This is a genomic window from Exiguobacterium sp. UBA6282, from assembly GCF_002440475.1.
In the GTDB taxonomy this organism is placed as follows: Bacteria; Bacillota; Bacilli; order Exiguobacteriales; family Exiguobacteriaceae; genus Exiguobacterium_A.
This window is the reverse complement of the sequence record NZ_DJUM01000004.1, coordinates 402-56,937: the sequence shown is the minus strand read 5'-3', so window position 1 is coordinate 56,937 and position 56,536 is coordinate 402. Positions and strand designations below refer to the sequence as shown.

53 protein-coding genes, 1 tRNA gene and 2 other annotated features are annotated in these 56,536 nt (G+C 47.0%); of the genes, 3 read left to right on the top strand and 51 right to left on the bottom strand.

Annotated elements, in window-relative coordinates:
• From cgtA to B2751_RS00575, 22 genes are all read right to left on the bottom strand, one after another.
• Positions 1–598: Obg family GTPase CgtA (cgtA, locus tag B2751_RS00680; RefSeq protein ID WP_290772082.1), on the bottom strand; the 598-nt coding region annotated here is incomplete at its 3' end.
• Between the two features lie 11 nt (positions 599–609).
• The gene (locus B2751_RS00675; protein WP_290772080.1) at positions 610–1,092 is read right to left on the bottom strand and encodes a Spo0B domain-containing protein; all 483 of its coding nucleotides are present in this window, start codon (positions 1,090–1,092) and stop codon (positions 610–612) included.
• A 105-nt stretch (positions 1,093–1,197) separates the two neighbouring features.
• A complete protein-coding gene (gene rpmA / locus B2751_RS00670) occupies positions 1,198–1,482 on the bottom strand; it encodes a 50S ribosomal protein L27 (protein ID WP_290772078.1) in 285 nt (94 codons plus the stop codon).
• Positions 1,483–1,496: 14 nt separating this feature from the next.
• A complete protein-coding gene (locus B2751_RS00665) occupies positions 1,497–1,835 on the bottom strand; it encodes a ribosomal-processing cysteine protease Prp (protein ID WP_023468945.1) in 339 nt (112 codons plus the stop codon).
• A gap of 3 nt (positions 1,836–1,838) precedes the next feature.
• Positions 1,839–2,147, bottom strand: coding sequence for a 50S ribosomal protein L21 (gene rplU, locus B2751_RS00660; RefSeq protein WP_012370978.1), 309 nt, complete (start codon positions 2,145–2,147; stop codon positions 1,839–1,841).
• A gap of 15 nt (positions 2,148–2,162) precedes the next feature.
• Positions 2,163–2,232: a sequence feature (ribosomal protein L21 leader region), on the bottom strand.
• A gap of 74 nt (positions 2,233–2,306) precedes the next feature.
• Entirely contained in the window at positions 2,307–3,647 is a 1,341-nt protein-coding gene (locus B2751_RS00655) for a ribonuclease E/G (protein ID WP_290751810.1), read from the bottom strand.
• Between the two features lie 63 nt (positions 3,648–3,710).
• Complete coding sequence (gene minD, locus B2751_RS00650) at positions 3,711–4,514, bottom strand: septum site-determining protein MinD (protein WP_029342255.1); 804 nt, start codon at positions 4,512–4,514, stop codon at positions 3,711–3,713.
• Between the two features lie 50 nt (positions 4,515–4,564).
• On the bottom strand, positions 4,565–5,239 hold the full coding sequence (locus B2751_RS00645; protein ID WP_035406484.1) for a septum site-determining protein MinC: 675 nt from the start codon (positions 5,237–5,239) through the stop codon (positions 4,565–4,567).
• Between the two features lie 3 nt (positions 5,240–5,242).
• Positions 5,243–5,746, bottom strand: coding sequence for a rod shape-determining protein MreD (gene mreD, locus B2751_RS00640; RefSeq protein ID WP_035406481.1), 504 nt, complete (start codon positions 5,744–5,746; stop codon positions 5,243–5,245).
• Positions 5,739–6,623, bottom strand: coding sequence for a rod shape-determining protein MreC (gene mreC, locus B2751_RS00635; protein ID WP_056062539.1), 885 nt, complete (start codon positions 6,621–6,623; stop codon positions 5,739–5,741). Before mreC ends, mreD begins: the two co-directional genes overlap by 8 nt.
• Positions 6,624–6,637: 14 nt before the next feature.
• Complete coding sequence (locus B2751_RS00630) at positions 6,638–7,672, bottom strand: rod shape-determining protein (RefSeq protein ID WP_029342258.1); 1,035 nt, start codon at positions 7,670–7,672, stop codon at positions 6,638–6,640.
• 162 nt (positions 7,673–7,834) lie between these two features.
• Positions 7,835–8,467: a RadC family protein gene (gene radC / locus B2751_RS00625; RefSeq protein ID WP_050677672.1), complete on the bottom strand. Its 633-nt coding sequence runs from the start codon at positions 8,465–8,467 to the stop codon at positions 7,835–7,837.
• A 46-nt stretch (positions 8,468–8,513) separates the two neighbouring features.
• Positions 8,514–9,089 carry a Maf family protein gene (locus B2751_RS00620; RefSeq protein WP_056062542.1) on the bottom strand — a complete coding sequence of 192 codons (576 nt, stop codon included), beginning with the start codon at positions 9,087–9,089 and terminating at the stop codon, positions 8,514–8,516.
• Between the two features lie 107 nt (positions 9,090–9,196).
• On the bottom strand, positions 9,197–9,931 hold the full coding sequence (locus tag B2751_RS00615) for a hypothetical protein (RefSeq protein WP_290751819.1): 735 nt from the start codon (positions 9,929–9,931) through the stop codon (positions 9,197–9,199).
• Complete coding sequence (locus B2751_RS00610) at positions 9,928–11,667, bottom strand: fimbrial assembly protein (protein WP_290772074.1); 1,740 nt, start codon at positions 11,665–11,667, stop codon at positions 9,928–9,930. The genes B2751_RS00615 and B2751_RS00610 overlap by 4 nt, the downstream gene beginning before the upstream one ends.
• 18 nt (positions 11,668–11,685) lie before the next feature.
• The gene (locus B2751_RS00605; protein WP_290772070.1) at positions 11,686–12,441 is read right to left on the bottom strand and encodes a prepilin peptidase; all 756 of its coding nucleotides are present in this window, start codon (positions 12,439–12,441) and stop codon (positions 11,686–11,688) included.
• 57 nt (positions 12,442–12,498) lie between these two features.
• Positions 12,499–13,029 (bottom strand): type II secretion system protein, encoded by a 531-nt coding sequence (locus tag B2751_RS00600; RefSeq protein ID WP_290772067.1) that lies wholly within the window; start codon positions 13,027–13,029, stop codon positions 12,499–12,501.
• Positions 13,030–13,167: 138 nt separating this feature from the next.
• Positions 13,168–14,211: a type II secretion system F family protein gene (locus B2751_RS00595; RefSeq protein WP_422653593.1), complete on the bottom strand. Its 1,044-nt coding sequence runs from the start codon at positions 14,209–14,211 to the stop codon at positions 13,168–13,170.
• Positions 14,212–14,416: 205 nt separating this feature from the next.
• Positions 14,417–15,463 (bottom strand): type IV pilus twitching motility protein PilT, encoded by a 1,047-nt coding sequence (locus B2751_RS00590; RefSeq protein ID WP_035406460.1) that lies wholly within the window; start codon positions 15,461–15,463, stop codon positions 14,417–14,419.
• Complete coding sequence (locus B2751_RS00585) at positions 15,460–17,124, bottom strand: GspE/PulE family protein (RefSeq protein WP_290751838.1); 1,665 nt, start codon at positions 17,122–17,124, stop codon at positions 15,460–15,462. Before B2751_RS00585 ends, B2751_RS00590 begins: the two co-directional genes overlap by 4 nt.
• An 8-nt stretch (positions 17,125–17,132) precedes the next feature.
• A complete protein-coding gene (locus B2751_RS00580; protein WP_290772059.1) occupies positions 17,133–17,447 on the bottom strand; it encodes a hypothetical protein in 315 nt (104 codons plus the stop codon).
• 15 nt (positions 17,448–17,462) lie between these two features.
• Positions 17,463–18,827: a G5 domain-containing protein gene (locus tag B2751_RS00575; protein WP_290772056.1), complete on the bottom strand. Its 1,365-nt coding sequence runs from the start codon at positions 18,825–18,827 to the stop codon at positions 17,463–17,465.
• Between the two features lie 193 nt (positions 18,828–19,020).
• On the opposite strand from B2751_RS00575, the gene B2751_RS00570 reads away from it, so the two are divergent.
• Genes B2751_RS00570 through B2751_RS00560 form a run of 3 tightly spaced genes read left to right on the top strand, consistent with a single transcriptional unit; the run spans position 19,021 to position 21,721 of the window.
• Positions 19,021–19,548, top strand: a complete 528-nt coding sequence (locus tag B2751_RS00570; protein WP_035406451.1) for a prepilin-type N-terminal cleavage/methylation domain-containing protein — start codon at positions 19,021–19,023, stop codon at positions 19,546–19,548.
• Positions 19,511–20,131 (top strand): type II secretion system protein, encoded by a 621-nt coding sequence (locus B2751_RS00565; RefSeq protein WP_290772053.1) that lies wholly within the window; start codon positions 19,511–19,513, stop codon positions 20,129–20,131. Before B2751_RS00570 ends, B2751_RS00565 begins: the two co-directional genes overlap by 38 nt.
• Before the next feature lie 18 nt (positions 20,132–20,149).
• Positions 20,150–21,721 carry a type IV pilus modification PilV family protein gene (locus B2751_RS00560; protein WP_290772050.1) on the top strand — a complete coding sequence of 524 codons (1,572 nt, stop codon included), beginning with the start codon at positions 20,150–20,152 and terminating at the stop codon, positions 21,719–21,721.
• A gap of 49 nt (positions 21,722–21,770) precedes the next feature.
• Here the strand turns inward: B2751_RS00560 and B2751_RS00555 are convergent, their stop codons facing one another.
• The 29 genes from B2751_RS00555 to B2751_RS00415 form a co-directional block, all read right to left on the bottom strand.
• A complete protein-coding gene (locus B2751_RS00555) occupies positions 21,771–22,457 on the bottom strand; it encodes an ankyrin repeat domain-containing protein (RefSeq protein ID WP_290772047.1) in 687 nt (228 codons plus the stop codon).
• Between the two features lie 18 nt (positions 22,458–22,475).
• Positions 22,476–26,057, bottom strand: a complete 3,582-nt coding sequence (locus B2751_RS00550; RefSeq protein WP_290772044.1) for a DUF5057 domain-containing protein — start codon at positions 26,055–26,057, stop codon at positions 22,476–22,478.
• Positions 26,058–26,136: 79 nt separating this feature from the next.
• Complete coding sequence (locus tag B2751_RS00545) at positions 26,137–27,369, bottom strand: bifunctional folylpolyglutamate synthase/dihydrofolate synthase (protein ID WP_290772041.1); 1,233 nt, start codon at positions 27,367–27,369, stop codon at positions 26,137–26,139.
• 54 nt (positions 27,370–27,423) lie between these two features.
• Positions 27,424–30,060 carry a valine--tRNA ligase gene (locus B2751_RS00540; protein ID WP_396210583.1) on the bottom strand — a complete coding sequence of 879 codons (2,637 nt, stop codon included), beginning with the start codon at positions 30,058–30,060 and terminating at the stop codon, positions 27,424–27,426.
• 50 nt (positions 30,061–30,110) lie between these two features.
• Positions 30,111–30,340, bottom strand: a binding site (T-box leader).
• 54 nt (positions 30,341–30,394) lie between these two features.
• A complete protein-coding gene (gene hemL, locus B2751_RS00535; protein WP_056062584.1) occupies positions 30,395–31,705 on the bottom strand; it encodes a glutamate-1-semialdehyde 2,1-aminomutase in 1,311 nt (436 codons plus the stop codon).
• On the bottom strand, positions 31,702–32,691 hold the full coding sequence (gene hemB / locus B2751_RS00530) for a porphobilinogen synthase (protein WP_035406433.1): 990 nt from the start codon (positions 32,689–32,691) through the stop codon (positions 31,702–31,704). The genes hemL and hemB overlap by 4 nt, the downstream gene beginning before the upstream one ends.
• Entirely contained in the window at positions 32,688–33,368 is a 681-nt protein-coding gene (locus B2751_RS00525; RefSeq protein WP_290772038.1) for a uroporphyrinogen-III synthase, read from the bottom strand. The genes hemB and B2751_RS00525 overlap by 4 nt, the downstream gene beginning before the upstream one ends.
• A complete protein-coding gene (hemC, locus tag B2751_RS00520; protein ID WP_056062591.1) occupies positions 33,358–34,284 on the bottom strand; it encodes a hydroxymethylbilane synthase in 927 nt (308 codons plus the stop codon). The genes B2751_RS00525 and hemC overlap by 11 nt, the downstream gene beginning before the upstream one ends.
• Before the next feature lie 83 nt (positions 34,285–34,367).
• Positions 34,368–35,708, bottom strand: a complete 1,341-nt coding sequence (gene hemA / locus B2751_RS00515; protein ID WP_035406423.1) for a glutamyl-tRNA reductase — start codon at positions 35,706–35,708, stop codon at positions 34,368–34,370.
• Positions 35,709–35,922: 214 nt separating this feature from the next.
• Complete coding sequence (locus tag B2751_RS00510) at positions 35,923–37,008, bottom strand: AI-2E family transporter (protein WP_422653592.1); 1,086 nt, start codon at positions 37,006–37,008, stop codon at positions 35,923–35,925.
• Between the two features lie 75 nt (positions 37,009–37,083).
• Positions 37,084–38,517: a glycosyltransferase family 2 protein gene (locus B2751_RS00505; protein ID WP_290772032.1), complete on the bottom strand. Its 1,434-nt coding sequence runs from the start codon at positions 38,515–38,517 to the stop codon at positions 37,084–37,086.
• Positions 38,507–39,526, bottom strand: a complete 1,020-nt coding sequence (locus B2751_RS00500) for a HEAT repeat domain-containing protein (protein ID WP_290772029.1) — start codon at positions 39,524–39,526, stop codon at positions 38,507–38,509. Before B2751_RS00500 ends, B2751_RS00505 begins: the two co-directional genes overlap by 11 nt.
• Positions 39,526–40,272: a response regulator gene (locus B2751_RS00495; RefSeq protein ID WP_035406415.1), complete on the bottom strand. Its 747-nt coding sequence runs from the start codon at positions 40,270–40,272 to the stop codon at positions 39,526–39,528. Before B2751_RS00495 ends, B2751_RS00500 begins: the two co-directional genes overlap by 1 nt.
• The gene (locus B2751_RS00490; RefSeq protein WP_290772027.1) at positions 40,273–43,320 is read right to left on the bottom strand and encodes a hypothetical protein; all 3,048 of its coding nucleotides are present in this window, start codon (positions 43,318–43,320) and stop codon (positions 40,273–40,275) included.
• 184 nt (positions 43,321–43,504) lie between these two features.
• Positions 43,505–44,086 (bottom strand): ribosome biogenesis GTP-binding protein YihA/YsxC, encoded by a 582-nt coding sequence (gene yihA, locus B2751_RS00485; RefSeq protein ID WP_023468975.1) that lies wholly within the window; start codon positions 44,084–44,086, stop codon positions 43,505–43,507.
• 1 nt (position 44,087) lies between these two features.
• A complete protein-coding gene (lon, locus tag B2751_RS00480; protein WP_035406409.1) occupies positions 44,088–46,397 on the bottom strand; it encodes an endopeptidase La in 2,310 nt (769 codons plus the stop codon).
• Between the two features lie 69 nt (positions 46,398–46,466).
• Positions 46,467–47,732: an ATP-dependent protease ATP-binding subunit ClpX gene (clpX, locus tag B2751_RS00475; RefSeq protein WP_023468977.1), complete on the bottom strand. Its 1,266-nt coding sequence runs from the start codon at positions 47,730–47,732 to the stop codon at positions 46,467–46,469.
• Between the two features lie 234 nt (positions 47,733–47,966).
• The gene (gene tig / locus B2751_RS00470) at positions 47,967–49,259 is read right to left on the bottom strand and encodes a trigger factor (RefSeq protein ID WP_290772025.1); all 1,293 of its coding nucleotides are present in this window, start codon (positions 49,257–49,259) and stop codon (positions 47,967–47,969) included.
• 110 nt (positions 49,260–49,369) lie between these two features.
• On the bottom strand, positions 49,370–50,356 hold the full coding sequence (locus tag B2751_RS00465) for a hypothetical protein (RefSeq protein WP_056062604.1): 987 nt from the start codon (positions 50,354–50,356) through the stop codon (positions 49,370–49,372).
• A gap of 27 nt (positions 50,357–50,383) precedes the next feature.
• Positions 50,384–50,908 carry a hypothetical protein gene (locus B2751_RS00460; RefSeq protein ID WP_231496831.1) on the bottom strand — a complete coding sequence of 175 codons (525 nt, stop codon included), beginning with the start codon at positions 50,906–50,908 and terminating at the stop codon, positions 50,384–50,386.
• A 102-nt stretch (positions 50,909–51,010) separates the two neighbouring features.
• Positions 51,011–51,084 (bottom strand) — tRNA-Arg (locus B2751_RS00455).
• A gap of 73 nt (positions 51,085–51,157) precedes the next feature.
• Entirely contained in the window at positions 51,158–51,667 is a 510-nt protein-coding gene (locus B2751_RS00450) for a metallophosphoesterase family protein (RefSeq protein ID WP_214852973.1), read from the bottom strand.
• A 5-nt stretch (positions 51,668–51,672) separates the two neighbouring features.
• Positions 51,673–52,266 carry an XTP/dITP diphosphatase gene (locus B2751_RS00445; protein ID WP_056062611.1) on the bottom strand — a complete coding sequence of 198 codons (594 nt, stop codon included), beginning with the start codon at positions 52,264–52,266 and terminating at the stop codon, positions 51,673–51,675.
• Positions 52,263–53,018 (bottom strand): ribonuclease PH, encoded by a 756-nt coding sequence (gene rph / locus B2751_RS00440; RefSeq protein ID WP_290772021.1) that lies wholly within the window; start codon positions 53,016–53,018, stop codon positions 52,263–52,265. The genes B2751_RS00445 and rph overlap by 4 nt, the downstream gene beginning before the upstream one ends.
• The gene (gene racE, locus B2751_RS00435; protein WP_035406391.1) at positions 53,019–53,825 is read right to left on the bottom strand and encodes a glutamate racemase; all 807 of its coding nucleotides are present in this window, start codon (positions 53,823–53,825) and stop codon (positions 53,019–53,021) included. It abuts the gene before it with no gap.
• Between the two features lie 86 nt (positions 53,826–53,911).
• The gene (locus B2751_RS00430) at positions 53,912–54,175 is read right to left on the bottom strand and encodes a phosphocarrier protein HPr (protein WP_012371023.1); all 264 of its coding nucleotides are present in this window, start codon (positions 54,173–54,175) and stop codon (positions 53,912–53,914) included.
• Positions 54,176–54,240: 65 nt separating this feature from the next.
• Positions 54,241–54,696, bottom strand: coding sequence for an acyl-CoA thioesterase (locus B2751_RS00425; RefSeq protein ID WP_035406388.1), 456 nt, complete (start codon positions 54,694–54,696; stop codon positions 54,241–54,243).
• Between the two features lie 56 nt (positions 54,697–54,752).
• Positions 54,753–55,559 (bottom strand): succinate dehydrogenase iron-sulfur subunit, encoded by an 807-nt coding sequence (gene sdhB, locus B2751_RS00420; protein ID WP_023468986.1) that lies wholly within the window; start codon positions 55,557–55,559, stop codon positions 54,753–54,755.
• The coding region (locus B2751_RS00415) for an FAD-binding protein (protein ID WP_290772018.1) at positions 55,559–56,536 on the bottom strand (978 nt) is incomplete at its 5' end. The genes B2751_RS00415 and sdhB, both read right to left, overlap by 1 nt.

The window sequence follows — 56,536 nt, the reverse complement described above, 5'->3', positions numbered from 1 at the left end:
CGACACCGAGATTCGGTTTGATTGTTGTAAAATGATAGGCACCGATTTTAGGTTTGGCCTTTGACACGATAGATAATAATGTTGATTTACCGACACTTGGGAAGCCGACCAATCCAACATCTGCCATCAACTTAAGTTCCAGTACTACTTCGATTTCCTCACCCGGCTCACCGTTTTCACTGAACTCCGGTGCGGGATTCGAAGCTGAGGCAAATCTCGAGTTACCTCGGCCACCACGGCCGCCTTTTGCGACCACTGCCTGCTGGCCGTGCACCACAAGGTCAGCGATGACTTCTTCAGTCTCAGCATTTTTGATGATGGTGCCCGGTGGTACTTTCAGTATTAAATCTTTCGCACCTCGCCCGTGCATATTACTCGTTTGTCCATTTTCACCTTTATCTGCTTTGAACATCCGCTGGAATCTAAAATCGAGCAATGTTCTTAATCCTTCGTCTACTTCGAAGATAACGGAAGCCCCTTTGCCACCGTCGCCACCTGCAGGACCGCCTAACGGTACATATTTCTCACGTCTATAAGCCACAATGCCGTTACCACCGTCGCCTGCTTTTAAGTTAATTTTGACCTGATCGACAAACATCTGTACACCTCTTATCTATTAATTTTAAATGCTGCTGTTATCATATGGTCGCTGATGACCCAGTCAAAAGCTTCATCACCCTGTACATCACTGTAGTCTCCACCTGATAGAATAAAATGGACGTCTATCGTCTCTTCTTCATCAAAAAGTTCGATTTCAATGAGCTGCTTATATGCAGCAGGAATCGTTGCTATAAAACTCATCCACCGGTCAAACTGTGAAGTTACAAAGGCATCACTGGCAGCGTCACCTTTAGAATTCACTTCAAATCTCCAGCTGTAACGACTGGCTGTTGTCTGATAATTGACAACCGCCTCAAGAAAAGCAGGCCATGGCAGCCGGAATAACTGCTGTTCTTCATGAACTCTTTGAGTCCACCGCTCTGCTGCCGCTTTTGCCTGTTCATAATGTCCTAATTCAAGGTAACCATTGATCAGCTGCAGTTGATTGCTGACATCATGTTTCGCGCGTAAATAAATATCGACTGCTTTCATTATATTCTCCTTTAAGACATTATAACAGAAGACTGTACGACTGGGACGAACACTGTATCAAAAAGAAAAGCACTTGAACATGATGTTCAGTGCTTTAATGTGTTATTATTTTGCTTCAGCGTACACAGAAACTTTTTTCTTGTCACGACCGAAACGTTCGAATTTTACGACACCGTCAATTTTAGCGAATAGAGTATCATCTCCACCACGACCTACGTTTTCACCAGGGAAAACTTTAGTACCGCGCTGACGGTATAGGATTGAACCACCAGAAACGTATTGACCATCAGCACGTTTAGCACCTAAACGTTTTGATTCAGAGTCACGACCGTTACGTGTAGAACCTACCCCTTTTTTCGATGCGAAGAACTGAAGATTAAGTTTCAACATGTGGAATCCACCTCCTATACTTGTTCAAGTTGGATAAACTCACCGTAACTTTCAGCGATGGTACCAAGCTGGACCAAAGTCGCCTCCAGTAACAATTGGGTGCGTTCACTGACATCCGGTGCTAAGTCAGCGTACGGTTCTACATAAAAGTAGCCACCCTCTTGTTGTTCTGCCATTTCAAGGAGCAGGACCTGCCCGAGTAATGCTTCTATGGCATTGTATGCCCCGAAGATCACCGACGATACGCCGGCACAGACAAGGTCGAGACCTGGTTCTGCAAACTCGGCATGTCCTGTCACTTCGATGGAGCGGACGAGTTCCGCTTCATCTCGTCGAATCTTGACACGTATCATGGCTTACGCTTCGATTTTCTCGATGCGGACCTTCGTGTAAGGTTGACGGTGACCTTGCTTACGACGGTAGTTCTTTTTCGCTTTCATTTTGAAGACAGTGATCTTTTTCGCGCGAGCGTGTTTGATGACCGTTGCTACGACCTTCGCACCTTCTACGAGTGGAGCGCCGACTTTAACATCGTCACCACCAAGGATCAATACTTCACCAAATTCAACTGTGCTGTCGACGTCTGCGTTTAATTTCTCAACGTAGATTTCTTGGCCAGCTTCGACTTTGACTTGTTTACCACCAGTTTTGATAATTGCGTACATTACGTGCACCTCCTCTTAGGAACTCAGACTCGCCATCACGGGCAGCAGATGCTTTAAAACCCGGTCTGTGCGGTTGTAGTCATTTGGGTGCTTCCAAACGAACTAACGTTATTCAGAATACCAAACGTTCTTCCACCTTGTCAATGCTGTTCTGAAGGATTATTCCGATCGCTTGATGAAATCGAGACAGTCCTGTGACGACCCAGTGAATAGGACGGCTGGATCGCCTTCTAACACGTGCACCTCGAGTGGTTGGCGAGAGATGAATTCGTCTTGTAACAAGTGACGCGGCGCGCGAATCACGACCGCTTCCGCATAGGTCGCGATCTCAAGCAATTTCGGTTCAATTAACCGATAGACGCTTAATCGTGTCCATTGACCGGATTCCTGCGATCGTTCCTGCAATGATTTTCCGTGTCGTTGTCGCGTCAGTTCGCATAAACCCATCTTCGTAAATCCATACACTTCGATTTGTTTCGTCTCGAGTGCGGCTCGTTCTTTGAGAAGTTGGGTCACCCGTGTCTGACCCTTACTTGAGCCACGTAAAAAATCGATCGCAATCATCCCACTGATATTACGTAACCGTAATTGCCGCATGACTTCGACGGCAGCCGCTTCGTTGATCTGGTCAAACGTCCGCTTTTGTTCTTTGACCGAAATCGTCTTCCCACTGTTGACGTCGATGACAGTCATCGTCTCGACTTCTTCAATCAAGAGATACGCTCCTCCGTCGAGCCAGACGACCCGTTGCATCGCTTTTTCGATTGCCCCATCAATGGCTTCCATCTCGGGTAAGCGTCCTTTTCGTAGCGAGCGTTCGACAGACAGACCGAGTAATTCGAGTCGTTCCTTTTCCTGACGCGTCATGACGAGCGCATCGGTGACATGCGGAAGTCGCTTCGCTTCCTGGACGATCAATGCCTCGTCTTGCTCAAGACGCGGCGCCTGCATGAGTTCTTTATGCCGTATCCGTAATGACTGTAACTCTTGTTTCAATTCGTCGATTGATGCTTTCGCTGCCTCCGTCCTGTAAAGAATCCCTTCTTCTTCCGTCGTCGTCAATTGCTCCGCCAGTTGACGCTGGACGACGAGATCCAACTTCCGACTGAAACGGACGCGGCGACCGTACGGGAAATAGACAAGATAACGTCCACCATAAGTGATGTTCTGCGTCACCTTGTGTTGCTTCGGTGCGACCCCTTCCTTGACGACCTGAACGAGCAATGTCTGCCCGACCTGGACGGCTTGTCCGATCGTTGGCACGTCCGGATAGCGACGAAGTGCTTCCACCGTTTCATTAAGCGGTAAGTAAAGCGGCGTACCGTCAGTCGCGATCAAAAAGGCTGCTCCGAGCGTCGGATGCAACCGGTCGACCTTGGCATAAACGAACGTTCCGACCCGGATCTCGTCACGCATCCGTTCATGATATTCAATCAATCGACCGCCTTCGACCAACGCCAATCGTTCGAGTGAAGCGGTCTGTTCACTAATCCATCGCATACTGATCCCTCCAAAAAAATTAGACTAGGCGCGACGATGTCGTCCTAGTCTAATTTCCCATTCTTATTTCATCCCAAGCATCTTCTTCAATTTGACGAAGAACCCTTTTTGCGGTTGTTCATTTAAATCAAGTAGTGGTACGGACTCCCCAAGAATCCGACGCGCGATGTTTCGGTATCCGAGTCCAGCCCGGTTATCCGGATTCATCGTTACGGGAACACCACGGTGCGAAGCGGCGATGACTTCTTCATCATCGATGATCAGACCAAGCAGATCGATTGAAAGAATACGCATAATCTCATCGATATCGAGCATATCACCTGATGCCATCATGTGCGAACGCACCCGATTGATGACGAGTTTTGGAACGATGTTTCGTTCTGAGCGTTCGAGCATCCCGATGATCCGGTCCGCATCTTGGACGGCTGCTTTTTCCGGTGTCGTTACGACCACGGCTTCATCCGCTCCAGCGATCGCATTCATGAATCCTTGTTCGATTCCTGCCGGGCAGTCAATCAATACAAAATCGTATTCAAGTTTCAGCGTGTCGATGATTGCCTTCACCTGTTCGGGTGTGACGGAGGACTTATCCTTTGATTGAGCAGCAGGCAACAGATACATCTCTTCAAAACGCTTATCGCGGACGAGCGCTTGGTGCAATTTACATTGTCCCGTTACGACGTCAACGATGTTATAGATACTCCGGTTATCGAGACCAAGCACGATATCCAGATTGCGTAACCCGATATCTGTATCGACGAGACAAACCGAATGCCCCATCAATGCAAGTGCTGTTCCGATGTTCGCCGTCGTCGTTGTCTTACCGACGCCGCCTTTACCGGATGTGACGACGATGGCGCGTCCCATATTCGTCTTCGCCTCCATATGTACCTGTTCTTTCACTTGTTCCATATCCGTCACCCTCTTTCACTATCAATCGCAAACTGATCCATCCGCGCAAGCGGAACGGTTTGAAGGCGGGAGAATTCCACCCCGTCTTCGCCTAAAAATGCACAGCCCATATCGAGAGCAGGAATCGGTGCGTCATCCGGCTCCTCATGGACGGTTCCAGCGACCGCGACCCATTTCGGTTGCAACACACTTGCAGCGATGACTGCTTCCGTATTACCACCTTTACCTGCATGAACGGTACCACGCAAAGCTCCGAGACAATAGATACTTCCTGTCGCATGGACGACCGCCCCCGGATTGATATCTCCGATGATGACGATCGAACCTTCAACGTCTAATACGTGCCCACTGCGTGCCGTGCCACCAAAATAATGGAACGTCCGCTCTCCGTACAAGGCTTTTGCCTCGTCTTTCGTGATGCACTCACTGTCATAGCCTTTGAAAGAGAAGGAATCATGTCGCGCGACGATAGATTCGACGGCCGTCAACACCCCTTCATCGACATAACGTCGACCGAAGAAGAAGGTGATGGGTACGGCGCGTCCGTTCTCGACGGATTTGTCCGCAAGCGTCAACTCTAAATCGTCAAGAAATTCATCCACACTGCACCTTTCATTCACATAGACGGCGAGGCCACCACGATGGCCTTTCATCGTTACATAACGTTTACGCTCAATCATGACTCATCCTCTTTTCTCGTCAAGGGTCGACTGCACGAGTCGGGTCATCGGATAATACAGGATGATGATCCCGATCAACTGGGCAACCAAACTCCTTGGAATGATCTGTGTCGCGAGTTCTTGGAAGGAAACCCCGACACCAACGACCGAAGCCGTGAAGAAATATATATCGAGTTCATACAAAATGGCACTGAACGTGAACGTGACGAGAATCGTCAATACGTTCTCCTTTACATATTTTAGCACGAAGCTACTAAAAAGCGGAATGGCGGATAACGCAAATAAGTAAATTCCGATAATATCCGAGTACACGAAATCATAGAGCAATCCGAAAACGAGTCCGAATCCGAGTGCTTGTTCAAGCTTCCCGTACCGACCGAGGAACATCAGACCGATCAAGGTCGTATGAATGACATACGGCGAACCATCTCCAAGCGGTCCCGCGAACAACGTTCCTTCTAAGATAAAAAGAAGGAACACGGCGAAAAACAACTTAACGTTATTCACGAGTGTCCCCTCCCTTATCGGTCTCAGCGAAAGGTTCCTTCGCTTCGCGTTCAATCACGAAGACATGACCGAACTGTTCGAAGTCTGCTGCCGGTTTGACGTATGCGATTTTCGAAGCCCCATACTGATCGGATTTCACTTCTTCGATTTTTCCGATGACGATCCCGCTCGGATACTTTCCACCAAGACCGGACGTCGTGACGGTCTGCCCTTTTTTCAGCTTCGCATCGTTCGGAATTTTCGTGAACTTGAGTAGTTTCGTCTCTTCATCGAAGCCTTCAATCGTTCCGAAGACTCCTTTTCCTTTCGTGTCGTCTGCCGTTGCCGAAACGTTATTCGTCCGACTCGTATCCGACATCAACTGCACAAGGGACGTATAAGCGCTCGCCTGGATGACGCGACCAATCAATCCATCTGCTGTTACGACGGCCATGTTCGGTTTGACCCCTTTTTGTTCGCCGATGTTAATCGTCACGAACCGTTGCCATTCGGACGATGTCCGCCCGATCATCTCTGCCGGTAACAGTTTATAGTCGCGAATCGAACCTTTGAGGTCGAGCATGTCTTTTAATTCTTTATTCTCACGCTCAAGATCACGGACTTTAACGGCATTGCCGGCATAGTCGTTCAATCGTGATTTCAAGTGTTCATTTTCTTTGTACACGTCACGCACTTCTTTAATCGAAGTGACCGTATCATCAATCCAGCCAATCGGTGTCGCGAAAAGGCGTTGACCGACGCCCACGGTATCACGCACGAAGCTTTGATACCAGTGGGATTGGTTACGCCCTTGCAGCGAAATCCCGATTAAGATCACCAAAAGGAGAAAACTAAGGAGTGTGATGAGCAGTTTTCGATTATTTAAAAATCGCTTCATCGCTCATCCCGTCCTTATCTTTTTTGCGAGATGCCTGATTTCGAACGAAGGACATTCATCATCTCGAGTGATTTTCCTGTACCGATTGCGACACAATCAAGTGCGTTTTCTGCAACGAGTGTCAAAATACGTGTTTCGTCTTCGATGACAGCATCAAGGTTCTTCAAGAGCGCCCCACCACCTGTCAGGACGATACCGCGGTCCATGACGTCTGCTGATAATTCAGGAGGTGTCTGCTCAAGCGTGTGCTTAACACCTGCAAGAATCGCTTCGACCGTATCTGAAAGTGCGTCACAAATTTCAGCACTTGTGACTTCGATCTGTTTCGGAAGACCTGTGACGAGGTCGCGTCCACGGATTTCCATCGTTTCGTTCTCTGATTCTTCATCGATGCGAGCATAACCGATCGTCATTTTCAACGTCTCAGCTGTCCGTTCCCCAATCATCAAGTTGTATTTCGATTTGATGTAACGAATGATAGACTCATCCATCTCATCACCACCGACACGGATCGATTGGCTTGTGACGATACCACCGAGTGAGATGACAGCAACTTCTGTCGTACCACCACCGATGTCGACGACCATCGAGCCTGTTGGTTCTGAAACCGGAAGACCTGCACCGATTGCTGCTGCGAATGGTTCTTCGATCGTGTATGCTTCACGCGCACCCGCAAGTTTCGCTGCATCTTCAACCGCACGTTTTTCGACCGATGTAATACCACTTGGTACACAGATCATGACGTTCGTCTTAGAAGAGAACAAGCCTTTTTTCTTTGAAGCTTGATCCATGAAATATTTGATCATCGTAGCGGTTGTTTCATAATCCGCGATAACCCCGTCTTTCATCGGGCGTCGTGCAGTCACGTTACCCGGCGTACGACCGATCATGTTTTTTGCTGCATTACCAACTGCCTCAATTTTCCCTGTATCCGTACGGAAAGCAACGACGGACGGTTCACGGACGACGATTCCTTGCCCCTTTACATACACGAGCGTGTTAGCCGTACCTAAGTCAATGCCGATTTCACGGCTGAATGATCCAAACATTATTCAAAAAACCCCTCTCTGAGAATACACTTCACTAATTATAACGGAAAAGCCTTCATTGGAAAGCGTTAAAACGTTACAGCTTGTTTACAGTTCGCCTTAGAAAACACACAAAAAAACGTCTGACGGAAAGAAACGAAACTTTCCCTTCAGACGTTATTCTTACATAAATCCGCGCTGTTTCATACTAATAAATTGTCCATGCCCGATGATGATGTGGTCAAGACAACTGATTCCAATGAGTCGTCCTGCCTCAACAAGTCGCTCGGATACCTCGATATCTTCCCGACTTGGCGTCGGATCACCGGACGGATGATTATGGACGGCAATGAAGTTCGCAGCCGAGCAGCGAATCGCTTCCCGGAAGACGTCTCGCGGGTGGACGATTGACGTGTTCAATCCTCCAATGAATAACGTCTTTTTCGAGACAACCTCATTTTTCGTATTCAAATACAGGCAGATGAAATGTTCCTGTTGATAGAGGCGCATTTCTTCTAACAACAGCTCCGCGGCGTCTTCCGGTGAACGGATCGTCGGTCGAACCCACTTCGGTTCCGTGACGAGACGACGACCGAGTTCCAGTCCAGCCATGATTTGCAACGCCTTTGCCTTTCCGACACCTGGTGCTTTCTCGAGTCCACCGACTCCAGCTGCCTCGAGTTCAATCAGTGAAGGATAGATGTGCAGTAATTCTTCCGCGATTTCGAGCGGTGTCCGGTCGCGCGTTCCGCTTCGGACAAGACATGCCAACAACTCGACTGTCGTCGCTTGTGCTAAGCCTTTCAACTGAACCATATCCTTCGGCCATTCAATCACAGCATCCGACCTCTCTGTTTCAGGATTACGCAAACATCGGCTTGATCGCAAAGGACGCGAGACGTTTCGTGATTTCGTGGATCGGCAATCCGACAACATTATAGTAATCGCCCTCGATCGCTTCGACGAACAGACCACCCATCGCTTGAATACCATATCCACCCGCTTTATCATAGGGCTCGGTCGTCGCGATATAGCCTTCGATCCATTCGTTTGGCAATGCACCAAAACGAACGTGTGTCGTCACGTCGAATGTCTCTTCCTTCTCACCAAAGCGAATCGTTACTCCTGTCACGACTTCATGTGCGCGTCCCGATAGACGCGCGAGCATCGCCCGTGCCTCTCCCCTATCTGCCGGCTTCTCGAGAATCATATCATCAATTGCAACGACTGTATCAGCTGCCAGAATGACACCGTCCGCTGTAATCGCTCGCGCTTTCTTTTGCGATAGATGACGGACGTATTCATGCGGGGACATCGGGTACGGCGCTTCTTCGACGACATTCGCTGGTACGACTGCGTGAACGATTCCGATTTGCTGCAAGAGTTCCGTCCGGCGTGGTGAAGCTGAGGCGAGAATCAAGTGTGGTTGCGTTATCATTAGTATCACGTTCTTTCCCATTAATTTCGAATCGGATAATTCGAGTCATCGAATAGTCTAACAAAAAACAAGCGGTCCCTAACAGCATAGGAACCGCTTGTTTTCTTTTAATTTCCTGTCACATCGACAAATGGATCCGACTTCGGTGTCTTCTCCTCGAGTGGCGTTTGCTTATCCGGCGTCAACTTCGTCAGGTCCGGACGATAATACGATTCGATCTCGACTGTGAATGAAAGCATCTCATCCTCAAGCAAAAGCGTTCCGCTACTCGGACCCGGTTCTTCCGGTCCCGATAACTGGATTTGGCGTAAGACCGTGATTCGATCCGTCCGCTCGATTTGTTTTAAGAATGCCATCAATTCAAGATACGACGGGGCTTCAACCGTCAATGACGCCGGAAGTGGCGTCGCATTCGCTGTGGTTGTTCCTGTCGCCGCAGCTGTTGTCGCTTGATCTTGATCAGACTCCGTCGCCATTGCTCCGTCAACGGCAGGCGTTGATGTCACCGGTGACTGTGGCGTTGGCGTTGTAGTCGCCTGACCAAACGTGATCGACTGGACTTTGACACCGGCAATCTGACTCGACGCGTTAATCGCATCGATGACGTCATCGTTCGCTGCCGTCACCGGGACTTTTTGTTGCAGGAAGCTCGACTCAGCGACGTCGACTTTCTGTTCGTTCGCTTTCGCTTGCTCGAGCACCATCTGTTCCCGTTTCAACGTCGCTTCTTTTTCTTGCAACGTTTGGTGTGTCGTATACGTCGTATAACCGAAGTAACCGACCGCACCGAGAACGATCAAGATCGTTAGACCGAGGAGGATGAAGCTACTATAACGTTTCAATTGTCCGGCACCTCCTCGATTTCAGTCGTTACATTCGGATCAGTCGTCTCCGTCGTCGGATCGGTTGAAGGAGTCGCTTCCGTCGAGCTATCCGTTTCCGATTCAGCTGGCTGATCTTCTTTTGGTACTGCCGGATCAGCTTCGTTCGTTTCGCCTTTGACGACTTCCGTCGGGTTAACGTTCAACGAGAATTGTCCGATATAACGAGGTTCTTCAGATTTTGCATCATCCGACGGTGTGATTTCCGTCGTCGGAATTTCTTGCCCGGTCGTCGGATCAACCGTCGTCGTCGTGACGACATCCGCCTTTTCATTCATCGTCCGTGTCGTCACACTCGCAAGGTTCGTTCCTGAGAAGACTTTATCTGTCAACAATTCACGATAAAAATCGTTTAGTTCATCAAGCGTCTCGAATTGGGTCGTCATCGTCACGGCATGATTCGCACCATACGCGAATTGAAGGATATAACCGCGTTCTGGGAGATAACGGGTAATCCGTTCAAGCGTCGGTACGGCAGGACGTGGCGTCGTCTCGAGTCCTTCGACTGTCTGTTTGAGTTGCGCGACTTCCTGCTTCGCCGATTGGTCCGATTCCGACTGCAACTGACGGACGATCTGGATTTGATCGTTCGTCGATTCGACGCGATCCGCGAATTGATCGGTTTGCCAGTAGAGATAACCACCAGCGAGTCCGCCGAACAACAACAGAATGAGTGAAGCGACAAGCGGATATTTCGGTGCTTCGTCATTTTCCGGTAATAAGTTGATGCGGTCTTTTCGCGGTGAAGCAAGACCAGCGAGCGGTAAGTACGCTCGTGGAATTGACTGTCCGTCAATCGTCATCATATCTGGAATTTCATCGAGACTTAAATCAAAGTTCGACCGGAAACGTGTTGCCAGTTCATCACGGAACGGGAAGTCCCCGGCAAGGACGACATTCGTGATCTCTCGTCCTTCGCGCGCGAGCGAAAAACGATAGAAATCGAGCACACGCGAGAACTCGAGCAACATCTCATCTAAGACGAGTTCGACCGTCGGATCATCCGAGCGGTAACGATAATGCAATTGATCATCGATGACATCAACATCCCACGCGTCAGCCGCAAACGTGTCGACCGAGCGAATCAGACGTGGTACGTGATCTTCGATGATGATCAGCTGGTGATTCGTCGCATTCGCATTCCAGATCAATAAAGTATCGGCTTCTGTTGTAACTGGGTGATGAGATTCAATCCCGAAGTAGGTCGCAAGCGGTTGAGGTTCAGCTGCGACCAGTCGCAAATGCTTTTGTTTGAACAGTTGCGTGTATTGCTTTAGCGCTTCGTTTGGGGCGGCATAGAGCATGATTTCCCGCTTGCCGTCTTCTTCAAGAACCGTGTAATCAAAATATGGTTCTTCAAACGGTAAAACGATACTATGTCCGATCTCCATAAACAAATAGCCACGGATTTGATTCGTCTCGATCGTCTCCGGAATATCAAGTTTCCGGGCGAGAACGAGTGAACCATCGAGCGCGAGCACCGCTTGCGAACCACGCGGTACTTTTAGTTTCGTCAGTAATCCGTCAAAGATGAAATCAAGCGAGGCTTCCGGCTGTAACCAGCCTCCTTGAAGTGTTCCTGGCGGCAGCGCGACGACTGCCCAACGCTTGATGACGCCTTTTTTGACGACCGCACCGAAGATTGCGACATCGGTAAAATTAAAGTAGATATAAGTCCCTTTACGCCGTTGCGCCATATGTACGTTCTTCCTTTCTTAAAGCAGTAAATCGAGGTACCACGATACCCAATCATCCGCAAAATAATATGTCAGTAATGTTCCGACGGCAATCGACGGAACGAAGGGAATGGGTTGTTTCCGCTTCACGCGTCCGAGTCCAAGTAATGTTAAGCCAAGAACGGAACCAACGAATGCCGAGACGAACAAGGCAATGACGACGTGAAGCGGTCCAAGGAAGATTCCGAGCAGTCCGAACAGTTTGACATCCCCTGCCCCCATACCACGACGGGAAGCAAGAAAGATGACGAATAATAGAACGAACCCGACGATTCCACCAATAATTGGATTATACCAGTTTTCGAGTGGAGAAAGGTAGCGCACAATCAAGGCAATTGGCAAAAAGATAAGTAAAATTTTATTCGGAATCAGCATGTAGGCTAAGTCCGACATCGTTAGGATAAACAGCAAGCTCGTCAGGACGAGCGTCAACGCCAGTTCCATCGACCAGCCGAACTGCCAAAAGGCATAGGCGTAGAGAATCCCTCCGAGTAATTCAAGCGCTGGGTACTTGATTGAAATTGATTGTCTACAAGAACGGCATTTCCCACCGAGCACAGCGTAACCAAGTACCGGTGTCAGTTCGAGCGGTCCTAAGACATGTCCACACGTCGGACAATGGGAGCGCGGATGAACGATCGACTCCCCGACCGGGACGCGCAAACCGACGACGTTCGTAAACGACGTGATAAGTAAGCCTAACAAGAAAAAATAAACCGTGAAGACGATCGTCATGACACGACCTCCCTTTCAAAAAAGTTCAGAAAAAAACCCCCGAGGAGGGGGTGGTGATTATTTCTTTTCTTTTACACCAGCACGTTTAAGTGCATCAGGTGAAGCTCCAGCAGTGAAGTATGTGTAATCAGTCGATTGACTAGTCAACGTTACTGCATAACTATAAGTTCCATTCTTTTCAGAGACAACAACAAACGAATCTTTGTATTCTTTATCAGAATTCAAAGCATCTTTCATAGAATCAATGTATTTTTTTAGAGAATCTTGTCTAGGTGCTGCTGTACCAGTAGTGACAGCGTCTGCAGGCTCAATATTTACGTTATTATCTTTAATACCTAATTTAACCGTTTCACCAGGCTGAACAGGGTTCGAAGATGTATAAAGTTTTGCTGCTGCAACTAATTGCTTCGCATCCGAAACAACGGCATCTTTACGTGAGTTCTCAATCAAACCACCGATTGCGACGACAGCGATTGCTGCAATGATTCCTAAGATAACGACGACGACGAGTAACTCGATCAACGTCAATCCACGCTCATCGCGCATTTGTTTTGCATCTAACCAGATTTCTTTTAAACGTTCTACCATTTTCTTTATGCCTCCCTAGTACTTTTTCACTGTTCTTGGTTAGTAGGTAATACTATCCAGATGAATACTATTATAGTAGCACCATATTTTTTGTAGAATATGTCTTTTTTTCACATCAGGTAAATGTTTTTACAATTGTCAACTCGCTTGTATATCCGAGTAAATTTTAAACATCGGTACGACGACGGCAATGACGATGACACCAACGATTGCTGCTAAGACAACGATCAAGAGTGGCTCAATAATTGACTTTAAACGGTCTGTCGTCGTCTCGACTTCTGTCTCATAGAAGTTCGCGACTTCCGTCAGCATCGTATCAAGACGTCCTGACTCTTCCCCGATTGCAATCATCTGTGTGACGAGAGGTGGAAAATATTTGTTTTTCTCAAGTGGTTCGTGCATCGGAATGCCACGTGCCATCGCTTCGTTGGCGCCCGCAATCCCTTTCCGGATGATCCGATTCGTTACGATTCGCTCCGTGATGTCGAGTGAGGCTAAAATTGGGACGGAAGCATTAAGCAGGACGGACAGCCCCCGGGTCATCAAGGCGATCTGCGACTTTTGGATCAGAGGACCAAAAACGGGAATAATTAATAAAAAGCGATCGAAAAATAGTCGTTGGCGTTCGTTTTTTAAATTAAAGTACAGTAATCCAATCAATCCAAAAGCAATTAACAACATGACCCACCAGTACGCAACGAAGAAATCTGATACGGCAACGACGAGCTTCNNATCCGATACGGCGACGACGAGCTTCGTGATCAAAGGCAACTCACTACCGAGTTGATCAAAGATCGATGCAAACGTCGGTACGACGTTCATCATCAAGAAGACGACGACCCCCACGGCAACGAGTGAAACGACCGCTGGGTAAATCAATGCGGAGATGACTTTTCGTTTGATTTCATATTGTTTTTCAAGCTGGGTGACGATGTTATCAAGTGCTTCCTCGAGATTCCCACTTGCCTCTCCCGCCATCGCCATACTGACGAAGAATGTATCAAAGACCCGTGGGTGTTTTTCAATCGCTTGCGAAAACTGAATCCCACTCCGTAAGTCATCTTCGACCTCAACGAGCGCCCGTTCGAGTGGTTTCGACTCCGTCTGCTTCCGCAGAATTTCCGTCGCCTTGACGATTGAGACACCGGACCGCACAAGTGTCGCGAACTGACGCGCATACATGACGAGATGTTCAATTTTCGGTTTTGCACTGAGAAACGTAATCTCGGTGTTTAATCCTTTCGACTCTTGCTTTTGAAGCGAAGTCACAGCAATCTGATCCGTCCGCAACCGTTCTGCGGCTTCTCGTTTCGTCAGTGCTGTAATCTTGCCTTTCTTTCGTTTGCCGGCCATCGTCCGACCTTCATAAATGAATACTGCCATGTGTTCACCCCGATATGTACGGTGATGCAGCAGAAGCCGGAATCAATCCCCGACTGACGAGATCCTGCAATGCCATCTGCATCGTCTGCATGCCGTATTGTTTACCCGTCTGCAGGACGGATTGAATCTGATATTCTTTACCGGTCCGAATCAAGTTCGAGACAGCTGGTGTATCGACCATGATTTCGAGGGCTGCGACGCGACCTGTTCCATCCGAACGCGGCATCAAGCGTTGCGAGATGACACCTGCAAGGACGTTCGCCAGTTGAGCTCGAATCTGATCTTGTTGCTCTGACGGGAAAACATCAATGATTCGGCTAACCGTTGAGGCAGCCGTCGACGTATGGACCGTTGCAAAGACGAGGTGACCCGTCTCCGCTGCCGTCACGGCAGTCGCAATCGTCTCAAGGTCCCGCATCTCCCCAAGCAAAATGACATCTGGATCTTGACGGAGCGCTGAACGTAAGCCGGTTGCAAAGCGTGGCGCATCGATCCCGATTTCTCGCTGATCGATTAGGCTTTTATGATGACTATGTAAGTATTCAATCGGATCTTCGAGCGTAATGATTCGTTTATACATCGTCTGATTGATTTCATTAATCATCGCTGCAAGCGTTGTCGATTTTCCAGAACCAGTCGGACCCGTGACGAGAATCAAGCCGTGTGGTTTCGTTAAGAATCGTTTTAAAACAGGAGGCAACGCTAATTGCTCAAGCGTTGGTACCTCAGTCGGAATCGTTCGAAACGCCATTGACAAAGCACCCCGTTGATAAAAGCAGTTGACCCGGTACCGAGCGACACCGGTCACACCGAACGAAAAATCGATATCCCGGTCCTGTTTCAGCTGTTGATACATCTCTTCCGTGATCAATGACTGCACAAATCCATCAATGATGATTGGTTTCATCTTCTCCGTCCCAAAAGGTGTCAACGTCCCGTTGATCCGAAAGACGGGCGGTGATCCCGCCGTCAAGTGAACATCTGACGCTCCTCGTTCTTTTGAGGAGCGTAAAATATCTTCGATTTGTGCCCGTTCCATCGTACTGTTCATTCTGAAATCACCGTCCGTAAAATCTCTTCTGTCGTCGTAATACCGTCCGCGACTTTTGATAGACCATCTGCAAGTAGGAAGCGTTGCCCTTGCTCCTTAACGTACGCTGAGATGTCACTTTCCGTCGATTGATTCATGATCATTCGGCGTAACACTTCATCAATCATGATGACTTCTTGAATCGCAACCCGTCCGCGGTACCCCGTCATGTTACAAGACGAGCAGCCACGTCCACGCATGACCGTCGTCGCTTCGATTCCTTCTTGATCAAATAACTCTTGCTCTCGTGTTGAAATCGGGTGAACTTCGCCACAATCGCGACAGACACGACGAACGAGTCGTTGTGCAATCAATCCACTGATTGAAGCGGCAACAAGGAACGGTTCGACTCCCATGTCAATCAATCGCGTGATCGAGCTAACGGCAGAGTTCGTGTGCAAGGTCGAAAGAACCAAGTGTCCTGTCAGCGAGGCGCGAATCGAAATCTCAGCCGTCTCGATATCTCGAATTTCCCCGACCATGACGACGTTCGGATCCTGACGAAGAATCGAGCGAAGACCACTCGCAAACGTCAACCCAATCTTCGCGTTGACTTGAACTTGGTTGATTCCATCGACTTGATACTCGACCGGATCTTCAACAGTGATGATGTTGCGTGACTCGTCATTCAACTCATTTAACGCGGCATACAATGTCGACGATTTCCCGGACCCAGTCGGACCGGTGATCAAGATAATCCCGTTCGGGCGCTTCAGCATCTCCCGGAACTGTGACTCGTTTCGTGAACTAAAACCGATTTTTGAAATCGAGATGTTCGAGTTGGAGCTGTCAAGAATCCGGATAACGACCTTCTCACCGTAAACAGTCGGCAAGGTCGAGACACGGAAATCATATGGTAATCCGTTAAAGACATATTTAATCCGTCCATCCTGTGGTAAGCGTGACTCGGTGATATCAAGTTCACTCATGACTTTGATCCGGGTCGTCAGAATGCTTTGGATCTGTTTCGGATAATTGTTCTCCGTCCGCAACTCTCCATCAATCCGGATTCGGATCGTCATCGAAGTTTCCTGCGGATCCATATGAATGTCCGATGCACGCTGGGCAATTGCGTTCTCTAGAATTTGATTGACGAGCCGGATGATGGGTGCATCTTCACGCGTTACGACATCACGAGATTGATCCGACTCCATCATGTCATCGGATTCTAGTAGCTCCCGTAACGACGAATCAATGTCATAATACTTCAGGATCGTTCGTCTGATTTCGTCACGTGTCGCGATTCCGACATCAATCGATAAACCGGTCTGCATACGTAAATCATCGATCGCGATTAAATCCATTGGGTCTGCCATGGCAATAAATAAACGGTTTCCTTCCCGATAAACCGGAACGAGCGTGTGCCGCTGTGCCAAGTCTTTTGAAATTAGTTTCGTGACAGCTACGTCAACTGGATAGTTGTATAGCTGGATGATCGGAATCTTCAATTGATGGTGCAGTGCTTCTAATAGTTGTTGTTCCGTCAAGTGCCCGAGTCGAAGCAGTGCATCGCCGAGTTTTTCGGTCGATCGTTTGACCGTCAACGCCTCTTCGACTTGCTGTTCCGTCACAAGGCTTTCTTCGATCAACATTTCCCCTAAACGTTTTCGTTTCATTGCCATTTAACGAGTCATCCTTCCGCGTGCCATGTTTCTTCTTCCTCTAACACATCCGGTTTTTGATGTTTTTCATCAACTACACTTGTCACGACTGCCGTCAACAGACATAAGACGACAATCCCCGTGAGAACGAGTGGGTTCGTGATCCAGTCGAGTTGAACACTGAAATAGATCAACGTCACGATCAAAATCGCCGCAACAGATAAAATCGCTTTCGTCGTCACCGTCGTCACATAAGGAATCGTCACCGCAAACATCAGTCCACAGATGATCGTCGCTAGACCGATAATGATACCGAGTTCAATTGCTATCGTCGTCCAGTTCATCTCTTCTCCTCCTTCTTATCCGACAGGTTCCCCTGTTGTTTCACCTTCTACTGGTGAAGCAGGGTCACCCGTTTCATTACTATCCGGTGTGTCGGGTGTCGTCGGACTTGTCGGAGACGTTGGTGTATCCGGTGTCTCAACTCCGTCCGTCTGCGGTTCATCCGTCATTTGATCGTCTGTCTCATCTGTATTCGTTGAATCATTGGAATCATTCGTATCCGTCGAATCATCAGAGTTCGTGTCGTCTTCCGGTTCAGGTACGACGACAGGTGCTTGTTCTTCTTGACTACTCTTTGTGATGATTGCTGGGATTGCTGCATAGAAATCAAGGGATAATAACTGCTTTTTCTCACCTTGAGTCGTCTTCGTCACGCGATAGACTTCGATTGACTTTCCGTCCTCTCCCGCTTGAGTATCACTTGTCGTTCCTGCCGTAAGCGTTGCAGAATAACGTGTAATCGTCCGGAACGGAATCGATTTTTCGCCTTCAAGGACGGTCGTAACCGTTTCTTTGAACGGCGTGCCTTGCAATTCAAGTGTGACATCACTTCCGTTTTGTGTCGCAACGACACGATAGATCGATGCTTGTGTATTACGAACGGCAAAATCTGTTTTCTCATCAATTTTGACGTCATATCCTAGTGTGATGCCGTCTGGTAATGACGTATGTGGCATCCGTTCGACGATTTCAAATGGAGTCTTTGCGAACAGTTCGTATAACTTACTGCCAACATATGATCCCGCGACCGCATCCATACCGTACGTCTTGACATTCATTAATTGTCCCGGCTTGATCTCCACATTCATCATCGCCGTGATCATCTGTTCTTCAGCGGCAGACCGCGTCGAGAATGATACTGTCGATACGACCTCACCTGCCGGATCGACCGCAGCTTCCGATTGAGCAGGATCAAAGTTCCCTTCCTGTAACGTTTTACTCGTATCAATTAACCATGTCTTAAAAGCAAGGCGTTGCTCATCCGAGTAACTGATTGGCTGTGACGCCAGAAAGTTCTCAAGCGCCGCTTCGTCTACCGCAACCATCAAGTCTCCGCCTTTTTTCAAAGAAGCTTTTTTTACAGAGTCATCAGCGTTGATTTTCACGACTTCTGTTGGAATCGGTGTCGTCTCTTCTCCTGTTCCAGTTGACAGCGGCGTTTTCTTCGTCCACTCCGTAATCGCTTTCTCGACTTTCGATTGTGCTTCCTTTCGATCCATGCCACTGACTGGAACCGATCCAATACGTGCTGTCTCAGAAAATGTCGTAGGTGCCGTTGCTTTACCGGTAAAGGAAATCAAGGCAAACGATGGTACGTAAATCAGGGCTACAAGTACAAGTAATAAGAGTGTATGTATAACAAAACGCTTTGGATTAATCATCATCTGTTTCCTTTCTGTATGAATTTAATCATTTCAGGTGCCTAGTATTTCCATTATAATGAATATTATGATGAAACATAAGTCCTATCCTGACAAATCCTTTCATGATCTGTGAATAGGTGCTGTTTTTGATTTTCTAGAAAAATCATTGAGGACCTTTCATTCTCATCTATCATGAAGTAGAGGTGAATCCATGCATCGCGAGCAAGGCGGTTTTTCGCTAATCGAAGTACTAGTCAGTATCACGATTTTATCTATCATATCGGTATCTCTTATCAGTATTTTTTCTCAGTCACTAGCTGCTTCGCGTGACAGTACAGAGTTGACGTTCGCGAATTATCTGGCAAAAAACGCAACATCTTATATCAAGCGAGAAGCTTTAGAAGCGACACGTGACGAACCATTCGCTTTTAGTTCTCTATCTACACAAGCAGACAAAGCCACTTATCTAAATGGAAACTATGTCATTCCCGAGCCCACGTCTCCTTCTTGTGGACTATCGGCTATATGTACATCAATCTTTACTAATCCTGAAATCAATAATATTGCCTTTGACGTCAAATACAGTGTGACACCTCGGAAAATAGAAGGAGTCGTTAATCCAAATCTTCTTGACTTACATGTATTCGTCTATATAGAAGGTACATCTGAACCGATTACGTCATTGAAAGGATCGATTACGAATGCGACGCTCAATCAAAGTTTTCCGACAACAAAATGATGGATTCTCACTTGTCGAATTGCTTGTTGCGATCGTCATTGCCTCGATCTTTAGTGCGGTCATTTTGACCGTATTCATTTCGGGTACGAAAAGCTTTCGGGCAACTGGGATCATCAGTGAACTACGCAGTGAAGCTGATAGTCGAGTCGGTATCATCTTAAATGAAATCAGTGGATTTGATGCAATTCGGGTCGATGAAGCAAAACAATTATCGTTTTATAAAAGATCACTTCCTGTTTTAAACGCCGATACTGGATTACTTGAACGCGCCAGTGGATTCGAACCTTTTGACGCAACAGAAGAATCATCTTCTTCAGAAGAGAAAGCGAGACCAGTCCGTTATACATTCGCAGAACAAACACTGGACAGTACCGAACTAACGTATGAATCAGCGACACAGTCAATCGACGACCAAACTGATTTACTTCAGACTTTCAAGTTATCGAGTCCGGAGTATCAAACCATTACATCAGGAACGTATCCGGGTCGTTACGTCATTCACGGTATTTTAACGATTACAACTACAATTCAATCGACAGATCAAGAGGAAGTTCAGACCTTCACGAGTACGATTGGATTTTAACTCAGAAAGGAACACGGTATGCGTAAATCCGAACAAGGCTATACATTACTTTTCGTTCTTGTGACTTTAACAGTCCTGTCCGTTCTCGCTGTTGCGACGATCGGTATCAGCTTACAGTCGAATCGCTTAACTGAAATCCGTGAGACAGATATCGATGTCGAGACGACGACACAAAATGATCTTGATTTAGCAGTCGCCTCCCTGCAAAACATCGTCTCTAAGACGACCGGGACTTCACCAACGACTTCTTCTCAAGCATTGTTTGAGAATCTCGATAATTCTATCGTTTTACCCTTAAAATCAATTGTTCCGAACGTGACCGTCAAGTTGAATGAAACCGCATCAAACGTCCGGGTCAAAGCGTTTGATTTAACAGCGACAGTTTCAAAACAAAAAGGCGACCAGCCGACAATAAAAAAAACGTATCGACAACGTGTCTATTTATCTGCCATTCCTAGTTTTTTGTACTATACGTTAGGCTCAGATGATCAAGTCATCTTAAATGGTGCTCCCTTGATCGAAGGTAATATTTTTTCCCGCAACGCCCTGCAAGCAACTGCGACCCCGATATTCAAATACAATAATGAGGATGGTACCTTCACTAATACTAAAGCACTTCCCTACATCGCAGGTCAGGTACGCGTTTTCCAAGAGAAGACTCAGCCATTATTGAAGTGTGGGGATTACCTCGTGTGTGATAAAACGATTTTTGATCCGAAAGGTGCAACGGAGCTAGTATCAACGAAAGAAACATTAGTTCCGTTCGATTTCGACTATGCGTTGAACGATTTTTTGAAATTACCAGTGAATACGCCTTTTACGCAAGTGGCTTCTGCATTAAAAAATTCTTCAATTCCACAATCTATATTAACGGGACCATTTTTAACAGAACTTGATACGAAGCGACAAATGATCAGTCCAGCATTAAACACAGGCAATACTGTGACATTGACAGATGATCTTGTTCAAGAAACACTCGAACCTTTAATCATTAACGGCAACTTAACGATTTCTTCCTTGAATCCATTGACCCAGCCGCTTGAAATCAAGCGTCCTCTCGTTGTTCTTGGCAACTTACTGATTCGAGGAAATGTTGGATTTGCAACGACGATTTATGCTACTGGAACGAGTCGTCTAGATGACGCAAACATTCAAGGTCTGACTTCAACTGCGAAACAAAATACATTGATTTTACTTAGTAAAGGAAATCTTGTCATTAACCGCGTCAATAAATTTTCGACGCCTCAGACGACTACACCTGATTTAAATGCGTTTCTATATAGTGACGACGATCAAAAAAATACGATTTATTCTGTTGGTTCGACGATGAATGTACGTGGAGGAATCTTCACGAAAGGAGAACTCGAAGTCAATGCTTACCGTGGGAAACTGAATTTACCTGAAAATGCGTTCCCTGCAAACGTGACGGAGCTCGAAAAACTGATGGTCGCCAACAAATCACCGGACTTCGAAGCTTCCCGTTTACGCATGGCGTATGATGCGACAGTATTGAAAAATCCTACGGCACTACTTCCACTCAACCGAGCCGTCCAATTGTATGTTGAAACACCAAAACGTATTCAACCATAAGGAGCATGAAAAAGAGTCATTCGTCAGCGACGAACGACTCTTTTTTTGATTAAAATTTCGTTGCTCGGTATTCTTTAGCGAGCTTTTTCACCTTGTTCTTTTCTACCGTTGCACCATTCTGTTGTAACATCACATACAAATCTTTTCGATTTTGTTTAACCGTTTCATAGACTGGTTGCTCTTTCCCACGATTCGGATCAGCTCCTGCTTGCAATAACAGTTTAATCGCTGCATCGTTTTGATCCAGTGTGGCATAAAAGAGTGGTGTATGTCCGAAGTCATCGATCCGATTGATTTCTTTTTTTGAAGCTTTTTTCACGAGAAGCGTATAGACATCAATCGATCGATTCACACTTGTCGCGACATGAAGGACCGACTGACCTTGCGCATTCAGTTGACTGATTTTTGCACCTTGTGCCAACCATTCAGCTACCGTACTACGCGGTGTGAATTGCGCTGCATAAAACCAGTTCGCTTTATTTTGGACGGTCTGTTCGTCAAGGAGAAGCTTCGCCTTGTCAAAGGCGAGTGTTTCTTGGAATCGACGAATGTAATGATTTTTCTCCTTTGTCGATAAAGAGGCATCCTTTAACGCTGTAGCAAGTCGTTCTGGCTTTTCCGAACGTAGTCCTTGTTCAAGTGCTGCGTGTTGATTCGCTTTTATGACGTATACCGCCCCCCCGATTCCAATGATAATTAAAATCAAGAGGACGGCAATGATTCGTTTGCGTTTCATATCTCGCGTCCCCACTTCTTAGTAAACATCTCCATCCAAGTCTGATGTTCCTGATTCAGAACCAATTGTTACCTTAAATGTCGTCGTTAGTGGTGTTTTTTGATTATCTTTCACGACTTCGAGCACCTCTTTATTCTCTTTTAATGCCGTTACCTTGATACGTGCCACACCTGGACGCAACGGTTGCAATGCTTGCCCTGTTGCATCAATTTTGACGTATTCCTTACCTTGAAGGACTTCCAAGCGATAGAATCGCTCCGTCGCCGTCACTGGGAACCAGCGCAGAACCGGTGATTTCTTATCATCTTTCATCGTCATCGCGATATCATCAGCTGTCAGATTGATTGGATTCTCGCGTACCCGTACGAGCGTCTTCGCGACTGTATCCGGGAAATCTGTCAATGTGAGTAACGCTTCGACCGGTCCATTTGGTGTACCGGATTTACCTGTGATCGTATAACCTGACGCCGTCTGTTTCAACTCAATCGCACCACTTACAGTCGAAGTCGTAAATGGTAATAGATAGCTTGGTTTAAACGTCGCTGTCACGTCTTGATTTGATCCGACCCACAGTTCCAGATTATTTGGGGAGACCGATAGTTCCGGTAACTTGACTTGGATCGTGTACTCTTGTGACTGAGCAAGATAAGTTGAGCTTCCGGCTGTTGCAGGTACAACCGCTTTAACCGTGACCATTCCTGGCGTCTTTCCTGTCAGCTCCAACGTATTTTTAGTTAAGCCATTCGTCGTCACACGAGAATCGTTCATTACGATCCATTGAATCGGTGTGTTTCGTCCCGATACCATCGAAGCAATTCCGGACATTGATTTTGTCTCTCCCACATATAATGTATCCGGTATATTTTGAACGGTTAATCCTCCAAATACATCATTGATGACGAGTTCTGAAGTCGCTGTCAACTCTTTTCCGTTTCCGACTGGTACGATGAGTTTAATCTGTGTCGTCCCGACTTTTTTCGGTTTGATGACACCAGCTTCATCAATCGATGCGATTTCCGAATCCACAATCGACCATTTTAATGCGCCATATTGACTGCCTGAAGGATTAATTTCTGGCAAGACTTTATAAGATGGTGTCGTGATATCCATCTTAACGGAGGGAATCTTCACACTTGTCGCAAAGGATGGTGTCAGTGCATAACCAATCGTCGGAAAAGCCTGTGGATCATTTGCGACGGTCGTCGATTTATCTTTCCCATTCTTTTTATCACGATATATATTTTTTATTGATGTCAACGTGTTGTCTTTTTTATCAAGTAAATGAACTCCTGCGGCATCTTTCGCACGTACTTTGACAGTAAACGTCACTTCCGATTGATTCGCGATCCATTCCCCTTTATGAACGCCTTCAATTGCCTCATCATATTCGATGTCCGGAAGATTTCCTTTGATCGTCTGACCGGTAATATTCGTCCCAGTCAGCCCCGTCGCCGATAAGATTTCAAGGTTACTCGGGAATTGTTCGTTGAACAGAATATTTTCCATCGTCACCGAGAACTGACCCATGATGTATCCATTGTTTCCGATGGCATCCTTTTGCATCATCGGAGACATTTTGACGGTATAGGTGATATCGGCTGTTTCCCCTTTTGGAATCGTTGCTGGATCAATCGAACGGGACAGGACGAATGGTGCGGATGCAGCCGGACGCACGACTTGGATGGTCCGTGTCTCAATCGTTTTTGCTCCCCGTTGATCTTCTGCTTCAATTCGGATCGTCACGCTCGTTTTTCCTTTAAGTTTCGATTCAAACGATTGACTTACGAATGAGTTGTTTTTCAACTTATTGTTTTCAAACACTTTCTCATCATCAATATAGATGCGCGTCTTCAACTCACGATCTTGTAGATCGTAGTCGTTTATTTGGTATGAGATTGCTAAAGGCTCATTTTCAAGATAACTTGATTTGTCATATGGTAAAAGACTTTTGATTAAAGGTTTATGATTCGCACCGATAAAGGCACGATACATCGTGTTGGTAAATAGATTCTGCTCCCCTACATTTGTAAAAGAAGAGGTATGTCCAGCACCTGAATATGTGATGTTTCCCTTGGTGTACATATAGTAGTGATTTCGAGCATCTCCTACCGTCCTACCAGTCTCCGTATCTGCTTCTGTTTCCTTGATATTATACCAAGGTATTAAATCCGGTTGTTCTAAATCAAGAGCAAAATATTGATTGTGTGTTTGCGCAATCGAAATCTCATTGTCTAACGCAAAAGGAAATGATGTCATTTGCCCTTCATTTTGTCGAATGGCTTTCGTGGATTTTTTAGGTGCTGCAAACCCCATATTTGTATAGTAGGTTTGACCCGATGCTGTAGCGTAGTCTGCTTCCCAGCGAGTTGGCGCATTTTTTACATTTGATCTAAAGATGGTATCGTGTGTCAACATGAGTCCCTGTCCCGTATTCGTAAATGACTTAACTTTATCAAATGCCAGGTCAGTAAGACTAGCAGTACCATAAGAATCTTGGAATCCGAAAATCAACATATCATATGAAGCATTTAAATCTTTTGAAGTTACTTCACTCGAAAATTTAGCTGAATCTATGACATTTAAATTAAAATTATAAAAATCATTTTTACTTAAATTTTCTCCTTTTAGATTATCTAGAAGAGAACCAGTTCCTCTCGTTCCAAGAACCTGAAGTACCTTTGCTTCAGCTAATTGATCTTTCATTAAAAAACTACCTGTCTTATAGTCTGACAATCCATTGCTTTTATTGATTCGAATCATCCACTGTCGTGGTCCTGTATAACTCGGAACGTCAAATGTATAGGTAAGTTTCCCGTTAGCTGCGGCTGGTAATTCATCAACTTTTTCTGATTCATCGAACTGATCATTACTGTCAAAATCGATATAAAGTGTCGCTGTAGTATCAGTTATCGACTGATCAAGAGTATAACTAAACTCAATTGGTCGATTCGGAACCGCTATCGAACCGATAGACGACAATGTGTTACCTGCTTGTTTTACTGTCACATTCGAGATACGGGGACGCACATTGATTTTTTGCTTCAATGAGTTAATGACATCATTGATATTTTCGTAAGAAACAGTTGCTTGCGTCGACACATAGTTCTTCAAGACCTTTGAGAAATTACTTTGATCATGCGTGAAGATATCTTTATGCAGATACACTGGTAGTCCTTTTCGAACATATGCATTGAGGATTTCATTACTTTTTAGTCGTGTAATATCATTTTCGATTTTACTTGTATTATGATTTCTTTTATCAAACTCAGATAATTTAATCGAATATTTCTCCTGATCATTACTATTGATTGAAGGATCAAAAACGATTGCATCAAACGCTCCATCTAACGGAAAACGTGAGGCGTTAAGTTCCTTGACGGTCATCTTCTTAACATCAAAACGCGCTGAATCAAGTCCGGTCAATAACGAAGTGATTTTGGTTCCCGGATCAATCCGATTCGTCGTTGACCATTCATCACGAATCTCTAAAATCTTAAACTTTTCACCCGTTGCGGCTTTTGAATGTGGCTCCTGTATATACGTAAAACTTGAAAAAATCAGTAAGGTAGCTAAGGCTAGACGGACCCACTGTTTCATCATTTATCGTCTCCTCATCGTATCATTGAAATATGGGACTATACTCCCCCATTTCATTATAACGAGAGAATCAGGATTTTCCCTATTTTGTAAAAACGGAAGCGTAATAATGACGCACTTCACTGATGAAATAAAGTGATCCCGTCACGACGTATGTCCGGTCCATCTCTAATTGATCGAAGAACTCTTCGACCGTCGTTACATTAGCCCCGTCTTGTTTTAACTCATCGAGTGTCCTTGCTCGCGGGAAATCGAATGTCGTCTCGTAAATATCTGGTGTAACATTGCTTAGCTGAGCAAGCATCGCCGACCGGTCTTTGTCACGCAAAATCGAACAGAGCAACGTCACAGGTTTTGATTCTTCCTTTAACCGTTCAACGAGTGCCGTGATGCCTTCCGGATTATGCGCACCATCGAGAATGATTCGTGGTTTGCGTGAGATGGTTTCAAATCGACCTGGATGTTTCGCTTCTCGTAGCCCTTTTCGGATCGCCGCTTTCGACCATCCGAGACGTCGCGCACAAATGACGGCGTTCGCCGCATTATGAACTTGATGATGGCCTTCAAGACCTAAGCGGGTCTCTGGAATCCCGTCGTACGTCGCCCAGGTCCCGGTTTCCTTTAACCGGTAACGGATGATTGCTTCCTGGCTCCATTTCAATGTCGCATTCCGGTCACCGCAATATGCCATCAACGGCACCGTCAGTTCTTCTTGCAGTTTTCCGGCGATGACCGGTGTCCCTTGTTTGATGATGCCGAACTTCTGTAAGGCGATCTCTTGGAGCGTATCTCCGAGAATCGCTTGATGATCGTGACCGATTGACGTGATGATTGCTGCGACCGGCTTTTTGAAGACGTTCGTTGAGTCATACAGTCCACCGAGACCGACCTCATAGATGACGAAATCCGGACGGATCTGATCAAAATAATAGAAAGCAAGTCCCGTCAATGCTTCGAACTCAGTGACTGTACCGAGTGCCGGATCGATGTGCTTTATAGCAGTCTGAACAGCAATTGCAGCTGCAACGAGGTCGTCTTCTGCGATCGGTACCCCATTCAACATGATCCGTTCCTCAAACTGAATGATGTACGGTGACGTGAATGTCCCGATTTGTAATCCTTCCGCAACCCCCATCTCACGCAAGAACGCGACCGTCGATCCTTTTCCGTTCGTTCCGGCGACATGAATCGTCGGAATCGCGTCCGGGTCAATCTGTAATTCCAGTAACATCGCCTGCATCCTTTCAAGACCTGGTTTGACGCCGAATGCTAGTAAGCTCGATAACCAATCCAATACATCTTCTCGCGTCCTCATGCTGTTCGCTCCTTTAAAAAAAGTGGCTCAAGGAGACTTGAGCCACTGCTGTAATTAGTGTGAGAGTTCGTTGATGCGTGCTTCGACAGCTTGACGTTTTTCCGTATAATCAAGTGCTTTCGCTTTTTCTTCATCAATGACATGTGCTGGTGCTTTGCCGACGAAGCCAGGGTTGTTGAGTTTTTTCTCGACCCGTTCGACTTCTTTCGTATACTTAACGAGTTCTTTATTCAAGCGCGCGATTTCTTCCTCGATGTTGATCAAGTCTGCGAGCGGGATGAACAATTCTGCTCCCGTTACGATCGCACTCATCGCTTTTTCTGGCGCTGGCATTTGCTCTTCAATCCGGAGTTCAGACGCGTTCGTGAACTTTTGCAAGTACGAGCTGTTTGACGACAAGTCGTCTTGAACACGTGCGTCATTCGTCGAGATGAATAGTTGGATCTGTTTCGACATCGGTGCGTTCACTTCCGCGCGGATGTTACGAACCGAACGGATGACGTTCTGAACCGCTTCAAATGCTGGAACAGCTTCCGGGAAGTCGAGTGACGCCTCGCGTGTCGGCCATGCGGCACGTGTGATCGTCTCACCTTCATGCGGTAAATGTTGCCAGATTTCTTCCGTGATGAACGGCATGAACGGATGCATCAAGCGCATGATCCGGTCGAGTGTATAGGCAAGAACCGAACGCGTCGTTTGTTTCGCTGCTTCGTCTTCTCCGTTGAGCGGCAACTTCGCCATCTCGATATACCAGTTACAGAAGTCTTCCCAGATGAAGTGATAGAGAATACGTCCTGCTTCACCAAACTCATATTTATCCGATAGACGTGTCACGTCATCAATCGTTGTCTGTAAACGTGTCAGGATCCACTTATCTGCGAGTGATTTTTCGCCTGTCAAATCAATCTGATCAAACGTTAGATCGTCCATGTTCATCAAGGCAAAACGGCTTGCGTTCCATAGTTTGTTCGAGAAGTTCCACGTTGCTTCGATCTTTTCCCAGTAGAAGCGGAGGTCGTTGCCTGGTGTCGATCCAGTCGTTAAGAACCAACGCAGTGAATCAGCACCGTATTTTTCGATGACATCCATCGGATCAATCCCATTTCCGAGGGATTTCGACATCTTGCGTCCTTCCGAATCACGAATCAATCCGTGGATCAAGACGTCTTGGAATGGACGTTGTCCCGTGAATTCATACGATTGGAAGATCATCCGTGATACCCAGAACGCGATGATGTCATACCCTGTAACCAGTGTCGATGTCGGGAAGTATTTCTGATAATCCGCGGCGTCCGTATTCGGCCAACCCATTGTTGAGAACGGCCAAAGGGCTGAAGAGAACCATGTATCGAGAACATCGTTGTCTTGCTCCCAGTTCTCGAGGTCTGCTGGTGCTTCCTTGCCAACGTATACTTCGCCTGTTTCTTTATGGTACCAAGCCGGAATGCGATGTCCCCACCATAGTTGACGGCTGACACACCAGTCACGGATATTTTCCATCCAGCGTACATATGTGTTTTCAAAGCGTTGTGGAACGAAGTTGACCTTGTCTGGTCCTTGTTGTTCCTCGAGTGCTTTTTGCGCGAGTGGTTCCATTTTGACGAACCATTGTAATGAGAGATACGGCTCGACGATTGCATCTGAACGTTCCGAGTGACCAACAGAGTGCAAGTGTGGTTCGATCTTGATTAGAACACCTTCTGCTTTTAAATCTTCAACGATTTGTTTCCGGCATTCGAAACGATCCATGCCTTCGTATTTACCTGCATTCTCGTTCATCGTTCCATCTTCATTCATGACGAGGACACGTGGTAATTCGTGGCGGTTACCGACTTCGAAGTCGTTCGGGTCGTGTGCAGGTGTAATCTTCACGACACCTGTACCGAACTCCATGTCGACATATTCATCCGCAACAATCGGAATCTCGCGACCAACAATTGGTAACGTGATCGTTTTTCCGACGAGGTGAGCGTAACGCTCATCCTTCGGGTTCACGGCAATCGCTGTATCACCAAGCATCGTCTCAGGACGTGTCGTCGCTAGTTCAACATGACCTGAACCGTCCGTCAGTGGATAGCTGAGGTGGTAAAACGCCCCTTCGATATCCTTGTAGATGACTTCGATATCCGAGATCGCTGTTTTCGTCGCTGGGTCCCAGTTAACGATGTATTCGCCACGATAGATCAAGCCTTTTTCGTAAAGTTTAACGAAGACTTCTTGAACTGCTTCCGACAACCCTTCGTCGAGCGTGAAGCGTTCACGCGAGTAATCGAGTCCAAGACCGAGTTTTGCCCATTGTGCACGGATCGTTGACGCATACTCTTCTTTCCATGCCCAAGATTGCTCGAGGAATTTCTCACGACCCATTTCAAGACGTGATTTCCCTTCTGCTCGCAGTTTTTGTTCGACTTTTGCTTGCGTCGCAATACCAGCATGGTCCATTCCCGGTAGATACAGGACGTCGAACCCTTGCATCCGTTTCATCCGCGTCAGCATATCTTGTAATGTTGTGTCCCAAGCGTGACCAAGGTGTAATTTACCTGTGACGTTCGGTGGTGGAATGACGATCGTGTACGGCTCTTTCTCCGGATCTTGATCAGCTTTAAAGTACTCTCCCTTTAACCAAAAGTCGTGCCATTTTTCTTCCGTTGCCTGCGGATCATATTTCGTTGGCATTGATAATTCCTGCATCCTGATCGCTCCCTTTTTGTCCATAATAAAAACGGCTTCTCTCGTCCTATGCTAAGGACGAAAGAAAGCCGTTGCTTTTTTCCGCGGTACCACCTTAGTTCATCCAACATCGGATGCCCTCGAGCCACGTAACGTGTGGAGGACGGATATCGCTCGTAAGACTCACGATACCAGCTCGTGGGGTGACCTTCCTCCTGTTCGTCCGTCACATCTTTCAGCCAAGGATGTGTTCTCTACGCCGGTACGAATACAGGATTACTCTTCCCGTCATCGCTGTTGCCATTTTCTTCTTTATTCATTTTAGCCGAGAGTTCAAGCAATCGTCAAGAACTGCTTAACGATCGAACTCAACTTGGAGTTCCTTGAACGTCAATTCGACGGCTTCAATCGTCTGTTCGATATCTTCGTCCGTATGGGCAATCGAGAGGAAGAGACCTTCGAATTGTGATGGTGGTAAGAAGACACCACGCGCCGCCATCTTTTGATAATACGAACGGAACATCTCAAGGTTCGATGTTTTCGCTTTTTCGAAGTTCGTGACACGTTCATCCGTGAAGAAGACACCAAACATCGCACCCGCACGGTTCGTCGTCAGCGGAATGTTATATTTCGCCGCAGCATTCAGGTAGCCTTCAGACAGACGGCTCGCTTTCCGGTCGAACTCTTCATAGTGCTCGGGTTTCAATTGCGTCAGTGTCGCTAGACCCGCTGCCATCGCAAGTGGGTTCCCGGATAACGTACCTGCTTGATAAATTGGACCTTGTGGTGCGATCTGTTCCATGATGTCACGACGTCCGCCATAAGCACCGACTGGCATTCCGCCGCCGATGACTTTACCGAGACACGTGATATCCGGCGTGACACCGAAGTGTCCTTGCGCACAGTGGAATCCGACACGGAAACCGGTCATGACTTCGTCAAAAATCAATAACGCACCGTTTTCTGATGTGATTTCCCGTAAGCCTTCAAGGAATCCTGGTTCTGGTGGCACGAAGCCCATGTTCCCAGCAGCCGGTTCGACGATGACACCAGCGATATCGTCGCCGTGTTTTTCAAACGCGATCCGGACAGCATCCAAATCGTTGTAAGGAACCGTCAGTGTCATGCTCGCAATTTGCGCTGGAACGCCTGGTGAATCCGGTAGTCCAAGTGTCGCGACACCTGAACCTGCTTTAATCAAGAGTGAGTCCCCATGACCGTGGTAACAGCCTTCGAACTTCAAGATTTTTGTCCGACCTGTATAGCCGCGTGCGAGACGAAGGGCAGCCATCGTCGCTTCTGTACCCGAATTGACCATCCGGACGACTTCGACCGACGGTACACGACTGATGACGACTTCCGCCATCGCTGATTCGATTTCTGTTGGTGTCCCGTAACTCCAGCCACGCGTCGCTTGTTCTTGAATCGCTGATGTGACGATTGGATCGGCATGACCGAGAATCATCGGTCCCCATGACAGGACGTAATCGATATACTCTTTTCCGTCGATATCATAGAGCTTTGATCCTTTCGCATGATCTGCGAAAATTGGTGTCATCCCGACTGATTTATAAGCACGGACTGGGCTGTTGACACCACCCGGCATGAGCGGGAGTGCCCGCTCGAACGCTTCTTTTGATTTTGAGTTCTGGTTAATTAAGCTCATTTCGACCCCTCCAGGTAACGACAAATGTCTTTTGCGAAATAGGTGATAATTAAATCAGCTCCTGCTCGTTTAAAGCCAAGCATCGTCTCAAGGACGATTCGTTCTTCGTCGATCCAGCCGTTCAGGGCTGCAGCTTTGACCATCGCATACTCACCCGATACGTTATACGCAACGATTGGTAGATCAATCCGCTCGCGCACATCACGAATGATGTCCATGAACGCAAGCGCAGGTTTGACGATCATGAAGTCAGCTCCTTGATCGACGTCCGCTGTTGCTTCTCGGAACGCTTCGCGACGGTTTGCTGGGTCCATTTGGTAGCCTTTCCGGTCGCCTTCTCCTGGTGCCGAGTTTGCCGCGTCACGGAATGGACCGTAATAAGCAGATGCATATTTAACGCCATAGCTCATGACCGGAATATGGCTGAAGCCGTTCTCGTCCAACCCTTGACGAATCGCTGCGACGAATCCGTCCATCATTGATGATGGAGCGATGACATCGGCACCCGCCTGAGCTTGTGAGATGGCTGTTTTGACGTGAAGCGGTAATGACGCATCATTATCGACCGTTCCGTCCGCGACGATTCCACAGTGACCTGTCGACGTATATTCACATAAGCATGTGTCGGCAATGACCGTTAGCTGCGGAGCAACTTTTTTGACGAGACGTGTTGCCTCTTGAACGATCCCGTGATCGTGAAACGCACCTGATCCTTGCTCGTCTTTTAAGTGGTCGTGCGGGACACCGAATAAGATGACGGATTCGATTCCGAGTGCGACGACTTCTTCAATCTCAGCCGTCAGATGATCGAGTGATAAGTTGAAGACGCCTGGCATCGAACTGACTTCGCGTTTGATATCTTCGCCTTCAGCAACGAAAATCGGATAAATCAAATCCGATTTATGCAACTGGTTCTCGCGGACGAGTGACCGGAGTGATGCGGTATGACGTAAACGACGGTGACGTGCGTATTCTAATGTGTTCATGCTGATTCCTCCTCAATGATACGATCAATCATGCCGTCCACCGTGAATTCACGGGCGACATGAATCGGTTGAAGTCCGGCTGCTTTTGCTGCTTGCTCCGTGATCGTCCCGATGACGATGAAGGTCGTCTTCAGGTCTAGCGGAGCAATCGCTTCGACAGCGGAAGGACTCTGCAGTCCAATATAGGTGGCATTTCTGATAAGAGCTTCAGGTAGTCGACGGGTGACGGTTTCATAGGTGATGATATCCTCGATCGTATATCGATTCAGTTTTCGTAACTGATCGACCGGTGCTTGCCGCGATCGGTTCCCTCGCGCAAAAACGATATGATCGCCGTCAGACAAGTGTGGTCCCAGTTCCGCGACGAGTGCGTCTCCTGTAAAGGTTGACGGACAAAAGTCGGCTGTTCGACCATACTTCGCAAGTGCATCTGCTGTCTTTCGTCCAACGACCGCGATACGCGTTTCTGCTAATTCAGGCAATGCATCAGCAACCCGGTGGACGCCATTCGGACTCGTCACGATGAGCCAATCAATTCCCTTCGGCAACGTAAACGAAACAGGTCGCGTTTCAATGACCGGATAATGCACTGACTCGATTGCGACGTCACGCAGTCGCGCCATCTGCTCGTTCGTCGGTGGTCGACTTCCCGTGAACAATACCTGCTTACAAGTCATCCGGAAGTGTTGCGAGAATCTCACGACCGCCCGAAGCAAGCAGACGTTCGGCAACGTCTTGACCGAGATGCATCGGGTCAAGACCTGATTCGCGTTCGATTAGAATTTGCTCCCCATCGACGGATCCGATGAATCCGACAAGTGTCGTTGACATGTCTTCGTTAATCGTCGCGAATCCACCAACAGGAACGTGACAGCTACCTTCGATGGCTGCTAGGAAAGCGCGTTCTGCGTATGCCACTTTTTCTGTCATCTGATCATGGATCAGGTGCAGGAGATCACGTACTTCTTGATCATGTTCGCGACATTCGATACCGAGGATTCCTTGACCGACAGCTGGAATCATGTCTTCTGTTGAAAGATATTCCGATACGACATCTTCAGACCAACCCATCCGTTTTAAACCAGCTGCTGCAAGCAGAATCCCGTCAAACGGACCATTTTTTAATTTATCAAGTCGTGTATCGATGTTCCCGCGAATCGATTCGATTTTTAAATCAGGGCGGAGTTTTAGCAATTGTGATCCACGACGTAAGCTGCTCGTGCCGACAACCGCACCTTCTGGCAAGGAAGCAAGACCTTCTCCTGTTTTCGTGATCAAGGCATCACGCGCATCGACACGTGCCGGTGTGGCACCGATGATGAGACCATCCGGTAGTTCAGACGGTAAATCCTTCATGCTGTGAACAGCAAAATCGATTTCTTCGTCAATCATCTGCTGTTCGATCTCTTTTACGAATAACCCTTTACCACCGACTTTTGAGAGCGTCACATCCAAAATGCGGTCTCCTTTTGTGATGATGTTCTTGATTTCGAACTCATACGGCGCGCCGGCTTGTTTCAACTGGTCAATGACCCATTTCGTCTGTGTCATCGCTAGCTTCGAGCTTCGCGATCCAACAATGATTTTTCGCATGCTAAAATCCCCCTGTACAATGATAAAGGGGCGGCACAAGTCCGCCCCATGCATTTTCTATTGTAACACAAATCGTACTTTGTTCACCGGTTCACAGCTTTTGCTGAAGGTGTCGTCTCTTCTGACGTCACGATTTCATCTTCGAGCCCATCAAACAAGTCTTCGTTTAATGCGAACGTATCCATGAACTGCGCAATCCGCTCATCAGCATCCGGTTTCGCTGCCGCATCTTTGATGTAAGATAGCGGTTCACGCAACAATTGATTGATGATGGATTTCATGTGTTTACCAATGACGGTTTTTTCACGTTTTGACATCTCCGGTAATTTCCGTTCCAAGCTTTGCATTGTCTCTTGTTGAATCCGCAATGCTTGGTCTCGTAATTCCGTGATGATCGGCACGACACCAAGTGTCGTCATCCACCCTTCGAACTCAGCGATTGCCGCTTCGATTCGTTGTTCGATTTTCGCCGCTTCCTTCATCCGTTCCGCCATGTTTTGCTGGACGATCGATGTCAGATCATCGACATCATATAAATGAACGCCTGGCAAGTCACCAACGGTCGGTTCGATGTCGCGCGGTACTGCGATGTCAATCAACAAGAATGGACGATCGTGACGGAACAGCTGTGCTGCTGCGATGTCTTCCCGTTTGATGATGGCACGTTTTGCACCTGTTGAAGAGATGACGATGTCTGCCCGAAGCAAACCGCACTGCATTTCATTAATCGAATGCGCTGATCCTTCGAACCGATTCGCGACCTCTTCTGCTTTGGCGAGCGTCCGGTTAAAGACCGTGATGTCACGAGCTCCTGCTTCATATAAGTTGAGCGTCGTCAATTCGCCAGTTTCTCCCGCACCGATGACGACAATCGATTTATCTTCAAGCGATCCGAGTAACTGTTCGGCAAGCGTGACGGCAGCAGCACTGACAGAAACGGCATTTTCACCGATTCCAGTTTCTGCGTGAGCCCGTTTGGCGAGCGTGACCGCTTCTTTGAAGAGTTTGTTAAAGACCGTTCCTGTCGTTTCAAGCTTCTGTGCCATGAAGAAGCTTGTCTTGACCTGACCAAGTATTTGCGTTTCACCGACGATCATTGAATCAAGACCACTTGTCACGCGGAACAGATGTTTCATCGCATCGAATCCTTCATGGATGAAGAGATACGGCTCGAGCTCTTCCATCGTCAAACCAAACCAGTTTGCAAGGAAACGTTTTGTATAATACCGTCCTGTATGTGGCTGATCCGTCACGACGTACAGTTCCGTCCGGTTACATGTCGAGACGATGACACTTTCAAAGATACTTTTTTCATCGCGCAATGCGACGACCGCTCCCTTCATCTCATGCTCCCCAAATGAGACTTGTTCGCGTATTGATACAGGCGCTGTTTTGTTATTCAAGCCGACCACTACGATATGCATGCGCTCTACCCCTTACGTCCAAAGATTTCGTTCCGATCTATCTTTTCGTTCTCTATCCTACATTATAACCATTATAAAAAAGATTCCAATCAATTTATAAACTAAAATGAGTCGAAGTTGTGAAATCTTCTTCATTTTTTCTCTTCTTCTACCTTATCCCTCTCCCGTAAAAATCACAAACCCTCTGCTCCTAAAAAGAGCAGAGGGTTACACTTTACTTCAACGATTCAGGTGATACCGTCACGTCCGGTACGTCGAGACGTTGCTGACGTAAACGATAAATCCGAGCGATGTTCTGAATGACGACTTTTGAGACCGCATAGGTCGGAACTGCCAAGATGACACCGATGATGCCACCGATTTTCCCGGCAACGAGCAAAACGATGATGATCGTCAAGGGATGGACCTTGAGTGTTTTTCCTTGAACGTAAGGAGAAATCAAGTTCGATTCGATTTGTTGCGCGACGACGATCGTGATGATCGCATAGACCGCTTTGATCGGATCATCAATGAATCCGACAATGACTGCCGGGACGGCACCGATGTAAGGTCCAAGATACGGGATGATGTTCGTCACCGTACAGAATAAAGCAAGTAATAACGCATATTGAATGTCAGCAATGAAAAAGCCGATCAAGGACATCACACCGACGCAGATTGAGACGATGACCTGTCCGTTGACGTAATGCTTCACTGTCACGTGCATGTCGTGCAGAATTTTACGCGTTTCCGTTTCGTAGCTACGCGGTAACAATTTCACGACGGAGTCAGGGAATTTATACCCGTCAAGCAACATATACACTAAGATGAACGGCACTAAGACGATGATTAAGACCGTCGAAGAGATGACACCGAAAATCGTTCCAACGGACGTTGAGACGGACTTGAAGACGGTACCGACATACGATGTTGCTTCATTCGTCCNNAAATCTGTATTCTCATGTACCCAGGTCGAGATAAAACGATTGTCCATCAGCTGATCGCGTAAATTTAACGTTTGATCACGCAATTCGATGACGAGCGTCGGAATGCTCGTTGCAAAATCGGTCACCTGCTCAACTAAGATCGGTCCGATTGAAGCGACGGCGATCGTCAGGATCGTGATGAAACCAAGTAAAACGATCAACACGGCAAGACCACGTTTCTTGACTCGTTTTTGCAACGCATCTACGATCCCAAGCGTGAAGTAATAGAAAATACCCGCAATAATGAGCGGTGGGAAGATCAATGCCAGCATGACTTTTATCGGCTGGAATAAAAATGAGATCTTTGTACCGACCCAGATGACAAGAAAAATCACTAATACCCAAATTAATGCTTTAAACCATTTGTTTCGTAACAAATCCACCTAGCATATCCTCCTCATACCTATTCGTCAGCCGACTTTTTCCTCGGTGACGTCTTCGAGGCGTTGGCGCTCCATCTGTCCCCAGTTTCCTCGACCAGTCAAGAATTGAATCAATCCACCTAGTTTGAAGAAGACTAAAATCGGACGGTACCAGAACGACTCGGTCAAGGACCATAAATACAACCGAATCAATTCTTTGACGTTCTTGAATCGGTGCATCGTCCACTCTTCCAATAATACGGCACCTGCTGATAATAAGGAACCATAGAGTAAAGCGACGACCAATAAGACGATACCAAATTCAAAGTTAAGCGTCCCGACGAGCAGGTTGAGCGGAATGATGAAATATCCGATCAGTTCAACGATAGGTCCGAGTAATTCAATCAAAAAGAAATATAGCATCGAAACGCCACCAACAGAACCATACTTCGGATTACCGATCATGCGCTTATGGGTCCAGAGTGTCTCAGCTAGCCCACGGTGCCAACGTGTCCGTTGCGACCGCAACACTTCCATTGACTCCGGAGCTTGCGTCCAACAGACTGGTGCCGGAACGTACTCGATGCGTTTATCGAGTTTATTTTCCTTCATGTATCGGTGCAAACGAACGACAAGTTCCATATCCTCACCGACAAGTCCTTCCTTATATCCACCTGCCTGGACAACGATGTTCTTTTGGAACAGACCGAACGCACCAGAGACAATCAATAAGATGTTGAAACGGCTAAGTCCAAGGCGACCAAATAAGAATGCTCGGAAATATTCAATCATCTGCATCAAGACGATCCGTTGTTTTGGTGTCCGAATCTCGACGATTTCACCACCTTCAATCGTACAGCCATTGACGAGGAAGATTGAACCGCATGTCGCGACGACCTCTTCGTCGGACTCGACGATCGGTTTCATGACTTTTAATAGGGCATCCCGCTCTAAAATCGAATCCGCGTCAAGCGAGCAGAAATACGGATAACTGGAATGGTCGATACCGGCATTCAAGGCATCCGCCTTTCCACCATTCTCTTTATCGATAACGATCAAACGACTATCGATCCGCGAACGGTAGACTTGTTTGACCGGCTTCGAACCAATTAGAATCCTCGGATAGCGGATTTCCTTCTCCAGCTCATACGATCGGAACAATTCGTCCATCGTTCCGTCCTTTGAACCATCATTGATGACGATGACTTCATGCTCCGGATAGTCAAGTGCTAGCAAAGCTTGGACACTCGAGACGATCGTATATTCCTCATTGTACGCTGGTACAAGGATACTGACCGGCCGTGTATAGAGAGAGCGCATCAGTGGCAAGTAAGTGCTCTCTTTCCGACGGAAGCGTTGCCGTCGCACCATTTGAGCTGAAATCAGGTAAAGCATCGAATAGAACACGATGACGAGTAACATATAAATCAACACTGTCCATGAAAGGACTTCAATAATGGCTTGGATTGTCTCAGACGACATGATGTTTCATCTCCTTTGCCAACCGTTCTGTAGCTTTTTGACGCGCATAGCGGTCGGGGTGTGTACTTGATACCTTTGCCAATTGTTCGATCCCGCCACAAGCAAGCAGCGCATCAAAGGCAGCCGTCCGGACCCACCACGATCGACTACCGACAAACGGTAAGATCGCTGGTATCGCATCGGCTGGAACGACATGTTCTAGGAAACGAAGGGCAAGCATTTGCTCAACCCAACTTGATTCTTCTTCCAAGTAAGGCACATATAACTTCCAGTCCTCCTCAAGCCCGATTCGCGTGAGCGCACGAAGGGCACGTTTTCGGATTTCTGGATTTTCATCTGTCGTCTTGTCACGAACGAGTGCGATATAACGTGTCTCATCGCGATCAAAGATCAACTGAAGGATCGGTAACTTAAAGGACAGTGTCAATTCTTCAAACGCAGCCACCCATTCCTCTAAGTCTTGACTACGACCGACCGCAAGAATCGCACCGAAGAAACTAATCCCATTTTCTTGCTTGGCGATGGCGATCGCATCTTGCGGTGATAGTGAGACGAGGGTCCGAACGATGACATCGCTCTCTTCTTTTTCAATCGTGTTTCCCCAACGCGCATGAATCATCGGTGCGACTGCTACCAAACGGAATTGAGAGACGGCCTCATAAGCGTTCAAGCGACGGTCAATCCGGCGATGCTTCAATTGTTGTTCGTAATAGGCTTGCATATTAGCAGCGACAAAAGCTTGCACTCGTTCGAGATGTGCCGGTGTTGCCGTCAAGTTAGACAGTGCGAAGAGCTCAAGCTCAGCTAAATCCTCGTTTCCTTTTTGAACCGTCGGCATGTCCTGACGTTCACCTGTCGCATAGTCGTAGATGTCATCTCGAAAGACAAGTTGCCAATCGCTACGGGCATGCTCGCGGTTGGCACGTTTTCGTTTTTGAACGACGAGATAGACCAATGCTCCACCTTGTAAGAAAACGAGTACAACGATAAATACTAGAATCGCCTGCATCATCGGCCATCCTCAACTTTTCGGATCCACGCGCGGAATTCTTCGATTTTTAACGGAAGGGTCATAATGTAATCAACACCTCGGTCAATCGCAAGAACATGATCGCGTTCACGGTTGTACATCGAAATCATCATCGATTGGAACGGTGCGACACTCTGATGTTTTGCTCGCAGTAGTAATTCCAGCCCATCTGCTCGTGGTAATGCTGACGTAAACACGAGTAAGTACGGACGGGATGCTACGTACTCGTCAAGGAATGTCTCTGCTCGTTCGAATGTTACGAACCGTTCGAAGCGTTCCGTCAGTTCCCGTTCCATCATCCGACGGATATGCGGATCTTCCGTTACGACGACGACATCCGCGATATGATGGATTTTTTTATAACGCGCTAGCCGGTCAAGGACAAGCTCCCGCGATAGTGTCGCCGGTAGAATTTCTCGCGCATTTTCTAAACCATAGAAAGAAGTCTCTGTATTAAAATACACGACGGGAATTCGTTCCTCGATGACAGGTTCGCTTGCGAGAACGACATCGGCATAAGAAATGTCCGTCCGCACGCACCATCCCTCTTCAATCAATCCGTTGACCGCCTCCGGCATTTGTCCGACTGTGTGCACGAACAAGGTATTCGTCGACGATTGCCGGACGGTTTCTTCCGTCCATTCAATCGTCGAACTGACCTCACGATCTTGACTTGTTGATTCAAACGACTGATTGATTAATTTCCACATCTCTTCACGTCGCATTTAATTTCCTCCCTCAGTGAATGCTTTTTTCATCGTCCGATAGACAGGTTTCAGTTCTTCTCGCTGTTGCGGATTCGTCCACTCTGCCCAGTTGTAGAAACCACGATCTTTTTCAGGGATACGTGTCTCACCGACTTGACCTGTGACTTCGATTCCTTCCGTAATCATCTTCGCTTCTAATCCATCTTTCCAGAAGTCACCGATGATTTCATGTTTACTAGGGTCTCGCATATTCAAGACCATCCATGGAATACGGAGCTCTACGGTTGGTTTCGTGATATCTGAGATATCTGTCAAGATATCGTCTGGTTCTCCTTCATGTAGAACACCCGTGTCCCACTTGACGGCTGGTTTGACGATTTTTTTCGTCACCGGGTCGCGTCTTGCATAATCGAGCATTTGATAAATTGGAACGAACTTACCGCTGTCTTTTTGATCAGACGGTGGTTTTACCATCTCAAACGGCATCTTGAGACCATAGTGATAACGGAAGATATCATAACGAGCATCGACATCGATGCGCGCCTTCTGATCGATCGTCAGGCGATATTCCGCTCCTTCATCAAGCATCAACGGACCGACTTTCGTATTCCCATCGTTTGGTTTCGTCGATAGCGCAAGTGTCGTCGGCTCTGCTTTTTTCCGGTCGATACGCAAATAGAGATAGGCTTCGTCGGATGTCATATATATCGCTTGATCCTTATTTTCAGCGACTGGTGCATACCCTTTCCAATCATCCAATTTCCCGTCAATGACGATATCTGAACGTAGGAAACCAAGCATACCGAAATGTTGTTCGCTCGTCTGGACATTCGACCAACGGGGACGCGTATTGGCATCATCATAATCCATCGTGTTCCACGTCCGCTTGAACCATTCATCTTGCCAGATGAAGACGAGTCCACCGGCTGTTTTGACGTCTTTAATATCTTGATAGAGTTGTGCGACGAGTTCGCCTTGTTTCTTCTCACTGACATGCCCTTGATCGAAACCATTTGGTCCGAGGTGCGTCTTCCCGCGAGAACTCGGAATTCCGAATTCTGATACAAGTAGCGGCATATCATGATAATCCTTCATCTTCTTCAAGTAACGGGCATACGATTCAGATCCTTTGTCCGTTTTTTGACTGTACTCTTCCTTGATGAACGAAGGATAGTATGGATAGATGTGGTAAGACGCGAACAAGCCACCCGGGAAATCCTTCGTTGCTTTTAAGTGATTGAAATCAATGGAAACGAGGTCCTGTTCTTCCTCAATCTCTTTTGGGTGTTTCAACGGATCCGTCGTCGGCCAGTTCGTCGAACCGATTGGTCGTGTTGTGCCGTACTCTTTGATTTCGTGTGCAGTCGCCGTATCCATCCGACCTGCTAACCACGATTCGAAAGGAGACGCTTCTTTCGTCGTCGTTACGTATTGTCCTTCGAAACGTGTTCCTTTGTTCTTTTTATTTGTTTCAACGACAGCTTCCGGTAACCATTCGATTCCGAAGACGAATGCTGAAACGTATTGCGAGACGTCTGAAGTGTATGTTCCGGAAGCATGACCAACAACTTCTTTAACGACTGCGTTTCCATGAATGACATCAACCATTCGTTTTGCTTCCGTATCTGTCATCTTCATGAACTTTGGATCGAATGCATTTTTTAGTTCCTCGAACGGCTTCTCTTCGACCCACATGCCTTGCATGAGATAAATCGGTTGTTTCGCCTGTTCGTTGTAAGCTTTTAATGCATCGTAAAAAGCAGGAGGGTGCAACGTGTACACACGAATCGTATTGACCCCCATCGCTCCGATTTCCTTCAACCAACGATCATATTCGTTTCGGCTGATGGCATGTTCCCCAGGAAATGCACCTGGTCGACCAAGTCCAATGTTGACACCCTTAACGAAGTACGGCTTCCATTCACCATCTTGATACATCTCAAGTGTGTCCTGTCCTTCACGAGCTCGGGTCCGCAACTCTTGGTTACCGACCTTCGTTTTTGAAAGTGGTTTGACCTTCGCAGTTTGTGTCGAGATCCGTTTCGTATCCTCAAGAATCCGCGTCAGCGTCGGGGCGTAAATCTTCCAGAAGAACGCCGATTCACTTTCCGCACTATCGAGGATGAACTGTTTGCGGAACCAATCGAGACCACTGTATCGATAATAACGTGGGATATCCGCGACGTCCGTATAATCACCAGCAAAATAGTGACCACTTCCTTGCGTGACATACGCTGGAAACTCAAGCGGCAACTGGTATTTTCGAAGCATTGCTTGTGTCTGTTTCGAAGGGTTCCAAGAGAAATGCGCTTGTTGTTTCCCGCCATCTAGTTCAAGAATCTCGAACCAGTAGTTATAACGGACCTCATCTTTTGCATTCCCCTTATTTTGATCCCACTTGTAAAGTAAAGGAGTGTCATCATTGACGAAAAAAGCTTTTTCGGTCGAATCATTAATAAAAACATAACCCGGACCTGATAGTTTGAACTCTTTTTCTTTCGCTTGTGTTTTTAATTGAGCTACGACGTTTTTCTCAAGACCTTGCAGTTTTGTTAAATCTGGGAAAAATCGACCGATCCATCCTGTCCAAGCCGTCCCGAATAATTGTCGAAACGCATTGGACCGCTCGACTGACGTCGGACTTGCTGCTGTATTAAATTCCGCCACGACGGTTTTCCCTTGCGAAATCGCTTCAGTTGCGAGCTCGACGTCTTCTGTCGTCAAGCCACCACGATGTTCTTTTTTCCCGTTGACGTCATATGATTTTCCGTACGTATCCGTAAACAACAGCACATCTGCTTTAGAGGCTTGTCGTAACATTTTTTTACCTTGTGTACCATCATAACGGTTGATGTAGTCCGAATACGTATAATCTTGCCCTTGCATATTTCGGATCTTTAAGTGATTCAATAACCACGTCGTTCCGGCATGCTCTCGCTCTTCCGTTCCGTTCGTGTAATCAAATAGCGCAATGTTTAATGTCTTTTCCTGCTTCAAGAACCAAATGGCAAATGGTGTCAGAACGAGTAAGACGACGATTGCGAACGTCCATTTATAACGCCTCATATTGGCATAGCCTCCCACTAGAACAATTTGTTCCTATCATTGTAACGTGAATCAAATGATGTTCATATAATGGAAATCAAAAATGTTGTAAGGAAATAATTAGATACTATTTTTAGATTACTTTAAACCCTCATAAAAAAAACGTTTTGTTCTCCTATTATAGGAGAACAAAACGTTTCATTTTTTACAGAAGACGATAAATCGCTTCCCATGCGGCATCGACGCCTTCTCCTGTCTCAGATGAGAAAGGAATTAAGGTATCTTGACCATCAAATTGCAATTTACGTTTGATTGCCGCGATATGTTTATCACGTTGACTCTTTTTGATTTTATCGAGTTTTGTCGCAACGACGATGACCGGTAGATCGTAATACTTCAAGAAATCGTACATCGTCACGTCATCCGCAGACGGATCATGTCGGATGTCGACGAGCTGTACGACACCTTTGAGGATTTCACGTTGTGTGAAGTACTTCTCCATCATCTTGCCCCACGCTTCACGCTCCGTCTTCGAGACTTTCGCATACCCGTAACCCGGTACATCGACGAACATGACTTCATCATTGATGTTAAAGAAGTTCAAAGTTTGCGTTTTACCTGGTTTCGAAGATGTCCGCGCGAGTGCTTTTCGCTGAACCAGTTTATTGATGAAAGAGGACTTTCCGACATTCGATCGCCCTGCGAGTGCCACTTCTGGCAACAATGGCTCCGGATAATGTTCCGGGTTTACGCCACTCGTAATAAAATCAGCTTTATAAATTTTCATGTTACTCTCCTTTTAATGCATGTTCGAGCACTTGCTCCATCGTCGCGACCGGAATGAATTCCATTCCTGCGCGGACGCTTTCCGGGATATCATCGATGTCCCGCGTATTATCTTGTGGTAGAAGAACGGTCGTCAAGCCCGCACGATGTGCTGCGAGTGACTTTTCCTTTAGTCCACCGATCGGTAAGACCCGTCCACGTAGTGTGATTTCACCTGTCATCCCGACGTCCCGGCGAACCGGACGCTTCGTCAAGGCGGAAATCAGTGCTGTTGCCAGTGTGATACCAGCAGATGGACCATCTTTTGGTACAGCACCTTCAGGGACGTGGATGTGGATGTCTTGCGTTTCGTAGAAGTTCGGTTCGATGCCAAGGGACGTCGCATTTGCTCGGACGAAGCTGTACGCAGTCTGAGCGGACTCTTGCATGACGTCACCGAGTTTCCCGGTTAACTGCAGTTTCCCTTTACCCGGAGCAAGACTGACTTCGATCGTCAACGTATCGCCCCCAAAAGCAGTATACGCTAAACCAGTCACTGCGCCAATCATATCTTCTAGCTCGCCTTGACCATAACGATAGATCGGTTTACCTAGGAAATCATCTAGATTACGCTTCGTCACCGTCACCCGCTTCTTCTCACCCATCGCGATTTGTTTTGCTGCTTTCCGGCAAAGTGAGCCGAGGACACGTTCAAGATTACGGACACCGGCTTCTCGTGTATAACGACGAACTACTTCTTCTAGCGCGTCTGCTTTGACCGTCAATTGACTCTTTTTCAGACCGTGTTCAGCAAGTTGCTTCGATAATAGATGACGAACGGCAATTTCCGTCTTCTCTTGTTCCGTATAGCCACCAATCTGAATCAGTTCCATTCGGTCGAGCAACGGTCCTGGGATGTTCGAGACATCATTTGCTGTCGCAATGAAGAGGACATTTGATAAATCGAACGGTTCTTCGATGTAGTGATCGGAGAAGCTGTTGTTTTGTTCCGGATCAAGAACTTCAAGCATCGCGGACGATGGGTCACCACGGAAGTCATTTGACATCTTATCAATCTCATCCAGTAAGAAGACCGGGTTATTCGTTCCTGCTTGTTTTAAACCGCGGATGATTCGACCTGGCATCGCACCGATATACGTCCGGCGATGTCCACGGATCTCCGCTTCATCGCGCACGCCACCAAGTGAGACGCGGACAAACTTCCGCTCGAGCGCTGTTGCGATGGAGCGAGCAAGCGACGTTTTCCCGACTCCTGGAGGACCAGAAAGACAGAGAATCGGACCCCGTAGCGAATCCGTCAATTGACGAACAGCGAGATACTCAAGAATTCGTTCTTTGACCTTTTCTAGACCGTAATGATCCTTTTCGAGCTGTTCCGAAGCTGCTGAAACGTTCAAGAAATCATCGGTTGCTTCGTTCCACGGTAACGAGAAGAACCACTCGAGATAGTTGCGGATGACACCATGTTCCGGACTTGTCGCCGGTACGACAGCTAAACGACTGATTTCCTTCTCGACGTTCGCAACCGTCGTTTCCGGTAAATCAAGCATGGACAGTTGCTCCCGGTATTTCGTCGCATCGCTTTCAACGGACGCCGACTCGCCACCGAGTTCTTGTTGAATCGTCTTCAATTGTTCCCGCAAGTAATACTCGCGTTGCGATTGTTCAATCGTCTTCTTCGTCCGTTCACGCATCTCACGTTCGAGTTCGACGACTTCATATTCATGTTTCATGACGTCAAGCAACATCAATCCCCGTTCGACCGGATCCTGTTGTTCGAGGAACTCCTGTTTCTTCGAGATATCGATCGGTAACTTCGACGTGATATAGTCCGTCAATGAGTCGAGACGTTCATAGGTCTCGAACCGACGACGCTCATCTGTTCCGATGCCTTTGATACGAGAGACGAGTTGACCGAACTGTTCTTTAATTAGACGAACGAGCGCTTCTTGTTTCGCCCCTTTGATGTCCATCTTCTCGATTGGTTCGATGACTGCTTGATATCCTTCGTCCGTCTCCTCAACGTTTTCAATCCGGACGCGTTCCTTCCCGATAACGCGGACACGAACTGTATCATTCCCAAGTTCACTCATCTTCGCGATTTGAACAAGTGTACCGACCTGATGCAACCCGTCGACAGACGGCTCTGCTTCTGGATCACGTTGCGTGACGACGACGAGATCGATCTCGTGTTCCTTTGATGCAAGTAAGGCTTTTAAGGATACCGGACGCCCGACATCAATCGTCAATCCGATCAACGGATACGCGACGACACCGCGTAACGGTAAAAGTGGATATTGTTTTTTCTTCATTCGAATTCCTCCTAAACAAAAAGACTCGGAAAGGCGTACAAGTAGCCTCCGAGCCGATTTGTCACGGTGTTACGCCGTTTCTTTTTCTTTCCCATGTTCAATTGTACCATCTTTCAACTCAAGCGTTGGACCGCGCTTACCAGTCAACGTTTCTGCTGTAATGATGACTTTCGCGATGTCTTCACGCGATGGAATTTCGAACATGATATCTAGCATAGTTTCTTCGATGATTGAACGAAGACCACGCGCACCTGTTTTACGTTCGATTGCGAGCTTCGCAATCTCAAGAAGTGCATCTTCCGTGAAGTCGAGTTCGACATCATCAAGTTGAAGCATTTTCTTATATTGTTTCACGAGGGCGTTTTTCGGTTTCGTCAAGATTTGAACGAGTGCCTCTTCATCGAGTGGCTCGAGTGTTGCCATGACTGGCAAACGACCGATGAACTCAGGAATCAAACCAAACTTTTGAAGATCTTCTGGCAATGCGGCTGCTAGAATTTCTTTTTGTGTGAGGTTACGGTTCTCTGAATCGTTTCCGAAGCCGATGACTTTTTTACCGAGACGACGTTTGATCGACTGATCGATACCATCGAATGCTCCACCAACGATGAACAAGATGTTCGTCGTATCGATTTGGATGAATTCTTGATGCGGATGTTTGCGTCCACCTTGTGGAGGTACACTTGCAACAGTTCCTTCCAAAATCTTCAGCAAGGCTTGTTGAACACCCTCACCAGAAACATCACGTGTAATTGACGGATTTTCTGATTTACGAGCGATCTTATCGATCTCATCAATGTAGATGATTCCTTTTTCAGCCTTCTCGACATCATAGTCCGCTGCTTGGATGAGTTTCAACAGGATGTTCTCGACGTCTTCACCGACATAACCGGCTTCCGTCAAACTTGTTGCATCTGCAATCGCAAACGGTACGTTTAAGATACGTGCCATCGTTTGGGCAAGAAGTGTCTTACCGCTACCTGTTGGACCGATCATGACGATGTTTGATTTTGAGAGCTCGACATCATCTGCGCGACCACCAGCATTGATTCGTTTGTAGTGATTATACATCGCTACAGATAACGATTTTTTCGCTTTTTCTTGACCGATGACATAATCGTCAAGTGTCGTACGAATTTCATGCGGTTTTGGAACATTCTTCAGCTCGACTTCTTCTTCTGTACCGAGTTCTTCCTCTACGATTTCATTGCAGAGTTCGATACACTCGTCGCAAATGTAAACGCCAGGTCCAGCAACAAGTTTGCGTACTTGTTCTTGTGTCTTTCCACAGAAAGAACATTTTAGCTGACCTTTTTCTTCGTTGAATTTAAACATAAAGGTCCACCCCTTTAACGTGGAAATTGTATGGACGCCTGTAGCATCCCGTCTCACGTTTTACTATTTATGATTGTAGCATGAACAAGGAAAGTCTTTCAAATCCTGGACGAACGATTTACAGTTTGATGTCCTGAACCAAGGATTGTTTGTCCTTGTTTGACCTATCGTACAAAAAAATCGACTCCAAGACCAGAAATTGGGCTTGAAGTCGATCGAAAACCATGAAATGGCTTATTTTGCTTTTGCGTTGTCGACGAGAACATCGATAGCTTTACGGAATTGAAGATCGCCTTTAAGCGTTTCAAGACCACCTTGTGGTGCAAGCATCGTTTCAAGTTGATCTGCAGGGATGTTGTAGAGTTCTGACATTGATTGAAGTTCAGTTTGTGTTTCCTCATCTGTTACTTCGATTTTTTCGTCAGCAACGATTTGCTTAAGGACGAGACGTGCCTTAACGCGCTCTTCCGCTTGCTCTTTCATTTCAGAACGCATTGCCTCTTCTGTCGTTCCAGTCAACTGGAAGTACATGTTGAGGTCGATGCCTTGTGATTGAATACGTTGTGTGAACTCTTGAACCATACGCTCGACTTCGTTTTCGACCATGACTTCTGGAAGATCAACTGTCGCGTTTTTCGTAGCCGCTTCGACTAACTCATCGCGCATTGAAGCATCAGCTTCTTGTTTGCGTGTGTTTTCGAGACGCGTACGGATTTTTGTTTTCAACTCGTCGAGTGAAGAAACTTCTTCATCCATCTCTTTTGCGAACTCATCTGTCAATTCAGGGAGCTCTTGCGCTTTGACTTCATGGATTGTTACTTTGAATGTAACTGGTTTTCCAGCGAGTGATGCTTCGTGGTATTCCTCTGGGAATGTCACTTCAAGATCTTTTTGCTCGCCAGTTTTTAAACCGATCATTTGCTCTTCGAATCCAGGAATGAAGTTTCCAGAACCGATGACGAGTGAGTAGTTCTCAGCAGTTCCGCCGTCGAATTGGTTTTCCCCATCGAAACCTGCGAAGTCGAATACGACTGTATCGCCATTCTCGATGACGCCATCTTCTTTAACGACGAGTTCTGCACCGCGTTCTTGCAATGTTTTGAGTTCAGCGTCGACGTCTTCGTCAGTAACGTTCGTTTCAACTGCTGTGTACTCAAGACCTTTGTACTCACCGAGTGTAGCTTCTGGCTCGATGACGAACGTGATTTTGAATTCGACTGGCTTGCCTTTTTCGAGTGTTTCAACGTCGATGTTTTCAAGCGCGATTGGCTCGATTCCTGATTCGACGACTGCACCTTCGATTGTGTCCTTATAAAGGATATCGAGTGCATCTTGGTACAGTGCTTCTTCACCGTACATTTTGTTGAACATTGCGCGTGGCATTTTTCCTTTACGGAAACCTGGTGTGTTCAAAGTCTTAACGACTTTCTTGAACGCTTGGTCTACCGCTTTATCAAATGCTTCAGCAGGCGCTTCATACGTGAGGACGCCGAGGCTACCTGATTGTTTTTCCCATTTTGCAGTCATGCTGAGTCCCTCCAAAATTGTCAATTAGCGTACATGTGTGTACAACAAGTCACATTATAGCACAATCGTTCTGACGATTACCACTGTTGAACGAATCGTTTCCAGATGTCTCAATCGAAGTAAATCTGCTCGAATGCGATGACTTCCGGATAGAGGATATGCACCCCCTGATATAATCGCTTCGCTAGCGGACTCAAGTCACGTTCCGGCTCTTCTTTTTCAAACGACAGACCGGCTAGTTCTTCGCATGCGAGAAGCCACTTCTCCATATCCGACCCGATTGCTTCTCGTTCTTCAAGATGAATCAACTGGTCCGAACGTAAGACGAGCAAGGCTCGAAAAGGATCCATTTTTTCTAATGTATGCATCGATGCGAGTAACGCTTGTTGTTCCTGTTGATGCGCAATCAGCACTTCTTCTAAATCTTGACGCGTCGAGATCGTCCAGTGTACATCTAAATGTGGCACATAAATGTCTGCCGGATAGGACAGATGCTCAATCACACTTCCTAATAACTGATCGATGACGAGTAGGCTTTGATGTTCTGTATCCTGAGCACGAAGATACTTGTGTGTGATGTAGTCAAAGAGCGCAGGTGTCCGTTCGAATTCAGCACCAGCCAAATGGCGCATTTGTTCGACCCAGCTTCCATGTTGCAACACATGCATCAACGCCGTTCCGGAAGTTACAGTACTCTGAGTAACATTGTTTTTTTGAACCGGTGTCGTCTTTTGTTCTCGCACCGTCATCCGCTGTTTGATCTCGTCTAACCGAAGCGCAAGTCCATACGGCAGATACGGTGACGCCGAGCGTAGAGCGAGCTTCATTGGATACCGTTCTCCGAGTTCATAAAGAAAGAGTGCGAGCACTTGCTCCACACCCTCGACTTCAAGAAAACGTTCTGCTACAGTTTCGTATCGTTCACGGTCATGCAGTAATAGCGGTTGAATGACATAGAGTCGGTATAATACGTCTTCTCCTGTCAATTGGTCAGTCTCTAATTCCTTGACCAGCCGTTCCTGTTCAGATGCGGGCAAACGGAGGATGCGCACTCGTTCCGCTTCTAATTCGTGTTCCATCCAGCGGGATGTCCCCATTTTCCGACACTCCTTTTAATTCACTGTTCAGTTTGTGAATGGATCAAGCAATGATGTCCAGTTCGTGATCGCCTCTTGTAATTTCCCTGCTTGTTCGATGCCAAGACGATTTAATGTATCGAGAGAGACGTCTGTTTCAAGAAGTCGTGTGATATCTTCTGATTGATTCACGAACTGCTCGAGCTTTGCACTTAAATTTTGTAACTCTTGCGGTGGATTTTCAAGTCCCGCCAATCGTTGGTCGATTTGGTCCAGCTCTTGATTGAACTGATCAATCGTTCCGTTTTCCTTTAACTTTTCGACTTGTTGGTCGAGCGCTTGCTCCGGATTCGTGGATTCGCGTGCTTTCGCAGCCGCTTCATTCAAAGAAGAAGATAAGTCTGACGTGACTTGTGCCGTATCTTTCGCAATCCCTTGAAGTTCTCCAGCATAATCGACACTATTTTTCACATCGTTGACCTGTTGTTTTGCATCATCAACTGTATTTGAAATCTCACTACACCCTACAAGAAACGTACTGAGTAACAGGACTGTACCAACTTTCTTCCACATCGCTTTCATCCCTTTCGAGTTCATGATACCTTAATTATAAACGAAAATTGAAATAAAAAAAAGAGACCGCCCTCGTAAGGGCAGTCTCTATTTTAATTATAGCGTCCCAAGAGGGATTCGAACCCCCGACCGACGGCTTAGAAGGCCGTTGCTCTATCCTGCTGAGCTATTGGGACGTGTCAACACGAATAAACTATACTAGAACAATTCTTTCGTGTCAATCACATTACAAAGATTGCATTTATTTTATTACAAAAATGTTCCGTCGAGGTGAAGTGCATTGACGCGATCCCCGTTCATGTCAAGAAAATCGACAGAATAGCGGTCTTGTTCTACTTCAAGAATCGCATACGTCTTGTCTGGGCGATGGCGTGGCATCCGAATCGATCCTGGATTGATGAATAACACACCATCCCGATACTCCGCCTTCGCAACATGAGAATGACCATACAAAACGATATCAGCTTGCTTTTCGTTCGCATGATGTTGCAAGACATCTAGGCTATATTTGACGTCCTGACGATGTCCGTGGACACAGAGGACCTTATGCTCGTCCATTTCCGACGTGACTTCTTCCGGGAAATCGTGTCCATAATCACAGTTCCCCCGTACAACACGATATGGATATAACGATTCAATGTCGCGTGTCAATTGAGAGTCTCCACAATGAAAAGCCAAATCCACGTCCTGATGCCGTTCGAATATCGTAAGCAGTTCTTGTTCTAGTCCATGGCTATCACTAACGATCAACGCTCTCATTTTCATCACACTCCTAGGAAAGTAGTTAAGTCCTGTTCGAGCTTGCGCAATGCATTGCCACGATGACTGATCATCGCTTTTTCTTCTTTCGTCAACTCAGCAGCCGTTTGTCCACTTGCCGTGACGAACAATGGGTCATAACCGAAACCGTTCGATCCCGTTGCTTCAAAACCGATTCGCCCTTCCATTGTTCCGCGTACCGTCAATGTTTCGCCTGTTGGTTTTGCTAGCGCGAGTACACAAACGAAGCGTGCCGTCCGCTCCTCTTCCGGAACACCTTCTAACTTTTCAAGTAGTAGAGCGTTGTTCGCTGCATCCGACTTTTCAAGACCCGCGAAGCGTGCCGAGTAGACACCTGGAGCGCCATCTAAAGCATCGACTTCAAGACCTGAATCGTCAGCAAGTACTGCGTGACCAAAGTAGGCTGCTGCTTCTGTTGCTTTTAAGAGTGCATTCTCCTCGAATGTTTCACCTGTCTCATCCGTTTCTTTAGCATCCGAATGATCGAGTAACGACTCGACTGTATAGCCGAGACGCCCAAGCATGCTTTCGAGTTCCTTCACTTTACCAGCGTTATGTGTTGCGACGATGACTTTCATTTATGTTCCCCCACTTCTTCTCCTACATACCACCACGAAACACCGAGTGCCTCGCGACCGGCTTCAATCAGTTCCTTAATACCTTTTTCCCCAAGTTCGAGCATTTCGAGCATCTCTTGACGGGAAAAGGTCGACTCTTCTCCTGTTGCTTGCATCTCGACGATTTTACCGGATGAGGTCATGACGAGATTGAAGTCGACTTCAGCTGCAGCATCCTCTTCGTAGCATAAATCAAGTAAGGCATTCGATTCGACAATTCCAACTGAGATGGCGGCGATGCCCTCTTTGATTGGTGTATCGGTCAGTTTTCCCGCTTGAATCAGTTGATCGATAGCTCGAACGAGTGCTAAAAATCCACCGGTGATCGATGCTGTTCGTGTTCCGCCATCAGCTTGAATGACGTCACAATCGATCCAGATCGTCCGTTCACCAAGTTTTTCTAGATCGACGACCGCCCGAAGCGATCGGCTAATGAGACGTTGGATTTCCATCGTCCGTCCCGTCTGTTTGCCGCGAACGGCTTCTCGTGCAGTCCGCTGAGCGGTTGCCCGCGGTAACATCGAATATTCCGCATTGATCCAGCCTTGGTGTTTTCCACGCAGAAATGGTGGTACCCTTTCCTCGACGGTCGCCGTGCAGAGGACTTTCGTATCACCCAGTTCAATCAAAATCGAACCTTCCGCGTGTTTATTGATGTCAACCGATAACTGTACTGGACGGAGATCGTCCGCCGTTCGTTGGTCTGTCCGCATTTAATCTTCCTCCGTTCCAAGGACGATGCGCTCCGCATGAATGGGCTGATCGAGCCAGTCCGTTGCAATTTGGTCGAATGAGCGGATATCGCCTGTCGCGTAATAACGATGTTCTGGTGTTTGTGTCACATCTGCTGAAATCGTGTTGTAGTCAAGTAGTGCTGCTACTTCGAGTGCGGTTTCATCCCCTGAAGAGATGAGTTGAACGCCTGGTCCGATGACCCGTCCAATGACATCTGCTAAGAGCGGATAATGGGTGCACCCGAGTATTAGTGTATCCATATCGTAATTCATTAAAGGTCGTAGCGTATTCGCAACGACACGTTCGACGTATGCGCCATCCGTCTGCATCGACTCGACGAGCGGAACGAATGGCGGGCACGCTAACGATTCAACGACAACTTGTCCTTCAACATGTCGTAACGCCTTCTCGTAGGAATTACTTGTAATCGTCATTTTCGTTCCGATGACACCGATTCGTTTCGTACGTGTCACCTTGACTGCTGCACGGGCACCCGGATCGATGACACCGATGACAGGTATATTTAAACGTTCTCGCGCTTCTTTTAAGACGACAGCCGTAGCTGTATTACAGGCGATCACGATCAATTTCACATCTTGTTGTACGAGATAATCAATCATCTCCCACGTAAACTCACGAATCTCTTCTTCTGGACGCGGACCATACGGACAACGTAGTGTATCCCCGACATAGATGATTCGCTCATGGGGCAACTGTCGCATCAATTCACGTGCGACCGTCAATCCACCGACTCCGGAATCCAGTACTCCAATCGCTCGATTCACTCTTCTCCACCTCTTTCTCTCAATCTTATGGTAACAAAAAAGGACGACGGTGCAAGACCGGCGTCCGAGAATGTACGATTACAGGATTACTGAGCAAGACCTTCGCTAGTCAGCATATCTGAAAGAGTCGTGATTGCTTCAGAAGCATCGTCACCGTTTGCAACGATTTTGATATCTGAATCTTTCGCGATTCCGAGTGAAAGAACACCCATGATTGACTTCAAGTTGACAGTCTTTCCGTTGTATTCCAAGTTGATGTCTGATTGGAATTTAGATGCTGTGTTGACGAGCTGAGTAGCGGGACGAGCGTGAATGCCTGAATCCGCGATGACTTTGAATGTTTTTTCCATGATTAAGAAATCTCCCTTCACTAATAACGTACTAGTGAGTCGTTTTCGAATATGTGAACTCATTATCAAATGATAACGGATTCGAATCGATTCTGCAAGGAATTTTTATATGTCTCACTCCATGGGAATGCTTTCCCGGCACGATTGATTTGTACCATCGATGTCCGTCCTGTGAACATCAGTTCACCCTGCTCATCAAATGCCGCATAATGGACGTCACACGATGCACTTCCGACATGTACTGGGTACGCATAGACGGCGAGACGTGTCCGTGGATACACTTGGCGAATGTAATTACACTGGGCATCCGCAACGACGATGATCCCGTCTTCTGCAAGCGAGTATCCGGTCTCCTCTAACATCAATGTCCGAACGTCCTCGAAATAGACGAACGGTACCCGGTTATTCATATGACCATAGGCATCCGTCTCTGCAAAACGAACAGCGACGTCGAGTCGTGTTCCATGTTTCATTTGTTCAAGCCATGATTCGAGTTCTGGAATATAAGCTGGTACGCGCACAATCGGTTCCTCCTGTCTGAATGAAAAAAGAAGGAGCAGGCTCCTTCTTTAATAACTTATGAACTAACTGCTTCACCTGTCCGTCCTTCGTCACTACCGAAGAACTTCTTGAATGAGTGAAGTGTCGTTTGACGGTTCATCGCTGCGATCGAAGTCGTCAGCGGAATGCCTTTCGGACAAACCTCGACACAGTTTTGAGCATTACCGCACTGCATGATCCCGCCATCTTCCATCAACGCTTCAAGACGTTCTTCCTTATGGAAGGCACCTGTTGGATGCGAGTTGAATAGACGAACTTGTGAGATCGATGCTGGTCCGATGAACGTCGAACGATCGTTGACGTTCGGACATGCTTCGAGACACACGCCACATGTCATACATTTCGATAACTCATACGCCCATTGACGTTTGTTCTCTGGCATCCGTGGTCCTGGACCTAAGTCGTACGTTCCATCGATCGGAACCCATGCTTTAACCTTTTTCAACGCATCAAACATGCGCTGACGGTCGACTTGAAGGTCACGAACGATTGGGAATGTCTGCATCGGTTGAAGGCGGATCGGTTGTTCGAGTTTATCGACGAGTGCCGTACACGATTGACGTGGTGTACCGTTGATGACCATGGAACAAGCGCCACATACTTCTTCTAGACAACCCATATCCCAGTTGATCGGTGTCGTTTTTTCACCGGCTGCATTCACAGGATTACGACGAATCTCCATTAAAGCAGAGATGACGTTCATGTTCGGACGGTACGGAATTTCAAACGCTTCATCATACGGTTTACCATCAGGTCCATCTTGACGTTGAACGATGAATTGAACCGATTTTTGCGTAGTAGATGATTCGAGTGGTGTCGCCATTATGCTTTCACCTCTTTCTTCGACTTCTTACTGTAGTCGCGTTTCCGCGGTGGAATCAACGACGTGTCGACATCTTCATAGAAGATTTCTGGATGACCATTCGTATAACGAGCCATCGTTGTCTTCAAGAACTGTTCATCATTACGTTCCGGGAAGTCCGGTTTGTAGTGCGCCCCGCGACTCTCGTCACGTTTTAAGGCACCGAGCGTAATTGCTTCGGCTAGGTCGAGCATGTGATCGAGCTGACGGATGAACGACGCTCCTTGATTACTCCAACGCGCTGTGTCCGTTGCCGAAATGCGCGTGAACCGATCACGAAGTTCCTTGATTTTCGTGAGTGTCTCTTCGAGCTTATCGTTATAACGGACGACCGTGACATTATCCGTCATGATTTCTCCAAGTTCACGGTGGATCTGATACGCGTTTTCTGTACCTTCCATCGATAAGATATCGTTAAAACGATTGATTTCTTCAATCTTATGCGCTTCGACGACGTCTTCGCTCATCTCATGAACCGATGTCTCAAGTTCATTCATATACGCGATCGCTGACGGTCCGGCGACCATTCCGCCATATACCGCAGAAAGAAGTGAATTCGCTCCGAGACGGTTTCCTCCGTGCATCGAATAATCACATTCGCCTGCTGCAAATAGTCCAGGAATATTCGTCATCTGATCATAGTCGACCCATAGTCCACCCATTGAATAGTGAACAGCCGGGAAAATTTTCATCGGTACTTTTCGTGGATCATCACCGACGAACTTTTCGTAGATTTCAAGGATTCCACCGAGTTTGACGTCGAGTTCTTTTGCGTCTTTATGTGATAGATCAAGATAAACCATGTTCTCCCCGTTGACGCCGAGTTTTTGATTGACACAGACGTCAAAAATCTCGCGTGTCGCGATATCTCGTGGGACAAGGTTTCCGTATGCCGGATATTTCTCTTCAAGGAAGTACCAAGGTTTACCGTCTTTATA

Coding starts and splice junctions, on each gene's coding strand:
- B2751_RS00675 (WP_290772080.1), bottom strand. CDS start 1,092: ATGAAAGCAGTCGATATTTATTTACGCGCGAAACATGATGTCAGCAAT.
- B2751_RS00605 (WP_290772070.1), bottom strand. CDS start 12,441: ATGACGATCGTCTTCACGGTTTATTTTTTCTTGTTAGGCTTACTTATC.
- B2751_RS00560 (WP_290772050.1), top strand. CDS start 20,150: ATGCGTAAATCCGAACAAGGCTATACATTACTTTTCGTTCTTGTGACT.
- B2751_RS00540 (WP_396210583.1), bottom strand. CDS start 30,060: ATGCAGGAATTATCAATGCCAACGAAATATGATCCGCAGGCAACGGAA.
- B2751_RS00445 (WP_056062611.1), bottom strand. CDS start 52,266: ATGAAAGTCATCGTCGCAACACATAACGCTGGTAAAGTGAAGGAACTC.
- rplU (WP_012370978.1), bottom strand. CDS start 2,147: ATGTACGCAATTATCAAAACTGGTGGTAAACAAGTCAAAGTCGAAGCT.
- B2751_RS00500 (WP_290772029.1), bottom strand. CDS start 39,526: ATGCAGGCGATTCTAGTATTTATCGTTGTACTCGTTTTCTTACAAGGT.
- rph (WP_290772021.1), bottom strand. CDS start 53,018: ATGCGGACAGACCAACGAACGGCGGACGATCTCCGTCCAGTACAGTTA.
- B2751_RS00570 (WP_035406451.1), top strand. CDS start 19,021: ATGCATCGCGAGCAAGGCGGTTTTTCGCTAATCGAAGTACTAGTCAGT.
- B2751_RS00600 (WP_290772067.1), bottom strand. CDS start 13,029: ATGGTAGAACGTTTAAAAGAAATCTGGTTAGATGCAAAACAAATGCGC.
- B2751_RS00505 (WP_290772032.1), bottom strand. CDS start 38,517: ATGTCGTCTGAGACAATCCAAGCCATTATTGAAGTCCTTTCATGGACA.
- B2751_RS00590 (WP_035406460.1), bottom strand. CDS start 15,463: ATGAACAGTACGATGGAACGGGCACAAATCGAAGATATTTTACGCTCC.
- lon (WP_035406409.1), bottom strand. CDS start 46,397: ATGAAGAAAAAACAATATCCACTTTTACCGTTACGCGGTGTCGTCGCG.
- B2751_RS00555 (WP_290772047.1), bottom strand. CDS start 22,457: ATGAAACGCAAACGAATCATTGCCGTCCTCTTGATTTTAATTATCATT.
- B2751_RS00460 (WP_231496831.1), bottom strand. CDS start 50,908: ATGTGGAAGAAAGTTGGTACAGTCCTGTTACTCAGTACGTTTCTTGTA.
- B2751_RS00620 (WP_056062542.1), bottom strand. CDS start 9,089: ATGATAACGCAACCACACTTGATTCTCGCCTCAGCTTCACCACGCCGG.
- B2751_RS00450 (WP_214852973.1), bottom strand. CDS start 51,667: ATGAGAGCGTTGATCGTTAGTGATAGCCATGGACTAGAACAAGAACTG.
- B2751_RS00575 (WP_290772056.1), bottom strand. CDS start 18,827: ATGATTAATCCAAAGCGTTTTGTTATACATACACTCTTATTACTTGTA.
- tig (WP_290772025.1), bottom strand. CDS start 49,259: ATGACTGCAAAATGGGAAAAACAATCAGGTAGCCTCGGCGTCCTCACG.
- B2751_RS00580 (WP_290772059.1), bottom strand. CDS start 17,447: ATGAACTGGACGACGATAGCAATTGAACTCGGTATCATTATCGGTCTA.
- mreC (WP_056062539.1), bottom strand. CDS start 6,623: ATGAAGCGATTTTTAAATAATCGAAAACTGCTCATCACACTCCTTAGT.
- B2751_RS00565 (WP_290772053.1), top strand. CDS start 19,511: ATGCGACGCTCAATCAAAGTTTTCCGACAACAAAATGATGGATTCTCA.
- B2751_RS00525 (WP_290772038.1), bottom strand. CDS start 33,368: ATGACTTGTAAGCAGGTATTGTTCACGGGAAGTCGACCACCGACGAAC.
- hemC (WP_056062591.1), bottom strand. CDS start 34,284: ATGCGAAAAATCATTGTTGGATCGCGAAGCTCGAAGCTAGCGATGACA.
- B2751_RS00630 (WP_029342258.1), bottom strand. CDS start 7,672: ATGTTTGGATCATTCAGCCGTGAAATCGGCATTGACTTAGGTACGGCT.
- B2751_RS00665 (WP_023468945.1), bottom strand. CDS start 1,835: ATGATACGTGTCAAGATTCGACGAGATGAAGCGGAACTCGTCCGCTCC.
- B2751_RS00655 (WP_290751810.1), bottom strand. CDS start 3,647: ATGCGATGGATTAGTGAACAGACCGCTTCACTCGAACGATTGGCGTTG.
- clpX (WP_023468977.1), bottom strand. CDS start 47,732: ATGTTTAAATTCAACGAAGAAAAAGGTCAGCTAAAATGTTCTTTCTGT.
- B2751_RS00430 (WP_012371023.1), bottom strand. CDS start 54,175: ATGGAAAAAACATTCAAAGTCATCGCGGATTCAGGCATTCACGCTCGT.
- yihA (WP_023468975.1), bottom strand. CDS start 44,086: ATGAAAATTTATAAAGCTGATTTTATTACGAGTGGCGTAAACCCGGAA.
- B2751_RS00645 (WP_035406484.1), bottom strand. CDS start 5,239: ATGATTGAGCGTAAACGTTATGTAACGATGAAAGGCCATCGTGGTGGC.
- B2751_RS00585 (WP_290751838.1), bottom strand. CDS start 17,124: ATGGCAATGAAACGAAAACGTTTAGGGGAAATGTTGATCGAAGAAAGC.
- hemA (WP_035406423.1), bottom strand. CDS start 35,708: ATGCATATCGTAGTGGTCGGCTTGAATAACAAAACAGCGCCTGTATCA.
- minD (WP_029342255.1), bottom strand. CDS start 4,514: ATGGGACGCGCCATCGTCGTCACATCCGGTAAAGGCGGCGTCGGTAAG.
- B2751_RS00490 (WP_290772027.1), bottom strand. CDS start 43,320: ATGAGGCGTTATAAATGGACGTTCGCAATCGTCGTCTTACTCGTTCTG.
- hemL (WP_056062584.1), bottom strand. CDS start 31,705: ATGAGCTTAATTAACCAGAACTCAAAATCAAAAGAAGCGTTCGAGCGG.
- sdhB (WP_023468986.1), bottom strand. CDS start 55,559: ATGGCGACACCACTCGAATCATCTACTACGCAAAAATCGGTTCAATTC.
- B2751_RS00550 (WP_290772044.1), bottom strand. CDS start 26,057: ATGATGAAACAGTGGGTCCGTCTAGCCTTAGCTACCTTACTGATTTTT.
- B2751_RS00495 (WP_035406415.1), bottom strand. CDS start 40,272: ATGCGACGTGAAGAGATGTGGAAATTAATCAATCAGTCGTTTGAATCA.
- B2751_RS00610 (WP_290772074.1), bottom strand. CDS start 11,667: ATGGCGCAACGGCGTAAAGGGACTTATATCTACTTTAATTTTACCGAT.
- B2751_RS00545 (WP_290772041.1), bottom strand. CDS start 27,369: ATGAGGACGCGAGAAGATGTATTGGATTGGTTATCGAGCTTACTAGCA.
- hemB (WP_035406433.1), bottom strand. CDS start 32,691: ATGAACACATTAGAATACGCACGTCACCGTCGTTTACGTCATACCGCA.
- radC (WP_050677672.1), bottom strand. CDS start 8,467: ATGGTTCAGTTGAAAGGCTTAGCACAAGCGACGACAGTCGAGTTGTTG.
- B2751_RS00465 (WP_056062604.1), bottom strand. CDS start 50,356: ATGGGGACATCCCGCTGGATGGAACACGAATTAGAAGCGGAACGAGTG.
- rpmA (WP_290772078.1), bottom strand. CDS start 1,482: ATGTTGAAACTTAATCTTCAGTTCTTCGCATCGAAAAAAGGGGTAGGT.